Origin of the sequence: Rhodococcus sp. T7 (assembly GCF_009872365.1) — a bacterium.
Classification (GTDB): domain Bacteria; phylum Actinomycetota; class Actinomycetes; order Mycobacteriales; family Mycobacteriaceae; genus Rhodococcus_F.
The window spans coordinates 1-56,748 of record NZ_WXYH01000388.1 but is presented as its reverse complement, the minus strand read 5'-3'; the positions used below and the strand labels follow the sequence as shown (position 1 = coordinate 56,748).

Sequence of the window (56,748 nt, the reverse complement as noted above, 5' to 3'; positions counted from 1 at the left end):
TCGACCTCGATCGCACGGTCGTCGACACCCCGCGCCTGCAGTTCGGTGCGGATGAGGGTGCCGAACTCGTCGTCGCCGAGCCGTCCGACCCACGCAGCCGGGACACCGAGCGCGGCGAGACCCGCGGCGACGTTCGCCTCCGCGCCGGCGAGGTGGAGCGTCGAGTCCGGAGCCACCAGGACCATCGCCTCACCGAGGCACGCGACACCGGACTCGGGGGTGGGGGTCGATTCCTGCACTTGTTACCTCTGCGACTGCTCGGACCGGCACGGCGGTTGGGTTTCGAGAGCCCTCGCCGCGGTGATGCGTGCCGCATCGGACCGTTGACGATGACCCAGCCCAATGCTAGACATAGGAGACGCAAAAACGCAATCACCGTTGCATAGAGCGCAACGTAGCACTTCACGGCCCTTCTTTTGAAGCCGGCCAGCCCCACAGAACCCCGAACGACAGGATCGACGATGACGATCAGCGGAACGGACGCACTCGATTCCGGCGCCTTGGCGGAGCTCGACGAGCTGCGCCTGTCCGACGTGGACAAAGCCCTCCCCTCCGCGGCGAACGGCCAGACCAAGGCCGAGTTCCTCGCCACCCGGCCGAGGCTGTCCGCGTTCAGCACCCCGGTGATGGTGCTCGACGAGACGGCCATCGCCGGCAACCTCGACACCATGGCAGCGTGGTGCCGGGCGCACGGAGTCGACCTCGCTCCGCACGGGAAGACGACCATGTCCCCGGTGCTGTGGGACCGGCAGATCCGCGGCGGCGCGTGGGGGATCACGCTCGCGAACTTCGGTCAGCTCCGGGTGGCGGTGCGATTCGGGGCGCGCCGGGTGCAGATCGCGAACTCGCTCGTGGACCCGACCGCCCTGCGGTGGCTGGCCGAGCAGATGGAAGCGGACCAGGAACTCGAAGTCCTGATGTGGGCCGACTCCCCGCAGACGGTCGACGCGATGACCGCGGCACTCGCCGACGTCACGGTGGTCCGGCCGCTGCCCGTGCTCGTCGAACTCGGCGGAGCGGGCGGCCGCACCGGCGCACGATCGGTGGACGAGGCCGTGGCGGTCGCCGAACGAATCGGGGAGATCCCCGCACTGCAATTGGCCGGCGTCTCCGGCTACGAGGGGGCGCTCGCCCACGACGCCTCCGAGGAGTCCCTCGCCCGGGTCCGGGCGTACCTCCGGTCGATGGCCGAACTGCACCGCAGGCTCGAGGCCGAGGGGCGCTACCCGGAAGGTCGGGACGTCTACGTGACCGCAGGCGGCAGTGCCTATTTCGACGTGGTCGCGGAAGTGCTCGCCGAACTCGCGGGCGGCAGAACCAAAGTGGTGGTCCGCGCCGGCGCGTACATCATCCACGACGACGGCTTCTACACCGGGATCACCCCGTTCGGCCGCGGCGGAGACGAGCAGGAACGTCGACTCACGTCGGCGATGCACACGTGGGCCCGGGTGGTGTCCCGCCCCGAGCCCGGCCTCGCTCTGCTCGACGCAGGCAAGCGCGACGTCCCGTTCGACGAGGGACTGCCCACCGCGCAGGCCGTCGCCGGCGCGCTCGGGGCGGCGCCGCAGCCCCTCGTCGGCGCCGAAGTGACCGCCGTCAACGACCAGCACGCGTTCCTCCGGCTCGATCCCGCACGGCCCGAACACGATCTGCGCGTCGGCGACGTCGTCCGGCTCGGTCTCTCCCACCCGTGCACCGCCTTCGACAAGTGGCGGTGGATACCCGTCGTCGGTGACGACTCCGACGATCCCGTCGTCGTCGACCTGATCCGCACCTTCTTCTGATCCCCCGCCGAGGACTCACACCATGACCACTCTGATCCGTTCCGCCACCGTCGTCGACGGGTCGGAGGCGCCGCGGTACCGCGCCGACGTGCTCGTCGACGGAGACCGGATCGCCGATATCCGGCCCGAGGCAGATCACTCCGCGACCGAACTCCCCGCCGCGGTTCGTGTGATCGACGCCGACGGCCTGGTGCTCGCGCCCGGATTCATCGACATGCACGCCCACTCGGACCTGCAGATCCTGCTGAACCCCGAGCACCCGTCGCGGATCACGCAGGGAGTCACCACCGAGGTACTCGGTCAGGACGGACTGTCCTACGCACCGGTCACCGACGACGTCCTCGCCGTGGTCCGGCGCAAGATCGCGGGATGGAACACCGATCCCGAGGGCTTCGACTTCTCCTGGCGGAGCGTGGGTGAGTACCTCGACAGGCTCGATCGCGGGATCGCCACCAACGTCGCGTATCTCGTCCCGCACGGGGTGGTCCGGGCGCTGGTAGTGGGCTGGGACGATCGCCCGGCGACGCCGCCGGAGATCGCAGAGATGCAGCGGATCGTGGCGCAGTCCATGGTGGAGGGCGCCGTCGGGTTGTCCGCGGGGCTGACCTACACGCCGGGGATGTACGCGGACAACGAGGAGTTGCTGGCACTGTGCCGGACCGTCGCCGAGTACGGCGGCTACTTCTCCCCGCACCACCGGTCGTACGGCGCCGGGGCCATGGAGGCCTACGCCGAGATGGTGGACCTGACGTCGCGGGCCGGGTGCGCGCTGCATCTCGCGCACGCCACCCTGAACTTCGGACCCAACAAGGGCCGCGCCCCGGAACTGCTGGCCCTGCTCGACTCGGCCGTATCCGCCGGTGCGGACATCAGTCTCGACACCTACCCGTATCTTCCCGGCGCCACCACGCTGTCGGCGATCCTGCCGAGTTGGGCGTCGGCGGGCAGCATGGAGCAGACCCTCGACCGGCTCCGGGATCCCGTTGCCCTCGAACGCATCCGGGAGCATCTCGAGGTCACCGGATCCGACGGCTGCCACGGCGTGATCGCCGAGTGGCACACCCTCGAGATCAGCGGCGTGCAGAACCCGGAACTCGACGCCTACGTCGGGAAGACGGTCGCGGACATCGCCGCCGAGGAGAACCGCGACCCCTTCGACGTGTGCATCGACATCCTGGTCCGCGACCAACTCGGCAGCGGCATTCTGCAGCACGTCGGGCACGAGGAGAACGTGCGCGCGATCATGCAGCACCCCCGGCATACCGGCGGCAGCGACGGACTGCTGGTCGGCGCGAAACCGCACCCCCGCGGCTGGGGAACGTTCGCACGCTACCTCGGGCACTACTGCCGCGACCTCGGCCTGATGTCCCTCGAGGAGTGCGTCGGTCACCTCAGCGGCCGCGCCGCGACCCGGTTGCGGCTCGTCGACCGCGGATTCGTCCGCCCCGGATACGCCGCCGATCTGGTGCTGTTCGATCCGGACACGGTCGGCGACACCGCGACCTACGCCCGGCCACGTCAGGCTGCGACCGGTTTCACTCACGTATTCGTCCGCGGCCACCTCGCCCTCGAGGACGGCCGCCTCACCGGCGCGACCGCCGGAAGAGCGTTGCGCCGCGAAGAAGGAGGAGCAGTCCGATGACCGAGATCGACATTCTGCGGGCCGACCGGGTCCTGACGGTGGTGCGCGCGGAGACCATCCCCGACGCCGCCGACCTGTGTCACGCGCTCGCGGAGGGCGGGATCCGGACGGTCGAGTTGACGTTCACCACCCCCGACGTGCTCCATCACCTCGGCCGCGCCGCCGACGCCGCCGCCGCGGCGGGCAGCATCCTCGGCGTCGGAACCGTGATGACCGGCGACCAGGCCGCGGCCGCGATCGACGCCGGCGCCCGCTTCCTCGTCACCCCCGGCATCCGCCCGGACGTCGCGAAAGTCGCCACGGGACGGTCGATTCCCGTCTTCCTCGGCGCGTTCACCCCCACCGAGGTGGCGATGGCCGTCGACCTCGGATCCGCCGCGGTCAAGATCTTCCCCGCCAAGCGACTCGGCCCCGGCTACCTGTCCGACCTGCACGGCCCGTATCCCGGCGTGGAACTCCTGCCGTCGGGCGGGATCAACGATGCCAACGCCCGCGAGTTCCTCGACGCCGGCGCACTCGCCGTGTGCGCCGGCACCAGCGTCGTCCCACCGTCCAGCGTCGCGGCAGGCAACTGGACCGACATCACCGACCGCGCCCGCGCGTTCGTCACCGCGCTCTCGGCCTGAGCACCCTTCCCCTTCTCCCTGGAGACGCAATGACGTCGTTCGTCGACTGGCTGCAGCACGACACAGCCGGACTCCTCACTCTCGCAGCGATATCCATCGCCGTGCTGCTGGTCCTCATCATCAAACTCAAGCTCGAGCCGTTCATCGCGCTGATCGTCGTCGGCGTCGGCGTCGCTCTCATCGCGGGAGTGTCGGTGGTCGAACTGGTCGGCACCCCGACGTCGGCGGCCGACTCCATTCTGGAGAAGGGCTTCGGCGGGATCCTGGGGCACATCACTCCGATCATCGGCCTCGGCACCGTCCTCGGCGCGATGATGGAACGCTCCGGTGGCGCCGACGTGCTGACGGAGCGACTGCTGAAGTTGTTCGGGCCCAAGGGCGCACCGCTGGCGATGGGTGTCACCGGTCTCGTGCTCGGCATCCCCGTCTTCTTCGACATCGGCATCTTCATCCTCGCCCCGCTCGTGTACGTGGCGGCCAAGCGCGGCGGCAAGTCGCTGGTGATGTACGCGATGCCGATGCTCGCCGGCCTGTCCATGACGCACGCGTTCCTGCCCCCGCACCCGGGCCCCGTCGCCGCGGCCGGTCTGCTGCACGTCGACATGGGCTGGATCATCATCATGGGCCTCGCGTGCGGTATCCCCGCCTGGTTCGTCAGTGGCGTCGTCTGGGGTACCTGGATCGGCAAGCGCGTGATCATCGAGGTGCCGGACGAGTTCATCCCGGAGGAGCCGGACGAGTTCAACCCGGAGGAGGGGGACAGGAACCCGCCGCTCTGGCTGATCTCGTTCATCATCCTCGTGCCGATGGTGCTGATCCTCGGTGCGACGGTCGGCAACGTGGTGCTCGACGAGGGCACCGCCCTGTCGGTCCTGATCTTCCTCGGCACCCCGACGATCGCGTTGACCATCGCCGTCCTGCTGGCGCTGTACCTGCTCGGCATCCGCCGCGGAATCTCCGCGCAGGAGATCGGCGGCATGTCCGCGGCCGCACTGAAACCGGTCGGCATGATCCTGCTCGTCGTCGGCGCAGGCGCGTTCTTCGGTGCGGTCCTGCGCGCCACCGGAGTCGGGCAGGCCCTCGCCGATTCGATGGACGCCCTCGGGCTTCCGGTCATCCTGTCCGCGTACCTGATCAGCTGCGCACTGCGCATCGCCCAGGGTTCGGCGACCGTCGCCATCGTCACCACCGCAGGCGTCATCGAACCGTCCATCGCCGCGGGGAACTACACCTCCGCGCAGATCGCCCTGATCGTCATCGCCGTGTCGGCCGGATCCATCATCGCCAGCCACGTCAACGACGGCGGATTCTGGATCGTGTCACGGTATTTCAACATGTCGGTGAAAGACACCCTGAAGACGTGGACGGTGCTCGAAACCATCCTCTCGATCGTCGGCTTCGCGATGGCCTCGCTGATCTGGGTGCTCGTCTAGCTGCCGGACTCCGCGTCGCGCAGCACCCGCGCCGCCCCGACGAACGTCCGCACCTGCCCGTCGTCCCACACATGCGCGGGCACACCGCCGCCCAGCAGTGTGCGGACGAGGGCGGGGTCGTCGCCGATCGGCACGTCGCTGCCCGCGATCACGATGTTGCCGTACCGGCGGCCCTTCAGCATCGCGGGATCGGCGATCGCCGTCGTGTGCGGGAACACGCTGCCGATGGTCGCCGCCTCCCGGCGCGCGAGAACGAGGTCGCGGGTGTCGCCGCAGTTCACCACGTAGATCCCGCCGGGTGCCAGCACCCGCCGCACGTGCCCGGTGAACTCCGTCGTCGTCAACGATGCCGGAGTCGTGTTACCGGCGAACACGTCGCGGACGATCAGGTCGCGGCTCGACTCCGTCAACGTCTCAGTGACCGCCCGCGCCTCCCCCACCCGCAGTCGCAGCAGCGGGGCCCGCGGCAGGTCGAACCAGTCGCGGACCAGTTCGGCGAGCTTGCCGTCGAGTTCGACCACCACCTGCCGGGCGTCCGGATAGCGGGCGGCGAGATGTCGGGCGAGCGAGCAGGCGCCGCCCCCGAGGTGCAGGGCACGCACCCGCTGATCCGTGCTCCAGTGCGAGGCGACCAGTTCGGCGATCCACCGCATGTACTCGAAGTCGAGGTACGTGGGGTCAGACAAGTCGATGTGCGAACTCTCGACGCCGTTCACCTTCAGCACCCAGCCGTGCGGGTTGACGTTGTCCACGGCGAGTTCGCACGTCCCCGTGTCGATCGGGTACACGCCGGGCACCGGACCCCCGTCGGATGTCCCGGCAGCCCGACCGCCGCGCTGCCTGCCCATCGTCCGTCTTCCCTACTGCTCGCGCCGCCCACTCGCGTCTGCTGCGAGAATCGTCCTCCCACGATACCGGTCCGCCCCGCGGGTGCCCTACCGTGGAGATGCGCACGAGAAGGGAAGACGATGGAACCTCAGGAAGTCGACTTCGCGCACACCGAGGGCGCGGCGAAGCGGCGACGCGAGAAGGCGATGGGACTCGCACGGTACGTGTGGGATCGCGGGATCAGCGGTCAGGAACTGCTCGACCTCACCGACAGCACGCTGCGCAAACTCGCCCGGGCGGCCGGGTCCAACCCGCCGAGCACCATGGAAACCTGGCTCACCGTCGTCGAACTGCTCGAGCAGAAGACGGACTGGGCGCAGCGCCACCCCGACCATCCCGCCGCCACCCCGGTGCACCGCGACGAGAAGATCATGTGGGTCACGCCGCCGGTCCAGCCCTGGACGTGACCGCCCCCGTGAGTACTTGTTAACCGCCGGCGGTTAACAAGCACTCACGAGATCTCTAGTACTTGATCGTCGGACTCCCCCGGATCGCCGCGGCCGTCGCGGTTGCTGGTGCTGAACCAGACGGCGCCGTCGGGTGTCGCGACTACGGTCCGCAGCCGGCCGTATTCGCCCTCGAACAGCGACTGCGGTTCACCGAGCGCACCGTCTGCGCCGACCGGGATCCGCCACAGTCGTTCGCCGCGCAGCGCCGCGACCCACAGCGCGCCGTCGTGGAAGGCGAGACCGGACGGCGACGCCTCGCCGGTGGACCATTGGATCACCGGGTCGACGAAGCCCGCCTCGCCTGCCCGTCCCTCGACCTCCGGCCATCCGTAGTTGCCGCCGGGTTCGATCAGGTTCAGCTCGTCCCAGGTGTTCGCGCCGAACTCGGTGGCCCACAGCCTGCCGGCGGCGTCCCACGCGAGGCCCTGCACGTTGCGGTGCCCGAGCGACCACACGGGTGATCCGGGAGTCGGATTGTCGGCCGGGATCGATCCGTCGGGGTCGATGCGCAGGATCTTGCCGCCGAGCGAGGACGGGTCCTGGGCGCGCGGCCGGTCGCCGGCTTCACCGGTGGCGACGTACAGCTTGCCGTCCGGGCCGAACGCGATCCGGCCGCCGTCGTGGATCGATCCGGCGGGGATGCCGGTGAGGATCGGGACCGGCTCGCCGAGGCCACGGCCGTCGAAGCTCAGGGAGACCACCCGGTTGTCGTCGCCGGTGGTCAGGTATGCGTAGATTGTCCGATCCGTCGCGTAGTCGGGCGAGACGGCCAGGCCCAGCAGTCCCGATTCGCCCTGCGCCGACACACCGGGCACCTCGCCGATCACGGTGGTGCTCCCGTCCGCCTGCAGGTGCCGGATGGCGCCGCTGTCCCGTTCCGCGATCAGTGCCGTCCCGTCCGGCAGAAACGCTATCCCCCACGGCACGTCGAGGTCGGACGCGACGACGGCCGGCTCGCCCGCGGACGGCGCGGCGGCCGCACCGGTCGTCGACACCTGCGCCGAACTCCCCTCGGACTGGCAGGCCGCGCACGCGACGACCACCAGCGCCGCGGTGGCCGCGCAAAGTCGCTGTCCCATGGATGTCCTCCCGTCGCGCGACCGCACCCTGTCCATACTCCCCCAGGTGAGTGGCAAAGTGTCTTCGAGCACGCAATGCCACTCACATGGGGAGGTGACGGCCGGCAGCCCTCGCCCTCGAATATTGCGCAGCAGGCGGCGGCCGGTGCCTAGACTCGAACCATGGCCACGTCTTCCCGAGCCGGTAGGACCACGGTGATCGATGCCCGACGCTCGGCCGGTAAGGCCGCACGCGAATCGCTTTCCCGCAAAGCGCAGGGCGCATTCGCCCTTCCGGAGCGCGACCCGGTGGCGGTGATCGAAGAGCAGAACACCACCCGGCTGCAGTCCCTCGTGCCGATCCGGGTCGGACGGATGCTCGAGTCACCGTTCGCGCTGTACCGCGGGTCGGCCGCGATGATGGCGCACGATCTCGCCGACTCACCGGTCACCGGGTGTCAGGTCATCGCCTCGGGCGACGCGCACCTCGCGAACTTCGGGCTGTTCGCCTCACCGGAACGCCGGATGCTGTTCGACCTCAACGACTTCGACGAGGCATATCCGGCACCGTGGGAGTGGGATGTGCGCCGGCTCGCCGCGAGCGTGTGGATCCACGGGCGCGCCAACTCGTACACCGAGCCGCAGTGCGCCGACGCCACGGGCGCCGCCGTCCGCTCGTACCGCAACACCCTGAGGACATTGTTCCGGCTGACCGCCACGGAGCGGTACTACTTCCAGGAGGAGACGGACGTCCTCGAGCACGACGCGGGCGCGCAGCAGCAACAGATCCGGGCGGTCACCGAGAAGGCCCGCAAGCGGACGTCCGACCAGGTCCTCCGGAAGCTGACCACCATGGAGGAGGACGGCAAGCCGTACATCGTCGACCAGTTCCCCGTCATCCGACATTCGACGAAATACGACCTGGACCGCATCACCGAGTTGTACCGCTTGTATCTCGACACCCTGCGCGCGGACGTTCGACTGTTGCTGACGCAGTACGAGGTGGTCGATTACGCGATGCGCATCGTGGGTGTGGGCAGCGTCGGAACCCGCTGCTGGTTGCTGCTGCTGCAGGGACCGGCAGGCGAGCCGCTCTTCCTGCAGGCCAAGGAGGCACCGCGGTCGGTTCTGGAGACGCACGGGAAGGTCGCGACCGCACCGGACTCGATCATTCGCGCGGTCGCGGAGAAGGGCCAGGGCTCCCGCGTCGTCGGCGCGCAGCGAATTCTCCAGGCGCAGTCCGACCCGTTTCTGGGGTGGGTTCGCGACGTCGAAGGCGACGACGGACACCGGCGCGACTTCTACCTGCGGCAGTTCCGCGACATGAAGGGGTCCGTCGACCTGCAGACCCTGGAACCGGCGCAGTCGGTGAGGTATGCGGCGCTGTGCGGGACGATGCTCGCCCGCGCGCACAGTCAAAGCCCCGGATCAGCGTTCGTCGCCGGATATCTCGGCAACGGGGACACGTTCGACCTGGCGATCACCGCCTGGGCCCGCCTGTATGCGGACCAGTCCGAGAAGGATCACGACGCGCTGCGGGCGGCGGTGAAGGCGGGGCGGCTTCCCGCGGAGACCGGTCTCTAGACCGGTACCATGACGGCGTGTGCGAAACAGGTGGCTGCTGACGTGGCCGAGCAGCCGGCATCGGGTGAACGGTACTTCCTCGAGTCCCTGGACCGCGGTCTGAGCGTCCTCGAATGCTTCGACGCGGAGCACCGGGAGCGCACCCTGAGCGAGGTGGCGCAGAGCGTCGGGATCACCCGCTCCACGGCGCGCCGCATTCTGCTCACTTTGGTGGACAAGGGTTTCCTGCGTCTCGACGGCCGCAACTTCTCGCTCACACCCCGGGTGCTGCGGTTCGGTTTCTCGTATCTCGCCGCGCTGCGACTGCCGCAGGTCGCCGATCCGCACATCGAGGCTCTCGCGAAGGAACTGGGTGAGACCATCTCCGTCACCATCCTCGACGGCCCCGACGTGGTGTACGTGGCGCGGGTCCGCTCGCCTCGGATCATCCGCATCTCCATCACGGTGGGCATGCGCTTCCCCGCGTACGCGACGTCCACGGGGCGGGTGCTGCTGGCGGGTCTGTCGGCCGACGCCCTCGACGACTACCTGAAGACCACCACGTTCCAGTCGTTCACCCCGCAGACGATCTCGGACGCCGACCAACTGCGCACCGCGGTCGGGGAGGTCGCCGCGGACGGCTGGTCGATGTCGGAGAACGAACTGGAGGTCGGCATCCGCGGTGCGGCCGTTCCCATCCGCGACCGGTCGGGCGTCGTCGTCGCCGCCCTCAACTCCTCGCTGCAGGGCACCCAGTACACGCGCGCCGACGTCGAGTCGACGGTCGTGCCGAAACTCGTCGCGACGGCGGAGCGGATCGGTTCCGACCTGTCGTTGGGCTGACCGCCTACGCGGCGCGCCGGGACTGCTGCTCGACGAGCGTCAGCACGTGCGCGTACATGCGCTCGAAATCCGGTGCGACACCGGTGAACAGCTGGAACGCGTCGGCGGCCTGGAAGACGTTCATGCCTGCGCCGCCGAGGGTGGGCGCACCGAGCGCGCGGGCCGCCCGGATCAGTGGCGTCTCGATCGGCCGGTAGATCACGTCGGCGACCCACAGGTCGGGGCGCAGCAGTTTTGTGGGCACGGGGGTGCCGGGGAATCCGACCATGCCGATGGGGGTGGCGTTGATCAGACCGGACGCCTCCGCGAGCGGCCCGGCGATCTCCGAGGCCGGGACCGCGTCGACGACGCTGCCGGGAAACAATTTTCGCATCGTGTCCCGGCAGTGTTCGGCACGGTCGAGGTCGACATCGGTCACGGTGAGGTGCCCGGCGCCCCGGGTGAGCGCCGAGTAGGCGACGGCGACCCCGGCGCCGCCGGCCCCGATCTGCACGACCCGGTCGAGGCTCGCACCCGGCAGTTCACGGCCCAGGCTGCTGCCGAATCCGGACCAGTCCGTGTTGTGCCCGACGGCCCTGCCCCCGGTGAACACCACGGTGTTGGCGGCCTCGAGTCGCGCGGCGTCCGGCGACAATTCGTCGAGGTACGCCATCACCTGCTGTTTGTAGGGGTGGGTGACGTTGAGCCCGTCGAACCCCCACTGCCGTGCGAGGTCGATGATGCCCTCGACGGTGGCGGCCGCCCCGTGCAGACGCTCGAGGTCGAGGAGGCGGTACACGTAGTTCATGCCCTGCGCGTGCCCTTCGGCCTCGTGCAGTGCGGGTGAGAACGAACCGTCGATCCCGTCTCCGATGAGTCCGCAGAGCACCGACTGTGCTGCCATGACCGTCGCCTCCTCGTCTACCGGCTCAGTGCGCGTTCTCGAGCTTCGCGGCCGTGGCGGCGTCCGCCGCGTCGGCACTCGAATCGGGTTGGAGTCGCCACGCGATCACGGCGCTGACGACGCAGCCGCCTGCCAGGTACACGGCCACGAGGTGCCAGGACCCGCCGCTCGCGGTGACCAGGGCCGCTGCGATGAACGGGGTGAAGCCGCCGCCGATCGCGCTGGCCACCTGGTATCCGACGCCCGCACCGCTGTACCGGTATTCCGCCCCGAACATCTCGGTGAACAGCGGCTGCTGCACGCTGACGACCATGTCGTGCGAGATGTTGACGAGGAGCACGGCCAGGATGACGGTGCCGATCATCGATCCGTGCTCGAGGAAGATGAAGAACGGGAACGCGCATACCGCGCCGATCAGTGCGCCGAGGATGTAGACGCGGCGACGGCCGTGCTTGTCGGACAGCCAGGCGAACAGCGGGATGGTGCCGATACCGACGGCGCCGACGAGCAGACCGACGTTGAGCATGAAGTTGCGCTCCATCCCCAGTTCCTGGGTGGAGTAGCTGAGCGCGAACGTGGTCACGATGTACATGGAGAACAGTTCGGCGAAACGCAGGCCGATGATCTGGAGGAACGCCTTCGGGTGGTTGCGCAGTGCCTCGACGAGCGGGATCCGCTTCTTCTCCTCCGGGTTCGCCTCTTCGACCTTCTCTACCTTCTCGACGAATTCGGGGCTCTCCTGGACTCCGGCGCGGATCCACAGACCGATTCCGACCAGGACGACGCTGGCGATGAACGGAACACGCCAACCCCACTGGCTGAACGCGTCCTCGGTGGTCAGGTTGCTCATGAGCATGACGAATCCGGTGGCGAGGATGAGTCCGACCGAGTACCCGACCTGCACGCCGCTGCTGTAGAACGCCTTCTTCTTCGGCGGCGCACTCTCGACGGCCATCAGCGCGGCCCCACCCCACTCGCCACCGACGGCGAAGCCCTGGATGGCGCGCAACGCGACGAGCAGGGCCGGCGCCCACCAGCCGATCGACGCGAAGGACGGCAGCAGTCCGATCAGGGCGGTGCTCGTGCCCATGATCAGCACGGTGAGGATCAGCATCCGCTTGCGTCCGATGCGGTCGCCGTAGTGGCCGAACACCACGCCGCCGAGCGGGCGGAACAGGAATCCGACGCCGAACGTCGCGAACGCGGCGAGCGTTCCGATCGCCGGGCTGACGTTCGGGAAGAACTCCGAGTTGAAGGCCAGTGCCGCTACCAGGCCGTAGAGCAGGAAGTCGTACCAGTCGATGACCGCGCCGACGAAGCTGCTCAGCGCTGCTCTGCGCGCCTGCTTCTCGGCCGCCGGGGTGAAGGCGTGATCGCTCATTCCGATGTCCCGTCCAGGTTGATGCCGGACCCGGTGTTCGTATGCCGAACGCGTGTCCGCTGGTTGAATAATGTGACGGTAGCCATAGCGTTTCCGCGTTGTCAAGGCCGCGCAGATGCGTGGGTACTGCCGTTTCGTCTATCCCAGCCGCCCGAAATTCACCGAATCGGCAGTTCCGCGGCCGCCGCGGCTCGTCCACACTTTTTCGAATCAGCGACGCACATCACATCCGGAGTAGCGCCGAAGGGATTTCTCCATGTCAGGAACCACCGATCCGCAGCTTCAGCACACGCTGAAGAAGCGGCACCTCTCGATGATCGCTATCGCGGGGGTGATCGGAGCAGGCCTCTTCGTGGGCTCCGGGGTCGCGATCCGCGAGACGGGCCCCGGCGTTCTGGTCGCCTACGCACTCGCCGGCATCGTCGTCATTCTCGTGATGCGCATGCTCGGCGAGATGTCGACCGCCAACCCCGAGACCGGTTCGTTCTCCGCGTACGCGGACCAGGCGATCGGCCGGTGGGCGGGATTCAGCATCGGCTGGCTCTACGCGTGGTTCTGGATCATCGTCCTCGGCATCGAGGCGACGGCGGGCGCCGTCATCATGAACCGCTGGGTCCCCGACGTCCCGCAGTGGAGTTGGGCACTGATCCTGATGGTGCTGCTCACGCTGACGAACATCGCGTCCGTGAAGTCGTTCGGCGAGTTCGAGTTCTGGTTCGCGTCGATCAAGGTCGCGGCGATCGTCATCTTCCTGGGGCTCGGCATCCTCGCGATCTGCGGGTTCCTGCCCGGTGTCGAAGCACCCGGACTCACCAACCTCACCGGGCACGGGGGGTTCTTCCCCAACGGGGCCGGTGCCGTGTTTGCGGCAGTGCTCGTGGTCGTGTTCTCCTTCTTCGGCGCCGAGATCGCCACCATCGCGGCCGGTGAATCCGCGAACCCCGTCGCCGCGGTGCGCAACGCCGTGCGGTCCGTCGTGTGGCGCATCCTCATCTTCTACATCGGGTCGATCGCCATCGTCGTGACGCTTCTCCCCTGGGACGACGCCTCCGTCGCGCTGAGTCCGTACGTCGCGGTCATGGACTCGTTCGGCATCCCGGCGGCAGGCAACATCATGGACGTCGTCGTGCTCACGTCCGTGCTGTCCTGCCTGAACTCCGGCCTGTACACGGCGAGCCGCATGATCTTCTCGCTCTCCCGTCGCGGCGACGCCCCGGCCTCGCTGGCGAAGATCGGGTCGTCCGGCGTTCCGCGCCAGGCCGTGCTCGTCTCGACGGTCGTGGGATTCCTGACCGTGGGCCTGAACTACCTGTACCCGGACACCGTGTTCCTGTTCCTCGTCAACTCGTCGGGCGCGATCGCCCTGTTCGTGTGGCTGGCGATCTCGGTGTCCCAGCTGCGCATGCGTCGCCGCCTCGAGGCGGAGGGCAAGGACCTGACGCTGAAGATGTGGCTGTTCCCGTATCTGACGTGGTGCACCATCGCCGCCATCATCGCGCTCTGCATCGGCATGCTCGTGCTGCCGGAGACCAGGAGCCAGATGTACGTCTCGATGGGACTCGCCGCCGTGGTGGTCGGAATCGGGATCTACCGTCAGCGGACCCGCCGGGTCACCGACGAGGCGCCGGATCCCACGACTTCCGGCGAAGAAACGGTCGACGTCCGCCTCTGAACGCGGGTCGCTACACGATCAGCCCGCTGGGCCGACGCCGCAGCGGCGACGGTTCCTGCACCGGCATCTGATTCGGCGGAACCGGGTAGGGCGCACCGGCGTTGAGCGTTCCCGCGGCCACGTTGGGCCCGCACTGGGCGATCGCCGCCTGCAGGCGTGGCCCGGGATCGGTCATCGCGGGAACGCCGGCGTTCGGTGCCGACGAGAAGTCGAACGCGGACGTCATGTCGCCGACCGCGCCGCGACGCCAGTCGGTGAGGTTGGGGACGGGAACACCGAACCGCGTCTCGAGCAGTCTCAGTTGCGACGTGTGGTCGAACGTGTCGGACGCGACGAGTCCGCCGCGGCTGTACGGGGAGATGATCAGCGACGGCACCCGGAAACCGAGGCCGATCGGGCCCGGATTGTTCTCGCTCTCCGACACCGTGTTCAACGGGACCGTCAGGTACTCGCCCGGCGTGCCCGGCGGCGGTGTGGGCGGGGTGACGTGGTCGAAGAAGCCGCCGTTCTCGTCGTAACTGATGATCAGCGCCGTCTTCTCCCAGATCGCCGGGTTTGCCGTGAGGATGTCGAGCACCTCGACGATCCCGACCGCGCCCGCGGCCGGGGGCAGCGCCGGGTGCTCGCACGTGAAGATGTTGGGGACGATCCAGGACACCGCGGGCAGGGTGCCGTTCGCGACATCGGCGCGGAAGTCGTTCGGGTACGTCGGATCGAGCCCGCGGCGGGCGAGTTCCGAATTCGGGTCGCTGTACTGCGTGAAGCAACCGAGCATCCCGTCGAGCGCGACACTCGACACCGGTCCGAGGTCCTTGTTGGCGTACACCTTCCAGCTGACGCCGGCCTCCTGCAGGTTCTCCGGATAGGTGCGCCAGGAGTAGGCGAACCTCGGGATCACCGTCGGCGTCTCGACGAGCGGACCGCCCGCCAGCCCGTCCGGGTCGATGGTTCCCGTCATCCAGTACAGCCGGTTCGGGTCCGTCGGCCCGAGCACCGAGCAGAAGTAGTGGTCGCAGATCGTGAAGGCGTCGGCGAGGTCGTAGTGCACGGGAATGTCGGCCCGCGTGTAGTAGCCCATCGTGGCGGGACCGTTGAGCGGCCCCTCGTGCGCGATGTGCACCGGCATCCACCGGTCCATCGCGCCGCCGTTCCACGCGTCGTGCTGCGGACCCCACGCATGGGTGGGGTCGTTGATGCACTCGCCGTCGAGGTGTGTGCCCTGCGTGGTGTCGAGCCGGAATGGGTTGAGGAACCCGGTCGGGGTGGGCCCGGTGCCCGGCGTCCAGCCGTACTGCTGCCACGCCGGTGACGGGTCGTCGAACCCGCGCACCCCGGACAGCGTGCCGTAGTAGTGGTCGAACGAGCGGTTCTCCTGCATGAGGTAGACGAAGTGCTCGATGTCGCTGAGCGACCCGCTGCCACCCGGATCCTGTGCGTACGCCCGGTCGATCACCGGACCAGCCCACGAACTGAGGAATGCGGCGCCGCCTGCCGCTGCGGCGGAGGCGAGGAACTTGCGTCGTGAGATGTCCGATGCCGGGGTCACGGATCGTGACGCTAGTCGCTGCGGACGCCGCCCGCCCGGTGAATGCGCACGTTGCCCTACTGCGGGCCCACCGGCACATCGCCTTCCAGCGTGATGCGGTGCATGACGCGGTGCTGGGTTCCGTAGTCGCGGTTGGCGTAGTGCGCGGTGCTCCGGTTGTCCCACAGCACAAGGTCGCCGAGACGCCAGCGGTGCCGCACCACGTGCTCCGGTTTGGTGAGGTGGGCGTACAGGAAGTCGAGGATGCCCCGGCTCTCCGCCTCGGACACTCCGGCGATGTGGGACGTGAAGCCCGGGTTCACGAAGATGCCCTTGCGGCCCGTCTCCGGGTGCACCCGCACGACGGGATGCTCGACGGGCACGAGTGCCGTGACTTCCTCACCGTCCCAGATGTTTCCCTTGCCGCCGCGCTTCTGCGCGAGGTAGTACCCGAATTCGCGGTTGCCGTCGTGGACCGCGGTCAACTGGTCGATCATCTGCCGGATCGGCAGCGACAGCGACTCGTACGCCAGTTGGCTGTCGGCCCAGTTGGTGTCGCCGCCGTGTGGTGGGAGGACGACGGGACGGAGGATCGACCCGAGCGGTGGCCGCTTCATGAACGTGACGTCGGTGTGCCACACGTCGGCGAAACCGTTGTCCTGGCTGTCGAGCGCGTACACCTCCCGGGCGACGTTGCCGCTGTCGTGGACGGGGTGGCCCGCGGTCAGCCGGCCGAGCCGGCGACCGAACTCGATGTGGCCGGAGTCGTCGAGCGACTGGCCCCGCAGGACCAGCACCTTGTGCTCGGTCAACGCCGAACGGATCGCGGCCACCTCGGCGTCGGTGGCGGACGCGACGTCCAGTCCGATGATCTCGGCCCCGAACGACGGGCCGAACTTGTCGAGCGTCAGCGACGCAGTCCTGGTTTCGAATGCAGTGCTCATGATGTCTTTCCGCGAAAGGTGGATCGTGCCTGGGTACGGGAGGACCGGCCCGGACCTGCGAACGCGGAGAATGCGTGAGGAATTACCGGATGCCGGAGGCTACCGAGGAATGGACAGCACGCGGTACGCGCGCCGGGGCCATCAGCAACAACAGATGTTGGCGCACGTACGGCACAGGTCGACGGTCAGGCGTCGCACCAGGTGAGTCGTATGCACGAAGCAATTCCTACCGGATAGGAGGGAAATGAGCAAGCGCGGGGCCATCGCGCGCGATCAGCTCCAGCGCGCCTGACCGCCGTCCAGCGGGATGGTGGCCCCCGACAGGTAACCGGCGTCGGGACCCACGAGGAACACGACGGCGCGCCCGATGTCACGTTCGCAATCACCGATCCGGCCGAGCGGAATCGACTTCACGAACTCCGCGGCCTCCTCCGGATTGGTCTCCGTCCACCACTTCAGGCCCGGGGACAGTGCGTGCGGCGCAATCGCATTGACGCGGATGCCGTCCGGACCCCATTCGCTGGCCGCGGTCCGGGTGAGCGAACGCATCGCCTCCTTGGTGGCCGCGTACAGCCCGTAGCCGCTCGTGTCCCAGCGCACCGCCGACGAGCTGACGAGATTGATGATCGAGCCGCCGCCGCGCGCCTTGAGCTGCGGGTAGCACAGCTGCATGAGGAACAGGGTGGCCACCGGTCCGACGGCCATCGCGCGGTCGAGAAGCTTCGGAGTGATCTCCAGGAGCGGTCCGAGCGCGCTCGCGTTGGCATTGTTGACGAGAATGTCGATCCCGCCGAACACGTCAACGACGCGGTCGACCATCGGACCCAGCTGATCGCGTTTGCTGACGTCGCAGACGATCGGCTCGGCCACGCCGCCGAAGTCGGCGATGGCGGCGCACGTGTCGACGAGTTTCGCTTCCGTGCGCCCGACCACCGCAATCCGCGCACCCTCCTTGGCCAGCGCGAACGCCATCCCGGCTCCCACGCCCTGACCGGCGCCGGTGATCAGTGCGACCTTGCCGTCCAGCGTCCCCATCACGCGTCCCCTCTCGCTGATTCCGTGTCGGCTGCCCACCGGTTGGCCGTCAGCCGGAAGCTGGGAATGTCGGCCAGCGACATCACCGCCTCGTATGTGCGCTCGTATCCGGTGTGGGCGATCCGCCATCGACCGTCCGGCCCGCGGACGTAGCGGTCGGAGTAGTACGCCGCTCCGCGCAGCACCATGTCGTGTTCCGGGATCAGCACGGTGTCGGACAGGAACCACCGACCCGTCGCCGTGTCGCCGTCGACGTCGATCTCCGGGTGACCGCAGTGATGCTCGGTGATGGTCTGCGGCCCCAGATTCGACTTCATGAACTCGACCAGCGCGTCCCGCGACTCGAACGCGAGATGCTCGCCGTAGTTCGCGGTCGCGTCGGGAAGGAGGGTGTCGGCGAACTCGTCCCAGCATTTTGTATCCAGGGCCCGCAGATACGCGTACTTGAGCCTGCTGATCGCGGCGACGGCCTCGAGATCCACGGCATTCACCCTTCGTCCGCCCCCAAAACTGACACCTGTTCTACCACGGATCGACAGGTGTCGGGGCGGACTCGGGGATTTGCTATCTACTGACGCTGCCCGCGTCGACCGGCAGAGCGACCGCCGTGATGTACCGCGCCTCGTCCGAGGCCAGGAACAGCGCGGCGTTGGCCACGTCTACCGGTTCGATCCACGGAATCGGCAGCATGTTCATCGTCACCGCGGCCGCCGCGAACTCCTCCCGGGTGGGGTGCTCGAGGTCGGGCCGGAACGCCCGCCGCACCATGTCGTTCTGGATCATGTCCGTGTCGACGTTGGTGGGATGCACGCTGTTGACCCGCACCCGGTGCGGCGCGAGTTCCTTGGCCAGCGACCGCATCAGGCCCACCACGCCGTGCTTGGCCGCGGTGTAGTGCGCGACGCCGACGAGTCCGCGCAGACCGGCGATGGAACTCGTCAGGATCATCGCCCCGCCGCCCCGCTCGATCAGGTGCGGGGCCGCCGCCTTGCACGTCTGCCACACCCCCGTCAGATTGACGTCGAGCATCGTCTGCCACGTCTGCGTATCGAGTTCCAGCGCAGCACCCGAGGACGTGATGCCCGCCGTGGCGCACACGAAGTCCAGCCCGCCCAGTTCCCCGGCCGCGGCCGTCACCGCGTCGGCGAGCGCCGTTCCGTCGCGCACGTCCACCTGCGCTGTCACGATCCGGCGGCCCGTGTCCCGGACCAGTTTCGCGGTCACCTCGAGATCCTCCGGGCTCGCCGGGGGCGTCACCACCGTGCCGACCGGACCGCACAGGTCGACGGCCACGACGTCCGCGCCCTCCTGCGCGAACCGCAGTGCCTGCGCCCGGCCGATCCCGCGCGCGGCACCGGTGACCAGGACGACTCTTCCGTTCACTCGACCTGTCATCTCTACACCTTCTGGGTCAGTCCGGCGTCGACCACGAGTTGTGTGCCGGTGATGTATCGCGATTCGTCCGAGGCGAGGAACAGCAGCGCATTGCTGACGTCCCGCGAGTCCAGCCACGGAACGGGCAGGACGTGGTTGGCCGCGAGGACGGGGACGACGTCGTCACGGGTCGGGTTCTCGAGGTCCGGCCGCAGCCGTGCCATCGTCTCCGGGTTCAGGGTCATGCGGGTGCCGACGGCACCGGGGTGCAGCACGTTCACCCGGATGAACTGCGGTCCGAGTTCGTTGGCGAGGGTCCGGGCCAACCCGACCACGGCGGTCTTGGACGCCGAATAGTGGGCGGCCCCGGCCACCGCCTTGATGCCTGCAGTCGAACTGACGATCACGACGGATCCGCCGCCGTCGCGCATCGCCGGGACCGCGGCGGTCGCCGTGTTCCAGACGCCGGTGAGGTTGACGTCGAGCGAGCGGTGCCAGATCTCGTCGTCGATCGTCCAGGCCGGGCCGGGGTTGTCGCAGACACCGGCGTTCGCGACGACGACGTCGAGGGGCCCCAGTTCGGCGACTCCGGCGTCGACGGCCGCCCGCAGCGCCGACGGGTCCCGCACATCGGCGTGGGCCACGACCGCCCGGCGGCCGAGTTCGACCACCAGCCTTCGGGTTTCGTCGAGATCGGTTGCGGCCGACGGAAGGTCGACGGCGATGACGTCGGCGCCCTCCTCCGCGAGCCGGACCGCGTGACTGCGTCCCATGCCGTTTCCGGCACCGGTGATGAAGGCGATCTTGCCTGCCATCCGTGACATCGGTTGTCCCCTCTAGTCCAGGCGGCCGGGGGTCGGGTAGCTGCGCAGGGAGAGCCCCACCCGCCCGTCCTCCACCGCGTCGTCGATCGATCCGCGCAGCGCGCCGCACGTGGGGACGAACATCGAGTGCTCCCCCTCCTGCGCACGCAGCGCGAACTCCGGGCAGGTCTGCTCGGCGTCGCCCAGCCACTGCACGCTCGTGTGCGCCTCGCTGTATTTCTCCACGAGCACCGCGTTACCGCAGCGCCGGCATTCGACGGGAAGCACTCAGCTCACCGCCTCTGCAGTGGCTGCCGCGTGCCGTGCACCGACCCAGCCGAACACCATGGCGGGGCCGATCGTCGCGCCGGCGCCCGCGTAGTCGTTGCCCATCACGGACGCCGACGTGTTTCCGGTGGCGTACAGCCCGGGGATCGGTTCGCCGCTGCCGGTCAGTACCTGGCTGTGCTCGTTGCACACGAGTCCGCCCTTGGTGCCGAGGTCGCCTGCCTCCATCCGCACCGCGTAGTACGGGGCCTTGTCCACCTCGTCCAGGGTCGGGTTGGGCAGCCCCGGGTCGCCGTAGTACCGGTCGTACGCGCTGTCGCCACGACCGAAGTCGGCGTCGACGCCCGCCCGGGCGAACCCGTTGAACCGGGTGATCTCGGCGGACAGCGCGTCGGCGGGCACGCTTATCTGCTGCGCGAGTTCGCCGAGGGTCTCCGCACGCAGCATCAGTCCCGTGGAGAACCATTCGGCCGGGAACTTCTGCCCGGGCATCACACCACCGAACTGGTAGCGGCTCTTGGCCTTCGAGTCGAACACGAACCACACCGGGTCGTGCCCGCCGGCGATCTGGTCGTGGACGAACGACACGTACGGGGACGCCTCGTTGGTGAACCGCTTGCCGTTCTGGTCGACGATCAGCGACGGCGGGATCGACCGCTCCGACACCAGGACGTGCATGATGCCGTCCGGGCGCCGGAACGACGGCATCCACCAGGCGTCGTCCATCAGGTCGACGGCGGCACCGACCTGCTCGCCGGCCACGATTCCGTCGCCCGTGTTGTCGGGCGAGCCGGCACTGTAGTTGTCCTTGCCGCCCTCCCGGAGGTACCGCTTCCGCATCTCCTCGCTCTGCTCGAATCCACCGGTGGCCATCATGACGCCGCGGCGGGCGCGGATGCGCAACTCCCGCTCTCCGGACTCGACGACCGCGCCCGTGACGGCCCCGGCCTCGTCCGTGATCAGCCTCTTCAGCGGGGAGTTCAGCCACAGCGGGACGCCGGCTTCCTGGAGACTGAGCCGCAGCCGGCCGACGAGGGCCTGCCCGAGGGTTTCCATCCGCCTGCGCCGCACCATCGCGACCACCGAACGCCAGCCGACACCGAGTGCGGTCCTGCGGCCGGCCCAGGTGCGGAAGAACATGTTGAGGTGCCGGAACTCGCTGGACGTCATGTAGAGCCCGCCCGGCATGGCGAGGGAGTTCGGGCGCTGCTGTTCGCCGTCGGCGCCTAGTTGGTTCATGTCGAACGGCAGCGGTTCGACGGTCCGCCCCTTCGGGCGTCCGCCCACGTTCTCGGGGTGATAGTCGGAATAGTCCTCGCACCAGGAGAACCGGAGATGCGGGCAGTGCTGTTCGAAGAACCGCATCATCGCCGGGCCCTGCTCGATGTACGCGTCGAGGCGTTCGGCGGGCACGCTGTCGCCGACGATCGACTCCAGGTACTTCCGGACGTCGGCGGGGTCGTCGGCGCGGCCTTCACGGACGAGGATCGGCGAGTTGGGAATCCACAGGGCGCCGCCCGACAGCGCCGTCGAACCGCCGTACACGCCGGACTTTTCGACGACGAGGGTGTCGAGTCCCCGCTCGGCCCCGGCGAGGGCGGCGGTCATGCCGCCCGCACCGCTGCCGATCACCAGGAGATCGACCTCCCGGTCCCAGTTCTGCTCGTCTACGCTCATCGTGCACACCTTCCGAAGTGGTCTCGATCACATCCTGCCGTTGTCAATTGCTCTTTCCCACAGCCCTTCCCGCCGAGCGGGAGACGGCGGCACCGACGCGGAGCGGGAGACAGCGGCACCGACGCGGAGCGGGAGAAAGCTACGTGGCGGCGGTGAAGATGCCGAGGCCGCCGCGGTATACCAGGAGCGGCGGCACGTCCCGCAGCACGTCCAGTCCGGTCACGCGCGCGACGACGATGGTGTGGTCGCCGGCGTCGTGCTCGAATTCGACGGTCGCCTGCACCCGGGCCAGCACTCCGTCCAGCGCGGGGGCGCCGTTGCCGGCGTGCGACCACCCGACGCCGGCGAACTTGTCGGCGCCGCTCGTCGCGAACGTCCCGCACACGTCCCGCTGGTCGTAGGCGAGGACGTTGACGCACACGTGCTCGCTCGCCCGCAGCCGTGGCCAGCTGGTCGACGTCCGCGCGGGGCTGAACGACACGTACGGCGGGTCCAGCGACAGCGACACGAAAGACTGGCACGTGAAGCCGTGCGGGGTCTCGCCGTCGTGCGCGGTGATCACCGTGACGCCGGTGCAGAAGTGCCCGAGCACCGACTTGAGGTCGGCGGGGTCGATGCGGCGCACCACCGGCGGCGCGGGTTCTTCGGTTCGGGTCATCGTGTCTCCTCGGATCGACGGGTTGCGTTCAGCGTGGCCGCGGCACGTGCGGGCGGGAAATGCCCCGTCCCGCCCAGCGGCAGGGTTTCGCGCCGACCGGCCGGCGGCGCACGGTTGATAGGCTCGGGAAATGCCTTCGTCCGACCCCACCCAGAGCTCCGGGTTCGCCGGCCTCCGATCCACGAGCTGGCCGGTACTCGGCATCCTGTCGTTCGGCGAGGAACTGTCCGGCTACGACCTCAAGAAATGGGCCTCGTACAGTGTGCGTTTCTTCTACTGGAGCCCGTCGTTCAGTCAGGTGTACTCGGAACTGAAGAAGCTGGAAGACCTGGGGTACGTGACGTCGCGGACCGTCGTCGACGACGAGGCGCGGGTGAAACCCAAGCGGCTGTACAAGATCACCGACGCCGGTATGGCCGTCATGCGCAGCTGGGCGCGGGAGGCGCCGATCGATCCGCCCGTCCTCAAGCACGGGGTGATGCTGCGCATGTGGCTCGGCCACCTGACGGAGCCGGAGCAGCTCAAAGAGGCCCTCGAAGAGCACATCTCGTATGTGGAGGGGATGAGCAGGCAGGCCGCGCTCGACGCCCGCGATTCCGCCGTCGAACCCGAGTGGGCGTTCGCGCACATGGTCAACAAGTGGTCCGAGCGCTACTACGCCGCCGAGAGCGAACTCGCGAAGCAGATGCTCGCCGACATCGACGAGGCCGCCCTGCGGATGCACGGCGAAGGGACGCCGGAGCATCCCGGTGTGCCGAAACCGACCGAATCGCATTCGATCCGGCGTTCCAGGGCGGCTCAGCAGGAGTACCAGGCCGCCATGAAGGCGGCGCAGGATTCGGGCGACGAGGCCGAGACCTAGTCGGACGGGGTGTGCACCCGTTCGGCCACCAGGTTCCGAAGCTGCGGCCACAGCTGTTCCCGCACCCGCTGCGCCGCGGTCATCGCGTCGATCGTCAGGAAGCCGTGGAACATTCCCCGGACCCGTTCGAGCTGCACGGGAACGCCGGCGTCGGCAAGCGCCGCGGCGTACTTCTCCCCCTCGTATCGGAGCGGGTCGCGTTCGGCGGTGATCACGACCGCGGGCGGGAGACCGCCGAGGTCCTCGGCCCGGACCGGGGCGGCGTAGGTGGGCACGGTCTCGCGGTGGGCGGGCAGGTACTGGTCCCAATACCATTGCATCGCAGCGCGGGTGAGAAAGTGGCCTTCCGCGAACTGCACGTAGGACTCGGTGTCGAAGTCCGGTTCCACGACCGGGTAGATCAGCACCTGTCCGGCGACGGCGGGAGCGCCCCGATCCCGGGACATCAGCGCCGTGACGGCGGCGAGGTTGCCCCCGCTGCTGTCGCCGGCGACGAGCAGGCGGTCCGGGTCGCCGCCGAATTCGCGGGCATGCCGCGCGACCCAGCACGTCGCGGCGTAGGCGTCGTCCGCCGCGGCGGGCCACGGCGATTCCGGGGCCAGGCGGTAGTCGACGGAGACGACGACGGCGCCGATCCCGTTGCACATCGCGCGACAGAAGCCGTCATGGCTGTCGAGGTCGCAGATCACGAACCCGCCGCCGTGGAAGAAGACGACGACGGGGCGGGGCCCGGCGGAGGTCCCGGCGGGCGAATAGATCCTTACCGCAATCGATCCGGACCCACCGGGGATCTCTCGGTCGTACACAGCACCGACCGGCTCGGGGTCGGCGACGGCCTTGCGTCCCGCCTTCGTCGCCGCCCGAGCCTGGGCGCCGGTCATGGTCTCGACCCGGGGAAAGTTCTCGGTGAGTCCCCGGAGGATGGTCTCGGCCTGCTCGTCCAGCGGCATCTGCGCTCCTCGGTCCCGTCTCAGGCGGAGTACCGGTCGGCGCGGCCGCCGGCGGGGGTCGCGGTCGACATGTAGTTGCGCCAGGTGCCCTTGGCGGACATGCGAATCGGCGCGGTCAGACGGTGATCGAGCTTGATCTGACTGCTCGGACCGCACACGGAGATGGCGGCCACGACGTTGTCGTCGGTGCCCACGGGAACCGCGACGCAGCTGACGCCCACGAGATCCTCTTCGCGGTCGTATGCCGCCCCGCGTTCGCGGGTCTTCTGCAGTTCGGCGCGGAACGCGGCCGGTGAGTCGATGCTGAATCGTGTGCTGCGCGGCAGACCGGCCTCGACGACACGGTCGACCACGGATTCGGGTGCGTGGGCCAGCAGCACCTTGCCGACGCTCGTGCAGTGCGCGGGCTGGCGGCCGCCGACGCGGGACGGCAGCCCGACGCCGAACCGTCCGGCGATCTTCTCCAGGTAGACGACGTCGATCCCCTCCAGCACCGCGAGGTGCACGGCGTGCCCGGTGAGGCGGTGCAGTTCATGCAGGAAGGGCAGCGCGGCCCGGTGCAGGCGGTCCTGGTGCACGGCGAGGGACCCGAGTTCGAACAGCCGCATGCCGAGTTCGTAGTCCCGGCCCTCCCGGCGGAGCCACCGCAGCTGGACGAGACGCTCGAGCATCCGGTGCGCGGAGGATCGCGGAAGCCCCGTGCGGCGCACGATCTGCGCGAGCGTGAGCCTGCCCGGGCCGTCGAAGGCGTCGAGGAGAAGGGCGGCGCGATCGAGGCCGGCGGTGGGGGTGGGGCTGAGTGTCGTCGTCATGGGGACCTCCGTAGCGGCGTTGCTCGGTGCGGCGCCGCGCTGTGTGACTGGCGACACTTACTATAAATAGGCATATACCTATTTGCAATAGTGCTTCGTGGCACAGCCCCCGAACAGCCGAAAGGCCCGGTGCGCGCATCGAGTGGATACGCACACCGGGCCCGGACACCCCTTACATCGCCGCCAGCGGCTCACTCCCCGACCAGTCGTGGCCCCAGTAGCTGTCGGCGGTGATCTCTTCCGCGGAGTAGTACTTCTCGTCCACCTTCATGCCCTCGGTGCCGAACTCGACGTCCCAGCCGCCGGGCGCGCGCACGTAGAACGACACCATCTTGTCGTTGGTGTGCCGGCCGAGCGTCGAGGAGACGGAGAACCCGTCCTTGACGACGCGGTCGAGTGCCTGCCCGACGGCGTCGAGCGTGTCGACCTCCACCATGATGTGCACCAGTCCCGGCGCACCACCGTGCGGTGCGGGGCACAGCGCCAGGCTGTGGTGCCGCTCGTTGACGCCGAGGAAGCGCACCCGCATCGGCCCGAACTCCGGCGGCGCCGGGATGCGGAACGCGCCGCGGGGAAGGAAGCCGAGCACCTCGGTGTAGAAGTCGAACGCTCCGCCGAAGTCCATCACCGGCAGCACGACGTGGCCGAGGCCCTGCGCCCCGGTCACGAACTTCGCCCCGAACGGGGTGACCACCGGGCTGTGGTCGAGGACGGCGCCGTGGAAGATCTCGACCGTCGCGCCCGTCGGGTCCTGGAACGTGACGACCTCCTCGACGCGCCGTGCGTCGGCCTCCTCCACCGACAGCGGCTTGACGGCGATGCCTGCGCCCTCGACCGCCTCCTGGACGCGGACCAGGCCCGCATGATCACGGACCTCCCACCCGATGGTCACGACCTCGTCGGTCTCCCCCGGCACGATCACGATGCGCGCCGCCCGCTCGTCCATGCGGAGGTAGAGGGCGTCCTCGTCCGGTCCCGACCCCTCGGCGAATCCGAGGACGTCGAATGCGAACGTGCGCCAGCGCTCCAGGTCGTTGGTCTGGATCTTGACGTAACCCAGGCCCTTGATATCTGTCATGTGTTGTCCTTCTGCTGTTTTCGAGATCGGTCGGCGGTCAGATCATCGACTTGAGGTTGTCGGCCGGGTCGAGGCCGAGCGAACTGAGCGCCGATGCGTGGTACACGGTGCTCGGCACGTGGATCGCGTGCGCCAGGCCGGCGTGCGCGTCCCGCCAGTACCGCTGCAGGGGCTTGTCCATGCGCAGCGCGTTGCCGCCCGAGCGGGCGAAAATCTGGTCGACGGCGGTGACCGCCCGCCACGCCGCCCGCACCTGGGTGCGGCGTCCCGCCGCGCGGTCCTCGAACGTGACCTCCTTGCCCGATTCGACGAGGTCCCAGATCCTGTCGACGTTGGCGAGCAGTTCCTGCCGGGCGGCGTTGATGTCGGCCGCCGCCTCACCCACCGCGAACAGCACGTAGGGGTCGTCCTTGATCGCGGTGCCCTGCGCACCGACACGGTCGCGCTGGTAGTCGAGGTGGGCAGCCAGGGCGCCCTCCGCGATTCCCACCACGGCGGAGGAGATTCCGAGCGGGAACATCGTCGACCACGGCATGTTGTACAGGGTCTCGGTGCGCCCGAACTTCTGCACCGCCGTGCCGTTCATGACCTCGTCGGCGTCCATCACCCGGTAGTCGGGGACGAAGGCGTTCCGGACGATGATGTCCTTGGACCCGGTGCCCTTGAGCCCGACGACGTTCCACGAGTCCTCGACGATCTCGTAGTCACTGCGCGGCAGGATCATGTGCAGCATCTTCGGCGGCAGCGCCATGGCGCCGTCCTTGTCGCCGAGCATCGCGCCGAGGAAGATCCAGTCGCAGTGATCGGTGCCCGAGGAGAACTGCCAGCGTCCGCTGAACAGGTAACCGCCGTCGACGGGGGTCGCGATCCCGGTCGGTGCGTACGGCGAGGCCATCCAGGTGTCGGAATCGGCCGCCCACACCTCCTCCTGCACCTTCGGATCGGCGAACGCCAGCTGCCAGGGGTGCACCCCGACGATGCCGCACACCCATCCCGTGGCCGGGTCGAGCGACGCCGCGGCCATCACCGTCTCCGCGAACTCCCGCGGATGCGCCTCGAATCCGCCGTACGTACCCGGCTGGAGGAGCTTGATCGGGCCGGCCTCGCGGAGCTTCTTCGCCGTCTCGTCGGGCAGCCGGCCGATCCGCTCGGCCTCGGGCGCCTGATCGCGGAGCTGGTCCGCGATCGCCATGATGTTGTCGAGAACCTCGTGGGTCATCTGTCGTGTCCTTCTTCTCTGAGCCGGCTCAGGCGTTGGTGTCGAGCGGGACGACGCCGTTGGCGAGGTTGTCGGCAACCTCCGCCTCCCAGCTCTGCACCGCCCTGGTGGTGTCGATCTCGAATTCGAAGCGCTTGGTCATGTCCTCGGTGATGTCCTCGACGTCCACGTAGAACTGCTGGTACCAGCGGCGCAGCTGATACACCGGCCCGTCCTCCTCCGACAGCAGCGGGTTGTCGATGCGCGACTTGTTCAGCCAGATGTCGACGTCCTGCTTGAACCCGAGCTCCACGCCCTCCGCGAACTGGGCCGCCATGCCGTTCGCCATCTCGTCCGACAGCCCCTCGGGCTTCTTCACCATGGCGCCCCACTGCAGGACGAACGAATCGGCGCTGACCGGGTAGTGGCAGTTGATCAGCACCGTCTCGATCATCATGCCGTTCGCCTCGCTCCACAGCTTGTCGATCATGTAGGACGGGCCGAAGTACGACGCGTCCGAGCGCAGCGTGGAATTGGGGTCGTCGTAGCTGGTGCCCACCGAGATGTCGTGGCGGGGCGTCGACTGCATGTACTGGGTGGCCACATGCCCTTCGAAGACGTTCTTGAAGTAGCGCGGGAACGAGAAGTGGACGTAGTAGAAGTGCGCCATGTCGACCACGTTGTCGACGATCTCGCGGCAGTGCGAACCCTCGACGAGCAGCGAATTCCAGGTCCAGTCGGTCCATTCCGACGAGCCGAATCCCTCGATCTCGGGAATCGTCACGTCGGCGGGAGGCGGGTTGCCCTGCGGGTCGTTCCAGACGTAGAGCTGCCCGTTGCGCTCGATGGTCGTCCACGCCCGCGTCCGTGCCAGCGGAGGGACGCGGCGCGCATACGGGATTCCGGCGCACTTCCCGTTGCCGCCCCAGCGCCAGTCGTGGAACGGGCAGGCGATGGAGTCGCCCTTCACGGTGCCGTGCGCCAGATTGCCGCCCATGTGGCGGCAGTAGGCGTCGAGCACGCTGAGGGTGCCGTCGGACGTTTCGAACACCACCAGCGACGTGCCGAACGCGTCGATCTGGTGCGGGGTGCCGTCCCTGAAGGTCTTCGCCAGACCCAGGCAGTGCCACCCTCGCGCGAAACGCGTTGGTGCCGATCCCACTTCGATCATCCGGACTTCGTCGCCGTCACCGGCACTGTTGCGCGCCATGTCTACCTCCGCCTCGCTGTACGTCAAGAACACCCTCGGGGTGTGGTGTAGCTCATAGTCGGCGCACACGGTCCGTTGCGGTACCCGACTCTCCCACTGAGCGAGAGGCTTTCGTATCGAGTGGCCGCGGCGGGTTTTCCGCGTCCCGATCACAGGGACCACGGCCCCCGTTTCCCGGCCGCGGCGACTACCGTGCGGACTACAGACCCCGCGATTTGGGAGGAACGATGGCCGCACTCATCTCTTCGCAGCCGTGCACAGCGGAGATCCGCCGGCTCTGTGCCGACGCCGTCCCGGACGGGATGGTCGTCGCCCCCGAACCAGGTGCCGCCGTCGAGCAGGACTTCCTGCTGCTCCGACCGCACCCGACCGCGGACGACGCCCTGTTCGCGCAGGTTTGCAGGGCAGACGATCACGACCTGCTGATCCGCTTCCGCAACCGCGACGAGCAGTTGGTCTTCGAGTTCTGGACGAACAGCTTCACCGGTGCCGCGACACCGGACGACCGGTCGGCCGACGTGCTCGAACGCCACTGCGCCGAGCAGTTCCCCGGCGACCTCCGCAGGTTCCGCACCCGCATCCGGCGGGCCGTGCCGGCCGAGGCGGACTTCACGTCTTCGCTGCAGCAGACGTACGTCCAGGACGGTGTGCGCATGACCGACGTCACCGTCACGTGCACGCTCGACGGGGACGTGCTCGCCGGGGCCTGGGCCACGTACGCGCTACCCGACTGAGCGCAATCCGCATCCCACGAATTGGTCAGCCGCACAGGCAATTGCCTGCGCGGCTGACCAATGTCTGGGCGACTACCACACCGGGTCGGCGAGCCTCGTGCGGGACCGGCTGAACTCGAACCCGCGGAATCCCTCCTCCGCGACGTCGGCGCAGATCCGCCCGTACGCGCCGAAGCCCCCGATGTACGGCATGAACACGCGGGGTTTGCCCGGAATGTTGGCGCCCATGTACCAGGAGTTCGCGAGCGGGAACAGGGTCTGCGCGGCAAGCTCGCGGCAGTGCTCCACCCACTGCTCGGTGGCCGGGACCGACGCCTCGACCGCGTCGTAGTCCTTCTCCCACAGGTGCGCGATGCAGTCCGCGATCCAGTCGACGTGCTGCTCGGCGCCGAGCACCATGTTCGCCAGCACCGACGGGCTGCCCGGCCCCGTCACGACGAACAGGTTCGGGAACCCCGGAACACCCAGACCCAGATAGGTTTTCGGTCCCTCACTCCAGTACTCGGCGAGGGACACACCGTTCCGGCCCACGATCCGCATGCGATCGAGGGCTCCGGTCATGGCGTCGAATCCGGTGGCGAACACCAGCGTGTCGAGTCCGTAATCGGCGTCGGCGGTGGTGATCCCCGACGGGGTGATCGACTCGATCGGCGCCGCTTTGAGATCCACCAGGGTGACGTTCGGCCGGTTGTACGTTTCGAAATAGTGGGTGTCGGTGACGATCCGCTTGGTGCCGATGGGGTGATCGTTCGGGATCAGCTTGTCCGCGACCGCGGGGTCGTCGACGAGGCGGCGGATCTTCTCCTCCGCGAACGCCCGCGCGGTCGCGTTGGCGGCCTCGGTCTTCGTCTGGTCCGGAAAGGTTTTCGCGAACAGCACCCCGCCGAGCTTCCAGCGCGTCTCGTAGGCGTCACGGCGTTCCTCCTCGGACACCTCCAGTGCCGACTTCGGGTGCGCGTTGTACGGCGACCCGCCGCCGCTCTCCCGGGACAGCCGCCTGCGCTCGTCGTACCCGGCCTTGATCGCGCGCCGCATCTCGTCGTCCCACGTCTCGTTGCCTGCAGGGACGCTGTAGTTGGCGCTGCGCTGGAACACGTACAGGTGATCTGCCTGCTCGGCGATGACGGGAATCGACTGGATGCCCGAGGATCCGGTGCCGATGATCCCGACCCGCCGGCCCGTGAAGTCGACACCCTCGTGCGGCCAGTGCCCGGTGTGATGCGTGTCGCCCGTGAAGGATTCGCGTCCCGGGATGTTCGGCAAGTTCGCGGTGGACAACGCCCCGGTCGCGAAGACGCAGTACCGGGCGGACAGGACGTCGCCACGGTCGGTGCGCACCTCCCACCGCAGCGTGTCCTCGTCCAGTTCCGCGGAGATCACGCGGGTGCCGAACAGGAAGCGGTCGCGGAGGTCGAACCGGTCCGCGACGTGATCGATGTACGCCAGAATCTCCGGCTGGGTGGCGTACTTCTCGCTCCAGTCCCACTCCTGCTCGAGTTCCCGCGAGAACGAGTACGAGTAGTCGACGCTTTCCACGTCGCACCGGGCGCCGGGATAGCGGTTCCAGTACCATGTTCCGCCGACGCCGCCCGCGGCCTCGACACCCTGGACCGTCAGGCCCAGGCTCCGCAGTTTGTAGACGGCGTACAGACCCGCGAATCCCGCGCCGACGACGACCGCGTCCACGTCGCCGATCCGATTCGCCCGAGCATCAACTTCGGTGCGTGCACTCACGGGCGCGCTCCTCTCCCATTCGACAGACACATTTCGGCAGCAAAGGCCTGTCTGGGACGGTAGGTCGGAGCACCCGGGCAGCTACAGGTTCGTTCCCGGTGAGCGGTCGGGCAGCGCGGCTAACTCGACACGACGGGAGCCAGTTCGGGGTCGATCACGTCCGCCAGGTCCTCCCACGGCACCGTGACGGTGACGAGTCCGATGGCGTGCGGTCCCACCTGGTAGTCGTTGAAGTGGATCTCCATGCCCGCCGGGGTGGCCAGCCAGTTGGCGAAGTTCGCCTCGGTCGGCTCGATGCCCGATCGATCGAAGTCCGGTCCGGCGGCCGTCTCGGGGAGCAGGCGCGCGGAACTGTCCGACAGTGCCTGCAGCCCGGCAGGCAGGTCGGGGAACAGGTCGCCGAGCGTGATCGGCGCGGCCGTATCGGCATTCACCACCACCGTCGCGACGATCGGCGTGGGATGCGCCCCGGGTGGATCGGCGTTCCAGGACGTCACCAGCAGTCCACTGATCACGTGCTCACCGATGTGCGCCACGCTGTGTTCCTGGCTGCTCAGCGTGAACGCGTCGGTGCCCGAGCCGTCGATCTGGTCCTGGAGCGCGGCGCGCATCGATTCGTTGAACTCGGCGGTGACCGCCGGGTCGCCGCCCTCGATCTGCGGGATGAGCACGTCGTAGCGGACGCGTCCGGTGGAACCGGTGACCTGCAGTTCGGACTCCGTGTACGGCACACCAGCCGTGGTCACTGGTCCGGTCGCCGGGTCGGTCGTGGACGGTCCCGCGTCGGACACGGTCGACGGCTCGCTCACCGCCGTGCCGGACCGGTCGGAGCAGGCGGCGGGCGCGAGGAGCACGGCGCCGCCGACCAGTGACACCAGAATCGATCTCCGGAAGCCTCTCATCAGGCATATCTACCACGTCCGATACCCGCTCACCTACCGATCGGGTCGACGACGGTGTGCAGCGTGTCGACGAACCCCTGTGCGGTGGATGCGTCGTAGAGGTCGGCGGAATACACCAGTTCGGCGTCGATTCCCGCGGGCCTCCCGTCGACGTCGTGACGTTCGGTGAAGTGGAAGTGCAGATCGCACTTGGCGATGTCGAGCGGACGCGGTGTGACCTCGAAGTCGAGCCCGGACGCGTTGAGGGTGGCGGGCGCGAAGTTGTTCAGCGACAGCGCAACCTGGAACAGCGGGTGCAGGGACGGCGACCGGGGCGGGTCGAGTACCTGCACGAGTCGTTCGAACTGCACGTCGGCATTCGCCAGGGCACGAAGTTCCACGCCGCGGGATCCTTCGACGATGTCGCACAGCGTCATGCTCGGGTCGACCCGGGTCCGCAGAACCAGCGTGTTGACGAACATGCCCACCACGTCGTCGAGCGCCGGGTCTCCCCGACCCGCGATCGGGGTGCCGATCGCGATGTCGGGATCTCCGCTGAGGCGGGCGAGCAGGATCGCCACTGCCGACCTGAGCGCCGTGAACAGGCTGGCGTGGTGCTCGTGCGCGGTGGCCAGCAGGCCTCGATGCGCATGCTCGTCGAGCGAGAACGGAAGTCGCCCCGCCCGGTACGTCCACTGCTCCGGCCGCGGGCGGTCGGTGGGCAGCGCAAGCTCCCCGCGCAGCCCCGACAGTTCCTTCGCCCAGTGGGCGATCTGCTTCGACGCGACACTCGCCGGGTCGTCCTCGTCGCCCAGCAACGCCCGCCGCCACACGGTGTAGTCCGCGTACGTCGCGGTCGGCGGCTCCCATTCGGGCGCCCCGCCCGCGGACCGGGCAGCGTAAGCGTCCGCGAGATCCCCTGCCAGCGGCGCCAGCGACCAGCCGTCCGCGGCGATGTGGTGGACGACGCACGCGAGCAGGTGGTCGCGGTCGCCGAGCCGGAACAACCGGGCGCGCAGCGGCGGGTCCCGCCGCACGTCGAATCCCGCGGACAGCAGGTCCGTCATCCGGGCTTCCGCTTGCGCAGGGCTCGTCACCACCGGGCGCAGATCGGGCATCGCGTCGGCCACGTCGAGCACGTGCTGGTACGGCCCCGACGGCGAGTCGGGGAACACGGTCCGCAGGGCCCGGTGCCTGCCCAGGACGTCCGCCATCGCCGAGCGCAGGGCATCGGCGTCGAATTCGCCGCGCACGCGCACGGTGAAGGGGATGTTGTGGAGAGCCGGTTCCACGACGGTGCGGTCGATGAAGAACTGCGACGGGGACAGCGGCACGAGGGCGGGCAACGGTGTGGCACCCAGCTTCGGCCCGCGCTGCGGGCGGATGGCCGGCGACTGTGCGCAGGCCTCCGCGACCCTCAGTGCCAGTGCAGCGACCGACGGTGCGTCGAAGAGGTCGCGCACGCCCATGCCGGTGCCGAGCTCGGCGTTGATCCGCGCGACCACCCGGATCGCCGACAGCGAGTCGCCACTGAGGTCGAAGAACGAATCGTCGGCACCGACCGCGTCGACACCGAGAACCTGCGCGAACGCACGCGCGACCCGACGCTCCGCCGGCGTCTCGGGGTCGCGATGAGGCACCGAGTCCGAGCCGAACTCCGGCAGCGGGAGCGCAGCCCGGTCGAGCTTCCCCGTCGGTGTCAGCGGGATCGAATTCAGCAGCATGATCGATTTCGGAACCATGTAGTCGGGCAGGAATCGTGCCAGCTGCGCTGTCAGCATTTCACGATCGATCGAGGCGTCCGGCTCGGCCATGATGTAGGACACCAGGTTCGGGTTGCCTGCCGAGTTCCGGTGCAGCACCGTCGCCGCGAACGCGACACCCGGTTGCGCGGTCAGCGAGGCGTCGATCTCGCCGAGTTCGACACGGAATCCGCGGATCTTGATCTGGTCGTCCGCCCTGTCCAGGAACTCGAGCGTCCCGGTCGCCGTCCACCGGACCACGTCCCCGGTGCGGAACATCCGGGACCCGCGGCGGCCGAACGGGTTGGCAACGAACCGTGCGGCGGTCAGACCGTGGCGCCGGTGATAGCCCCGTGCGAGTGCCGGGGTGGCGAGGTAGAGCTCACCGACGGCGCCCGGCGGCAGCGGACGCAGGCGGTGATCGAGAATTACCGCGTCCACGCCGCGCATCAGGGAGCCGATCGTCATTCGCTCGTCCGGTGAGATCGGATCGGTGAGGGTGACGCTGCACGTCGTCTCCGTCGGACCGTACGCGTTGCGCATGTCCTGCCTGCCTGCCCACCGCCGCACCAGCTCCTGCGGGCACGCTTCCCCTCCGACCAGCACCAACTCCAGGTCGTTCGTCGCGCCGGAGTCGATCGCGGCCAGCGCGGACGGCGTCGTCAGAAGGTGGGTGACGTGTTCGTCGCGCAGCAGTCGCAACAGCTCGTCACCGCCGAACACACCGGGCGGGGTCACGACGAGCGTCGCGCCACCGATACAGGCCGCGAGTACTTCGACCAGCGCCGTGTCGAAACTCGGTGAAGCGAAGTGCAGGATCCGCGAGCGCGCCGACACCGCATACTTGTCCCGTATTTCCTGGGCCACGTTGGCGAGACCGCGATGGGTGACGACGACCCCCTTCGGTGTTCCGGTCGAGCCGGACGTGTAGATCAGATACGCGGGATGGTCCACGAGCAGGGGGCGTGTGCGTTCCACGACGGCCGGGCCGTCGGAAGAATCGCTTGGACACAGATTTTCGAGTTCGTCGACATCGGTGGTCAGCCACTCGATGGCGGGTGGCAGCCGGGCGCGCTCCGAGCGGACCGTCAGCCCGACCGTCGCGCCGCAATCGCCGAGGGTGTACGCGATGCGAGCCTGCGGATGTGAGGGATCGATCGGAACGTACGCCGCACCGGCCTTCGCGACCGCCCACAGCGCCAGCACCGACTCGATCGACCGTGGAACGGACACCGCGACGACGTCCTCGGGTCCGATACCCCGAACTGTCAGGAGGCGCGCCAGCCGGGTGGCGAGCCGGTCCAGGTCGCCGTAGGACAGTGCGCGCCCCCGGTCGGTGATCGCGATCGCCGCCGGGTCGTTCGCGACGGTTCCCGTCAGCAGACGGTCGAGCGTGACGGCGTCCGTATCCGGAAGGCCCCGCGCGGGTGCGAATTCCGCGCGTTCGCCCGCGAAGAAGACGTCGAGGTCGGCAACCCGTGCGTCCGACTCGACCGCTGCGGTGAAGCGGTCGAGGAACGCGAGGAAACGCGCGTGGTGCCCGGTCAGTTCGGCGTCGTCGTACAGTGCCGGGTTTCCCTCGAAATCGATACGGGCGGCGACTCCTTCGGACCCGGGATAGATGTTGACGGCGAGGTCCGCGACGGGACCGGTGGTGAGTACCCGGACCGTCCCCTGCACGGCGCCCAGCGTGATCTCTTTCGAGAACATCATGACGTTGACCACCGGCCCGAAATGCAGGAGTTCGACCCCACCCGAGGCGAGGTCGCGGCCGATGTCCTCGCGGCGGTAGCGTTGCCGGCGCAGTGCCGCCGCCAAACACGCCTCCGCGGTGTCGACCGCACGGCTCACGGTGGCGGAGCCGATTCCGTTCAGCCGCAACGGGATCACGTTGGACACCGAGCCGCCGGCATGCCTGAGGCAGGCCGTCGTCCGCGCCGACACGGGCAGGGACAGGACCACGTCTTCGGCACCGGTCATCCGGGCGAGATAGGACGCGAAGGCGGCGACGGTCACGGCCGTCGGATTCCTTGTGCTGCCGCTCGCAGGGGTGTGCCCGGTCGCTGTCCGGGCGTCGACTTCCGGTCGCGCCGCACGGCCGCTCAGGCTGAGGACCGACGCCGGGCCGCTGCCCTGTTCGCGCCAATAGTCACGGTCGCGGACGAACCGGGTGGACGCGCGGTAGGCTGCGTCTTCCCGCACGAGACGTTCCGGTCCCTCGATCCGGCAATCCGGTGGTTCCCTGCCCTCGACGGCGGCGACGTACAGTTCGGCCGTGCGGCTCATCAGCATCATCGCGGCGTACCCGTCCGACACGATGTGGTGGGCGCGGGAATACCAGTAGTAGTGATCGTCGCCCAGCCGCAGGATGTGCGAGACCAGGAGCGGACCGTCGTACATGTCGGTGCGTGCGGTCCGGTCGTTCCGCATCCAGCGGTGCGCGGCGTCGACGGGATCGACCTCCCCGCGCAGGTCGGTGGCGAGCACCCGATCGTCGACGGCCGGATCCACGACCTGATGCGGCTGTCCGTCGATGTCCACCAGGCGCACCGATCCCCAGCCGAATTCGCGATTCGCGCGACGGGTGGCGTCGCGGAGGGCAGCCAGTTCGACCGGCCCGTTCAGCTCGACGTAGTGGGCGATGACGTACGGGACGTCCGGCGTGAGCTGTTGCGCGAACCAGATGGACCGCTGCGCTGCGGTCAGTGGAAAGGCGCCGACGGTCGAACGCGTCGGATGCGCGAGCGGACGTTCCAGGACGGCCACGTGCGGCCGGGCGGGTGTGGGTCGCTCCGGGCAGGCGCATGCCGTGCCGCCGGTTTGCTGCGAATCGAAATACGTGGTCATCTGGCCCCCCTCGGGCTGTGCTCTGCCTGGTCCGCCTCCCCACCGCGCAGGTTGTCGCGGATGGCGGATCGGCGACGGATACGGCACTACTGTCAGGGTGCATCACCCCAAGGCGGTGCAACAGGGACCCCAGGGTGGTCACTTCCTACCCTCGAAATAAAAGAGGTGCCCCGGCCGCGATCCGAGTAGCGTCGAAAAAGTGACTATCCGCCTCGGTTACCAAATGCCCAACTTCAGTTACTCCACCCCGGTCGCGGACCTGTTCCCGACTGTGATCGCACAGGCCCGTGAGGCCGAATCCGCGGGCTTCGACACCGCATTCGTGATGGACCACTTCTATCAGCTGCCGGGCCTCGGTGAGCCCGACGAACCGATGCTCGAGGCATACACCGCCCTCGGCGCCCTCGCCACGGCCACCGACAACATTCAGCTGTCCGCCCTCGTCACCGGCAATACGTACCGCAACCCGCCCATGCTCGCGAAGGCGGTGACCACCCTGGACGTCGCCAGCGGCGGACGCGCCGTCCTCGGGATCGGGGCCGGCTGGTTCGAACTCGAGCACCAGCAGTACGGCTACGAGTTCGGCACGTTCACCGACCGGTTCGAACGCCTCGACGAGGCGCTGCAGATCATCGCGCCGATGCTGCACGGTCAGCGCCCGACGTTCGACGGCAAGTGGTACCACGTCGAGAACGCGATCAACGAGCCGCGGATCCGCGACGACCTGCCGATCATGCTCGGTGGTGGCGGGGAGAAGAAGACGTTCGGTCTCGCTGCCCGGTTCGCCGATCACCTGAACATCATCTGCAACGCGAGCGAGTTGCCGCGCAAACTCGAGGCCCTCGACGCGCGGTGTTTCGGAGATCGGCCGCGACCGGTCCACCCTGGAGACCAGCTACCTGGCCTTCGTCATCATCGACGAGGACGGCGACCGCGCCCGGCAACTCCAGCACGACTTCCTGCTCGCGCGAGGCGTCGACCTGTCGAAGGCGTCGGACGAGGAACGCGCCGCCGCCACCGACCGGCAGTTCTGTGGTGCGCCCGACGAGGTGGCCGAGCAGATCAAGACGCGCATCCTCGACCCGGGCATCGATGGCGTCGTCCTCAATCTCGTCGCCAACGGGCACGAACCCGGCATCGTCGAACTCACCGGCCGCACGTTGCGACCGCTCGTCGAGGCCTGACACCGGCCAGGAATACCCGCACTACCTCCGCGGTTGTACCCGGAGGTAGTGCGCGAGGCTAACCTCTCGCACCTCGGTGACGAAAGGTGAAGAAGCCCGTGAGTGCTGTTCTGTCGATTCTGGATCTGGCCTACATCCGCGAGGGCGACACGGCGCGGGACAGTTTCGACGCGAGCGTGAAACTGGCGCAACTCGCGGAGACCCGCGGGTACCGCCGCATCTGGTACGCCGAGCACCACAACATGCCGTCGATCGGCTCCTCGGCGACGAGCGTCCTCATCGCGCACGTCGCCGCGCACACCCGGAACATCCGGCTCGGCGCCGGCGGCATCATGCTGCCCAACCATGCGCCGCTGACGATCGCCGAGCAGTTCGGCACCCTCGCGACCCTGCACCCCGGTCGCATCGACCTCGGACTCGGCCGCGCCCCCGGCAGCGACCAGAAGACGATGTACGCGCTGCGCCGCGACGCGGCATCCGCGGACCGGTTCCCGCAGGACGTGCTGGAACTCCAGGCGTACCTCAAAGGCGTGTCCCGGGTACCCGGCGTCGACGCGATCCCCGGCAAGGGCACCAACGTTCCCCTGTACATCCTCGGATCCTCGCTGTTCGGCGCCCAGCTCGCCGCGAAGTTCGGCCTGCCCTACGCCAACGCGTCCCACTTCTCCCCCGACTCGCTCGTCGACGCCGTCACGCTGTACCGGGAGCGGTTCGAACCGTCCGAGGAGCTGTCCGAGCCGTACGTGATCGCCGGCGTCAACGCCATCGCCGCCGACACCACCGAGGACGCGCACCGGCAATTCGAAGCCTCGCTGCGGCGGCGGGTGGTGCAGATGGTCGGACGCGGTCAGAAGTTCACCCCCGAGGAGGTCGACCTCATCATGACGTCCCCGGCGGGTCAGCAGGTCGCGCAGATGGTGCGGTACTCGGCGGTCGGCACGCCCACCGAGGTCAAGACGTACCTCGACGAGTTCGCCGAGCACGCGCAGGCCGACGAACTGATCGTCGCCTCCCACGCCGAGAACACCGAGTCCTGGCTGAAGACGTACGACTCGCTCGCCGACGTGTGGCACTCCGCACCCGTGCGCCTTTCTGGTAGCTAGGACAACCAGAAAGGCGCACGGGCGGCGAAGCCGCCTACGCGTGGACGATCACGCCGCGGATGTTCTTGCCGTCCCGCAGATCCTGGTAGCCCTCGTTCACCTGCTCGAGCGTGTACTTCGTGGTGATCAGCTCGTCGAGCTTGAGCTGACCCGCGTCGTACAGCCGCAGCAGGCGGACGATGTCGTACTGCGGGTTGGCCGAACCGAACAGCGTGCCCTTGATCGTCTTCTGATTCAGGGTGAGGTCGGTGCCCGACACGTGCACGGTCAGCTTGGCCGGGTCGGCGAGACCGGTGATGACGACGGTGCCGCCCTTGCCGATGACGGCGGTCGCGTTCTGCACCACCTCCTCGTCGACCGTCCCGACGAGGATCAACGCCTGGTCGGCGCCCTGTCCCCAGGTCAGTTCGTTGACCTTCGCGGCGGCCTCGGCGGCGTCGGCGAACGCGTGGGTGGCGCCGAACTTCAGGGCGGCCTCGCGCTTCATCGCCACCGGGTCCACCACCACGACGTACTTGGCGCCGGCGGTGACGGCGCCCTGCACGGCGTTGATGCCGAGTCCGCCGATGCCGTAGATGATGACGGTGTCACCGGCGCGGACTCCGCCGGCGTACACGGCGGTCCCCCAACCGGACGGCACTCCGCAGCCGACGAGGACGGCGGTCTCCAGCGGGAGCCAGTCGTCCACCTTCACCACCGAGTGCTGCGAGATGGTGGCCCGCTCCGAGAACGTGCCGAGCATGCACATGGCGCCGAAATCGTCCTTGCCCGAGTGGAACCGGAAGGAGCCGTCGGGCATCGAACCCTCGAGAATGGTGGCACCCATGTCGCACAGGTTCTGGCGGCCGGTGGCACAGTAACGACACGTACCGCAGTTCGGGATGAAGCTGCAGACCACGTGGTCGCCGGGCTTCACCTTGGTGACACCGGGGCCGACTTCCTCGATGATGCCCGAGCCCTCGTGCCCGCCGACGATGGGGTAACGCGGCGGCAGGTCGCCGTCGGTGAGGTGCAGGTCCGAGTGGCACAGGCCTGCCGCGACGTACTTGATGAGCACTTCGCCGGGGCCCGGGCCGTCCAGTTCGAGTTCCATGATCTCGAACGGCTTGCCGGCTTCGAGCAGAACCGCTGCTTTGGTCTTCATGTCTTCTCCTCGTTGAGTGACGGTCAGAGTGCGATGTTGACGGCTTTGGTCTGGGTGTAGAGGTCGATGGCGGTGGCCCCGAGTTCACGCCCCCACCCGGACTGCTTGTATCCACCGAACGGCATGGCGGTGTCGAACCCGTTGTACTGGTTGATCCACACCGAACCGGCCTTGAGCTGGCGGGCCGTGAGGTGCGCCTTGGACAGGTCCTTGGTCCAGATTCCGGCGGCGAGGCCGTAGATGCTGCTGTTCGCCGCCTTCGCGACGCCCTCCTCCGCGTTGAAGGGCAGCGCGGCGACGACCGGACCGAAGATCTCCTCCTCGACGATGCTGAATTCGGGCTTCACGTCCACGAACACCGTCGGCTCGACGTAGAAGCCGGTGTCGCCCCAGCGCTTTCCGCCGGTGAGGGCGCGGGCGCCGTCGGCGAGTCCAGCGGCCAGGTAGCCGGTGACCTTGTCGAACTGTTCCTGCGACACGAGCGGTCCGAGCTGGGTGGTGGGGTCGAGTCCGGGGCCGATCTTGACCTGGCTCGCGGCCTCGGCGACCGCGGCGGTGAAGTCGTCGAAGATGCTGTCCTCGACGAACATCCGGGTTCCTGCGACGCAGCACTGGCCGTGGTTGAACAGCCAGGCGTTGAGCGATCCGGTGACGGCGGCGTCGAAGTCCGCGTCCGCGAACACGACGTTGGCGCTCTTGCCGCCGAGTTCGAGCGACACCTTCTTCAGGTTGCCGCGGGCGGCGTCGACGATCTTCTTCCCGACCTCGGTGGAGCCGGTGAACGCGATCTTGTCGACGTCGTCGTGCGCGGACAGCGCGGCCCCGGCGTCGCCGTAGCCGGTGACGATGTTGACGACACCGGGCGGGAAGCCGGCCTCCTCGAACACCTCACCGAGCAGGAGCGCGGTGAGCGGGGTCTGCTCGGCGGGCTTGAGGATCACCGTGTTGCCCGCCGCGAGGGCGGGGGCCAGTTTGAACGCGGCCATCAGCAGCGGGAAGTTCCAGGGAACGATCAGTCCGCAGACGCCGACGGGCTCACGCAGCGTGTACGCGTGGAACTGGCCGCCGGGGACGAACGGCATGCTCACGTTGACCGTGCTGCCCTCGATCTTGGTGGCCCAGCCCGCGAAGTAGCGGAAGATGTCGGCCGACCAGGCGACGTCGACGGCCGCGGCGATGCCCGCCGACTTGCCGTTGTCCAGCGCCTCGAGCTGACCGAATTCCTCGGCGCGCTCGGAGAGGATGTCGCCGACCCGCCAGATCAGGCGTTCACGCTCGTTGGGCTTCATGGTGGACCACGGGCCCTCGTCGAATGCCGTGCGTGCGGCCCGGACTGCGCGGTCGACGTCCTCGGCGCCACCGCGTGCGACGGTGGTCAGCACCTGCCCGTTGGCGGGGTCGATGGTCTCGAACGTCTCGCCGCTGGCCGATTCCACCCACTGCCCGCCGACGAGGAATCGCTTGGTGCCGGACAGAAAGTTCCGTACCGACGGCAAGAGTTCCGCTTGGCTGGGTTCGATCGTCGCTGTCATCAAAACCTCCGAAGTTGTGAATGTGACGTGGCTCATAGTGCACTGATTGCCATATCACTAACTGTCCTGACTTCGGACACCTCCGGACGGTCGTGGATCGGTAGATGAAACTGCAGCTAGACGGTGATTTCGAGGGCCCGCATCCGGACGTAGAGCGTGCTGCGGCTGATGCCCAGCGCGGCCGCGGCGTGCACCTTGTTGCCGCCACATTCCTGCAGTGCGTCGACGATGGCCTGGCGTTCGGCGCGCTCGCGGCCCGCCAGCCGCGACACCCGCGGCGGCGTCCGATACTGATCGGGCAGATCCGCGACGGCGAGGTGCGCGCTGGTGCGCCCGCGCGCGGCCGCCTGCAGCACGACGGAGAGTTCCGCGATGTTGCCCGGCCAGTCGCGGGCGATCAAAGCGTCGAGCGCACTCGCGGACAGCCGGAGGCCCGGTTCGACGGAGTCGAGGACCGCCTGCGCGAGGTCCGCGAACTCGCGCGTGCGTTGCCGCAGCGGCGGCAGCACCACCTGACCGGGGCACCGGCCGGCCAGACCAGCCACTCCCGGCGGCAGGTCACCGAGCGGCGAACTGGTCATCACGATCCGGGGTCCCGCGTCGGCCGCCAGCATCTTCACGACCAGCGGCAGCATCGATTCGGGCAGCAACTGCACCTCTTCGATCGCCAGGACCGCGGAGGGTGCCGCCGCCAGGGCGAGCAGTCGGTCGATCCAGGCCTCGGCGCCGTCGAGAGCGATCGCGGCAGCGTCCATACATACGAGCGACTTGTCGCCGGCCAAATCGCGGACCGCGGTGGTCCTGCCGGTTCCCGGTTCGCCGCTGATCACCACCGGGTCCCGGGTCTCGCGCAGTCGCGACAACTCCGACCTGCTGCGTTCGACGACGGAACTCGACGGCGACTTGCCGCGCCGGATGGGGGTGCTGGTCCGGCGGTCCGGGCGGACGACGAACACCGCGCCGCCGTCGGTGCCCGCCACGTGGTCGGCCCGGACCAACGCCGGTTCCCCCGAGGACAATTGGATCCGCACCGTCTTCGACTGCTCCGGGCGCAGGTCCGCGGCAAGCCCCCGCAGCGTCGCGTGATCGGACACCTGGAGCAGGTCGAGCGCGACCCCGTTGCTGAGGAGGATGTCCTCGCCGATCGCGGTGACCGCCATCTGGTTCTGCGGCGACACCCGCTGGAACGCGTCCACGAGCCGCTGCTGCGACACCCGGGACCCCTCGAGCAATCGTCGTTCGATGTCGCCGGCCGAACGGGCCAGGAACGGGGCGAACAGCGGGTTGGCCCGCGACGCCACGCCCGTCATGTCGAGGATGCCCTCGACGCGGCGCGTCACCGGATGCACGATCGGGTGCCCGTAACAGCTGAGGTCCTTGAACCGCTCGAGGTAGTGCTCCTCGCCGTGGATCACGACCCCGCGCCGGACCTCCAGCGGCGTCCCCAGCGCGGTGGTCCCGACGTAATCCTCGCCGAACCTCGACCCCAGCACCGCCCCGGCGCCGTCGATCAGGCGTTCGAGTTTGCCGCCGTCGAAGAGCCGGGCGACGATGCGGCAGTCGCGGTCGGCGAGCAGGACGCAGAAACCTGTGCCCTGGATCTGCTGTTCCATCTCGTCGAGGACGGGCCGGGCCGCCTGCAGCAGCCGGCTGGACTTGTCCAGGTCGGGGCAGGGATCCTCGCTCGGCTTCGACGTCGGTTCCAGCCCGCTGAGCGCCGAACGCTTCCAGGACAATGCGATCTCCGGCCGCATCGCCGCGTGCCCGATCGTGCCGCCAAACTCCAACCTCGACTCCTTGCCGCGCGCGGATCCAGCCGTGCACTGGTGCACGACTCACATCCGAACGTACCCACACTGTGTGACCCACGCCATAGTGCCCGAGGGCGAGGCGGGCAACTGTCCGGATTCTGGACAGTGCCCCGTTCGGTCAGTCGAACAGGCCCCGCACGAACGGGACGGTGTCGGCCTGCGAATCGATGAGAGTGCCGCTGTGGTCGGTGGGATAGGTCTTGAACGTGACCGGCTCACCGTTCGCGGTGAGCGCCGCGACCAGCGAGAACGCCGACGGCGCGGGTACGTCGATGTCGGTGAGCCCCTGCCCGATGAACAGGGGACGGTCGTATCCGCTCGTCGGGACGCCCATGTAGTCCACGAGCAGGCCGTGGAAGTTCGGAATCGTGTTCAACGGCCTGCTGAACAGGTCGCCGACCACCACACCTTCTGCGGCATCGTGAAGTTCGTTGACGCACAGCTGTTCCGCAGCGTCCACGTAGTGCACGCCGAGCGGTGTGAGATACGAGTCGAGGTCGATCTCGGGGTGCGCCGACCGCAGTCCCGCGAGGATGTAGAACAGGTACGACGTGAGGCCGGCGGGGATCGCCGTGGGCGGCACCCCCGGGCCGAGCGGCAGCAGTGTCAGTTCGATGTTCGCGGGAACACCCGTTCCGACGGCCCCGCGGTAGTCCAGCGTCTCCCCTCCGAAGTCGGTGGCGTAGCGGGCGGTCGTGATCGCGGCCCCACCACCCTGCGACTGTCCGACCACCACCCACTTGTTCGACAGCGACTCGTCGACGGCGCGGGCGGCCTTCACCGAGTCGACGACGCTGTGCGCCTCGACCTTTCCGTCGAGGTACGGCATCACACCGGGTGTGCCGAGGCCGACGTAATCGGTGGAGACGACGGCGTACCCCTGCTCGAGCCACCGTCCGAGGTACGGATAGTCCCGCTCGGGGAGGGCGGGGCCGACGAGCGAGGGTGCACAGTCGTCCGCGAGTCCCGACGTTCCGTGCGCCCACGCCACCACCGGCCAGCCCCCGTCGGGCGCCTCCCCCGGTGGCACGTACACCGCACCGCTGCTGAGTGCGGGGTTCCCGTCGGACCCGCTCGACCAGTAGGTGATGCGCTGCGCATCCGCGGTGCCGGGGATCCAGAGATCGGCAGGCAGCGGCTCGACGTCCACGACGCTCCCCGGCGTGCGGTCCGCCTCGTCGGCGAACGCGGCCGGGGAGGCGAGGCAGGTGCCGCCGACCGTCAGGGAAGCGATCGCAACGGTTGCCGCGGCTCGTGCCAGTCGTACCGAATGTGTCTTCACCGCTTCAAGATCCCACACGTGAGCGGCAAAGCGTGCCGGAGCACACTTTGCCGCTCACCTGGGCTACTGCTGGGCAGCCAGATCCCGTCCCCTGGTTTCCGGGATCGTGATCAGCGCGACGGTCGAGACCGCGACGAGCGCGAGCGCGTACCACTCGAACAGTTCCGGCGACCCACGGTCGGCGAAGAACGTCTGGACGTACGCCGCCGTCCCGCCGAATGCTGCCACCCCGATCGAGTACGGCACCCCGACACCGGCGGCGCGCAGCCCGGTCGGGAAGAGTTCGGCCATCATCGCAGGCATGACTGCCAGGAGCGAGCCCATCACGAACAGGGCGATCGCCATCGCGATGAACAACGTGACCGCGCTGTGCCCGATCATGGCGTTGAGCGGAAACAGCAGGGCCGCGATCCCGAGGTTGCCGATGTACAGCACCGGTTTGCGTCCGATCCGGTCCGACACGGCGCCCCAGAAGGGCAGCGACGCAATCAGTACGAGGTTCGCGCCGACCCCCGCCCACAGTGCGCCGGACGGATCGATACCCCGGACCGTGATCGCATACGCCGGAGCCGACACCGCCCACACGTAGTAGACGACGGTGCCGCCGACCGTGAAGAACAGGATCTGAAACACCTGCCGCCGGTGCGCCACGAACAACTGCCACATCGACTGCTTCGCGGTGTCGTCACACGACTCCTCGTAGACCTCGGTCTCGCTCATCCGAGACCGCATCCACAGCACGAACAGGCCGAGCACGCCGCCCAGCAGGAACGGCACCCGCCAGCCCCAGTCGGCCATCTGCTCCGAATTCAGCGTCGTCGTGAGCAGTGCGCCGAGCAGCGTGCCGACCACAACTCCGGTGGTGTTGGAGATGTAGATGAGGCTGGACCAGAGTCCGCGCCGCGCCGTCGGCGCGAATTCCACGATGTAGGTCTGCGCGGACGGCAATTCGCCGCCGTGCGCGACGCCCTGCGCGAGACGGGCCACGACGAGGACGATCGCCGCCGCGACACCGATCGTCTGATGGGTCGGGGTCAGCCCGATGACCAGGCTGCCGATCGCGGCGAGGCCGACGGCGAGCGTCATGGACAGCTTGCGTCCCCGGCGGTCCGACAGCCAGCCGAACAGCAGACCGCCGAACGGCCGCGCGACGAATCCGACGGCGAAGACGCCGAACGACGCGAGCAGGTCGGAGACGGCGGACCCGGTGTGGAAGAACTGCGGCGCGAAGAACGCGGCGAACGTGGCGTAGACGGTCCAGTCGAAGTACTCGATCCCGTTGCCCGTGCCGACGCCGACGATCGCGCGCGCCTTCTCCCAGCGTTCGGACCGCTGGCGGACGGTGGGCGGGCCTGCGTTCACTGACCCGTTCTCGGTGGCGATCCCGGTCATCGTGCGTCACCTCCCGCTGCGGCATTCGTGGCCTTGTCCAGCCGTCGAACGGCCAGCCCGGCGTAGATGGTGGCGGCGTCGGCGAGCACCGCGTCGTCGAACTGGGCCCGCGGCGAATGGTTCATCGGAGCGGCGTCGGGATCGGCTCCCGGCATGCAGGCGCCGAGCCCGATGAAGGCGCCGGGTACTTCCTGCAGGACGTAGGAGAAGTCCTCGGACCCCGACATCGGATGCGTGACCGTCTCGTAGCGGTCCTCCCCCATGAGGTCGCTGACCACTTCGGCGCCGAACGCCACCTCGTCGACGTCGTTGACCGTCATCGGGAACTCGGGGGCGACGGTGACGTCGACGTCGACGCGTTGCGCGGACGCCACTCCCTCGAGCACCCTGCGCAGCGCCCCCGGCACCTTCTCGTACGTGGCCGGCGAATAACACCGGACCGTCGCCTCGAACCGCGCATCGTCGGGAATGATGTTGTGCCGCGACCCGGCCTGCACGTTCGCGACGGTCACGACGACCGGATCGAACACGTCGAACGTGCGGGTGACCATGGTCTGCAGCGACGTGATCATCTCCGCCATCGCGGTGATGGGGTCCCGGGCGGTCGACGGGGACGATCCGTGGCCGCCCGCCCCGCGCACCGTGACGCTCAGCTTGTACGACGCGGCGAGCAGCGTGCCCGCCTTGGAGAAGAACCGGCCCTGCGGCTTCTGGCAGGAGAAGACGTGCATGCCGTAGGCGGTGTCCGCGCGGCGACCGGACGCGTCGAGGACACCCTCGTCGACCATCACCTTGGCGCCGTCCCAGCCTTCCTCGCCGGGTTGGAACATCAGGACGACGTCGCCCGCCAGCCGGTCGCGGTGACGGCTGAGCAGTTGCGCGGCCCCGACGAGCGCCGCGGTGTGCAGGTCGTGCCCGCATCCGTGCATGGCACCGTTCTGCGCCGCGAAGTCGAGTCCGGTCTGCTCGGTGACCGGCAGTCCGTCCATGTCGGCGCGCAGCAGCACCGTCTGCGCGGCGGTTGCCGATCGCCTGCCGCCGCGGAGCACCGCGGTCACGGACGTCGTGCGGGTTCCCGTCGAGATCTCGAGCGGCAGCCCGTCCAACGCTGCGAGGACCGTTTCCTGTGTGCGCGGCAGATCCAGACCGACCTCGGGTTCGCGGTGCAGTACGCGCCGCAACTGCACGAGGTCGCCCTGTAGAGCGCGGGCGTCGTCCAAGAGATCCATTGCTCTCCCTTATGTCGGTGGTCACGTTCGGGACCGAATGCGTCGATGGTCATATGCTGTGAGCCACGGCACGACGGACCGCCGAGAACGTCGAAAACGATCATTCTCACCGAATCAGGAAGAGCTTTATGAGCGAGATGCTGACCGAAGCCGAGCTTTCGCTCATTCACGCCCTGCAGATCCGGCCCCGGGCGACGTGGGCCGAGCTGGCCCCGATCCTGCGGGCGACGTCCGCGACCCTCGCCCGGCGGTGGGAATCGGTCACCGAGCGCGGACTGGCCTGGATCACCGCCTATCCCGCGCCGATGACGGGTGCGGGGGCGTTCACCGCCATGATCGAGGTGACGTGCGACCTCGCAGGCACGAAGGCACTGGTCGAGGCGCTCACCCGGGACCCGCGGGTGTCGTCGATCGAGCATGCGGCCCGGGGCCGGGACCTCATCCTGACCGTGCAGACGGGATCGCTGCACGAATTGTCGGACCTGGTGCTCGAGGAGTTGCCCCGCCACCCGAGCGTCAATTCGACCCGGACGCACACGTGCACCGCACTCCACGCGGAGGGCAGCCGGTGGCGCCTCGACTCCCTGGACACGGCGCAGTCCGCCGCGATCGCCGCACTGGAGAACACCCCTCCGCAGTCCGGATCGAGCCGGCCGGAGAGCCTGACGGACGAGGTCGCCCGCGCGCTCGTCCGCGAACTCACCCGGAACGGCCGGGCGTCCGCGCGCGAGATCGCCGCGGTGATCGACCGGCCCGCGTCCTCGGTGCGCAGGCAACTCGCCGGGTTGCTGCGCTCCCGCGCCGTGGTGCTGCGCTGCGACGTCGCCCAGGATTCGACGCGGTGGCCGATCACCGTCACGTGGTGGTGCCGCCTGCCGGTGCGCGCGCACCGCGACGTCGTGGAGATCGTCAACACTCGCCCCGAACTGCGGTTGTGCATGTCGATGACCGGACCCGCGAACTTCCTCGTCAGCATGTGGGTGTCCTCGCTGCCCGACCTGCTGCGGGTGCAGGAATGGCTGGAGACCCGCGCCCCCAGCCTGGAGATCATCGACTCCTCGGTGACGCTCCGGTCCCGGAAACGGATGGGGTGGGAACTCGACACCCACGGCCGCGCGACCGGTTATGTCACCGCGCACGGCGACTGACCGCTACGGTCGAATGCGCCATCATCGGACCGGCTGGAGCAGGTGATCCCCGTGACCTCTACCGCGAAAACGTCGACGACCGGCGAGCGTGCCGACTTGCTGGAGTCGCTGGCGAAGCACCGGTACCTGCTCCGCCACACCGTCCGCGACCTCACCGACGAGCAGGCGGCCCGGCGCCCGACGGCGAGCGTGCTGTGTCTGGGCGGACTCGTCAAACACGTGTCGGACACCGAACGGGTGTGGGCCGATTTCATCGTCCGCGGCACCGACGCCGTCCGCGGAGGTCCAGTGGACGGCACCGGCACCGGCAATCGCGAGAAGGAATTCACACTCCGCGACGACGAGACCCTGGCCGCCGTCCTCGACCGTTACGCGAAGGTGGCGCACCGGACCGATGAGATCGTGGCCGCGCTGCCCGACCTCGACATCTCGCATCCGCTGCCGAATGCGCCGTGGTTCGAACCGGGATCACGCTGGTCCGCGCGCCGCGTCTTGCTCCACATCATCGGTGAGACGGCCCAGCACGCCGGGCACGCCGACATCATCCGAGAATCCCTGGACGAGACATGACCGTCCCCGAGCATCGCGTCCGAATCGCCGAGGAACGTGCCGACGCCGAACGTCGAATAGCATCACTGACCGGGCGTTTCACCGCGATCGTGGAGGGATCGGAATTCACCACGGACGATGACGAACACGACCCGGAGGGCTCGACCATCGCGTTCGAACGGGCCCAGGTGTCGGCGCTACTAGCCGACGCCCGGCGCGAGGTCGAGGATCTGGCGGCGGCACAGCAACGCCTCGACAGCGGGACGTACGGCCTCTGCATCAGGTGCGGCCGGCCGATCGCCGAGGTTCGGCTCGACGCGCTCCCGGCCGCGCAGACGTGTATCGACTGCGCCGGCTAGGGCAGGAAGGCTCCCCACTCGCGCGCAGCCACGTCTCGGGCCCGGCGATGGTCGTCGGCCTCGGGACGGATCCCGTCGGCGAGGTCGGCGAGGGCTTCGGCCAGATCACCGACATCGACCTGATGCCGCATGGAGGAGTCGAGGAGTTCGTCGAAGGCCTGGTCCGCGCTGTACGAGCTTCCGCGCGCGGTGGTCAGGATTTGAATTGCAGCGTCCAATGCGGACAGGTGCCGTGTCGCGCGGGTGTCGCGGTGAGCTTCGATCGTCAATATTCCGCCTCTGAGGTGTCGCCACTGGGCGTTGCCGGTCTGGTGTGACCACATCACATCACGATCCGGACGTCTACGTCGCCGAATCGGCATCGTGTCCGAAAGTTGTTTCTCGACAGGAGGATACGAACTCCGGCAAGGTACTTGTAACTCTCGTTACTACCGCGCGGTTCTACCCGTGAGTAGGTCGCCGGCGGAATCACATTTCTGAACGGCTCCAGAACAGCGGATCGAAACCGAACAGACCGGCCATTCCGCAATACTGTTTCCCGGGCGGAATTCTCCACCCGACGCGATCGGACGGCCGTGCGCCGCGCAGTCCCTGTGGACCCGTGTGACCAGAACTGTTCAGAATCGGGATGATTGACGTGAAACTCGTCGTCGACCTCAATCGGTGCCAGGGTTACGCGCAGTGCGTGTTCCTCGCACCCGACGTCTTCACCCTGCACGGAGAAGAGGCCCTTCTCTACGACGCAGGCCCCGCCGACGGCGAACGCGAGCACGTGTCGCAGGCCGCCGCGGCCTGCCCGGTGCACGCCATCACCACGGACCTCCCCGATCACCAGCATGGGGAGTGACGTGCGGATCGTCATCGTCGGCGCGTCGCTCGCCGGGGTGCGCGCGGCGGAGGCACTACGGGGGCAGGGCTTCGACGGGTCCCTGACCCTGATCGGCGACGAACCCTACGAACCGTACGACCGGCCGCCGCTGTCGAAGGCCGTGCTCCTCGGGATCATGCCGCCCGAACACGCGGCGCTCCCCTACCGTTCCGACCTCGACGCGAAGTGGCTGCTCGGTGTGCGGGCCACCACCCTCGACCTGGAGAACAACAGGGTGGTGCTCAGCGACGGCGACACCGTCGAGTTCGACAAGGTGCTGATCGCGACCGGTGTCCGCGCCCGGCCGTGGTCGAACTCGTCCGAGGCGGCACTCGACGGCGTCTTCACCGTCCGCACCTGCGACGACTCCCGCCGACTGAACGAGCGGCTGTCTGCCGGACCGCGCCACGTCCTGGTGATCGGCGCCGGTTTCACCGGTTCGGAGATCGCGTCGGTGTGCCGGGAGCGCGGGCTGTCCGTGACGGTCACCGAGCGCGGCCCGGCACCGCTGGTCGGTGCGCTCGGTGGGGTGGTGGCGGCGGTCGCCGCCGACATGCAACGCGACCACGGCGTCGACCTGCGCACCGGGGTCACGGTGACCGGACTCGACGGCGACAGCGACGGACGGCTGTGCCGCGCGCACCTCTCGGACGGGACCGCACTCGACGTCGACGTCGCGATCGTCGCGCAGGGCAGCATCCGCAACACCGACTGGCTGGCCGGGTCCGGCCTCGCCGCGGGGCCCCGGGGAGTGACGTGCGACGCCGGCTGCCGGGCGTTCGACATCAACGGCATCGTCACCGACAACGTGTTCGTCGCCGGTGACGTTGCGCGGCAACCACATCCGCTCTACGACTACCAGCTGCTGGCGCTGGAGCACTGGGGCAACGCGATCGGCCAGGCCGAGGTGGCGGCGCACAACATGATCCACGACGGCCTCCGCCGGCGACCGCACCTGGAGATTCCGGCGTTCTGGTCCAGCCAGTTCGGAGTCAACATCAAGTCCGTCGGCATCCCCACCTATTCCGATCAGTTGGTGATCACCCAGGGTTCGATCGCCGACCGGCGATTCGTGGCGGCGTACGGCTTCCGTGGTCGCGTCACCGCGGCGGTGGCGTTCAATCAGGGGAAGTGGCTCGACTTCTATCGGGGGCTGATCGAGTCGGCGGCGGAGTTCCCACCGGACTTCGACGTCATGGACCGGGCGGACCCGTTCGAGGTGCGGCCGTCGGAGTTGCCGGACCCGGCCGTTCTCAGCCACGGCCCGACCGTCGCGGTGACCGGTCATCTGCCCACCGAACGTCGTGTCGAGTTCGTCTCGCTACCGAAGTAACAGGGAGAGTGCCCATGTCGCGTGCGCAGTTGTTCGAGCGGATCACCGACCAGGCGAACCGGCCGAATCCGTATCCGCTGTACGAGGAACTTCGTGAGACGCGGGTGGCGCCGCAGGACAACGGCTCGTTCCTCGTCGGCCGGTATTACGACGTGATGGCGCTTCTGCACGATCCGAGGATCAGCTCCGACCTGCACAACCGGGGGCCGGGGCTTCCCGGAGCAGATCGGGCCGGCGACGGACCGGAGTCCTTCCTCAAACTCGATCCGCCCGAGCACGATCGGTTGCGCCGACTGACGACGCGCCAGTTCGGCCCGCCGCACAGCCCCGACCGGATCGACTCCATGCGTGGCGAACTCGCAGAACTCGTCACGAACCTCGTAGACGGGCTCGACGGTAAGGGCCGCATCGACATCGTCGACGACTTCGCGTACCCGTTCCCCGTCTCCGTCATCTGCCGTCTGCTCGGCGTGCCGCACGAGGAGGAACCCCGGTTCCACGCGTGGGCCGACGCATTGGTGGCGGCCATCGACCCGCGGCGCACCAGCGCCGACAACGAGCAGGTGAAGGTGGCGCAGCAGGCCCAGATGGAAATGGCCATGTTCATGGCCGGTCTCGTCGAGGACCGTCGCCGCAATCCCGGTGACGACATGCTGTCGGGGCTGGCCAACGATTCGGGGCCCGACGGCCAGTTGAACACCGTCGAGTTGGTCACCAACTCCATCCTGCTGTTCATCGCCGGACACGAGACCACCGTCAACCTCATCACCAACGGCATGCTGACCCTGCTGCGCAATCCCGACGTTCTCGAACGGCTTCGCAAGGAACCGGAGTTGATGCCGAAGGCTGTGGAGGAATTGCTCCGCTTCGAACCGCCCGTGCACCTGCTGGGCCAGCGAACGCCGATCGTCGACATCGAAATCGACGGTGTCACCGTCCCGAAGGGGTCGCCGCTCGTGCTGGCGTTGGCGTCGGCCAATCGTGATCCCGAACGCTTCGTCGACGCCGACCGGTTCGTCCCCGACCGCGAGGACAACCAGCACGTCGGTCTGGGCAGCGGCATCCACAGTTGCTTCGGCGCTCCCCTCGCCCGCCTCGAAGGGCAGATGGCGCTCACCGAACTCATTCGCCGCCTACCGAATCCGCGCCTCGTGGAGGACCCGCCGCCATACCGGCCCAACCCGGTACTGCGTGGTCCGCGGCACCTGTTGGTGGACTGTGGATGACAGGGGCTGACCCCCTTCCCCGCGCGTGCTCGATCAGCTCACCGGGGTGGTGCCGGTGGTTGATGCGCGGTCTCCGGGTGCGGTCGATGTGCGGCGGCGGGATGCGCAGGTTCGCCCTGCCTGCTGATGCCGGTCCGCTTACATGACTGCGGTGCGGTGCGGTCCGGATGAACGTCGCGGGATCAGGGTGGGCATTGCTCGCCGGATGGGGTCGTCGGCGGGTGTGGTGGCGAGCATCAGATCGAGTGCGGTGGCTGCGATCTGATCGAACGGTGTGCGTACCGAGGTGAGCGGGACCGGAAGGCGTTGGGACAGTGGGATGTCGTTGTATCCGACCAAGGCGACGTCGGTGCCGACGGAGAGTGAGCACTGGTGCGCGGCGGCGATGACACCAAGTGCGAGGTTGTCGTTGGCGGCGAAGACGGCCGTGGGTCGGGACGGGGAGCGGAAGAGCCGGTCCCCGGCCTCCTCACCGTCCTCGATTCCGAACGTCGTTTCGACGATCCACTCGGGCACTTCGGCAATTGCCGCTTCCCGGAGCGCCCGTCGCGCCCCGGCCAGACGGCCGACGGCAGTGGATGCGAACAACGGTCCCGACAGCACGGCGATGTCGGTGTGTCCGAGGTCGATCAGGTGGCGGGTGGCGAGATAGCCGCCTGCCTCGTCGTCGCCGACCGAGGACGGGCTGATTCCGTCCGTGCGAAGCACGAGCGCGTGGGGAACTCCACGCTCCCGCAGCTCATGGGGTAAGGGGTCGTCGCGCCGGCTCGAGGCGACGATCAGCCCGTCCACGTTCCGGGCGAGCAGCGTCCGGGCCGCGTCGGCCTCGTCTGCGGGGTTGTCCCCGGTCGTGGCGACGACGGTGAAGTAGCCGAGACGGGTCGCGGCCCGGCTGATCGCCTCGTACATCAGGGCCATGACGGTGTCACTCAAACGTGGGACGAGGACGCCGATCGTCGCGGTCTGCCCGCGGCGCAGACTGGACGCGAAGGTGTTGCGCCGGTATCCCAGCTGGTCGGCGACCGCCCGCACGCGTTCGGCGGTCGCGGAGCGGGACGGCGGCACGCGATCGTCGAGGACACGGCTGACCGTCGAGGTGCTCACACCCGCCGCTTCCGCTACCTCCCGCAGCGTGACGACGTGCTTACCGTCCCGCAACGTCTGCTGCGGTGTACTCCCGTTGGCTTCCATAGTTGTCCTATCTACCGGCACGGCCTGCCCGCTGCCTCATCGAAGAAGGCCTGATCACAGCCGGTCACCGACGTGACCCTTGACACAGATACCGAGGATACCGCACGATGAAATCGTTCACGGGAACGTTCCCGGGAACGTTTGCAAGTATCGTCTTCGATCGAAAAGAGCAACCATGAGCACACTCGACCTCCGTGGCCTCACCCCGGCGCCGGTGACGCCTTTCACCCGTGACGGCGACGTCGACTACGACGCCATCGCTCGCCTCGGCTCGTGGCTCGGCAGCGTCGACGGCGTCAAGGGCCTGGTCGTGCTCGGCCATGCCGGGGAGGGCACGTTCCTCACCCAGGACGAGCAGGTTCGCGTCATCGCCGCTTTCCAGGAGTCCGTCGACGGCCGGATCCCGATCATCGCCGGCATCACCGGTGAAGGCACCGCCGTCTCCGTGGAGGAAGCCCAGCGCGCTGTCGCCGCCGGCGCCTCGGCCGGCCTGGTCTACCCCTCACACGGGTGGTTGCGGTTCGGCTACCAGGACGGTGCCCCGCAGGATCGCTACAAGGCCATCCACGAAGGGTCGGGCCTGCCGCTGATCCTGTTCCAATACCCCGATGCCACCAAGGCCACCTACAACCTGGACACCCAGCTCGAGATCGCCGCCCAGCCCGGAGTCTTCGCCACCAAGAACGGCGTGCGGAACATGCGGCGCTGGGACCGGGAGATCCCCGTTCTGCGCCGCGAAAACCCCGAGCTGCAGATCCTGAGCTGCCACGACGAGTACCTGCTGCACACGGTGTTCGACGTCGACGGCCTGCTCGTCGGCTACGGCGGCCTCGCCCCCGAGCCGCTGGTCGAACTCATCGCCGCCGGCAAGGCCAAGGACTACCCCGCGGCCCGGGCCATCCACGACCGCCTACTGCCGGTGACGGCGAACGTCTACCACCGCGGCTCGCACATGGAAGGCACCGTCGCGCTCAAGGAAGGGCTGGTCGCCCGCGGCATCCTCGAGCACGCCACCGTGCGCTCACCGTTGCTGCCGCTGGCCGAGGGTGCAGGCTCCGAGATCGCCGCCGCGCTGCAGTCGGCCGGGTTGAGCTCGGTCACCGTCCCCGCCTGACCCGGCCCACCCACCGTCGGATCAGCTTCCGGATTCCCCGGAATCCGCCGCGCGCCGATGTAGTGCGCGCCGGTCCTGCCGTCCGGCCCGGCCCACCCCGGGCCGGACGGCACCACCTACGTAGCCGCGGTCCATTCGAGGCAGTGGTCGCCGTACCTTCCCTTCGAACCGGCCGCGCCGATCCGTCAGCGCCGCACTCCGCATCGGCGGTTCGAACACCAGAAAGTAGGCTCATCGATGAGTCAGCCCCCTCGCACAACAGCCGATTCCGTCGGAGGCAACGCAGTGGCCGCGACCAGCCCTCCGCCACACCAGGGCAAGCTGCGGTCCCAGCGCACCTGGATGCGGACCCTCGCCATGGCCGGTCCCGCCTTCATCGCCGGAGCATGGCAGTTCGGCCCCGGCAACCTCGCCAGCGCCGTGCAGGCCGGCAGCGAATACAGCTACTCGCTGATCTGGGTGATCGCCCTCTCGACGATCTTCATGCTCGTCTACGCCGACATGAGTGTGCGCCTCGGAATCCGGACGCCGGTGTCCATGATCAGTTCCGTCAAGGACATCCTCGGCCAGCGCGTCGGTGTCGCCGCCGGTGTCGGGGTCTTCATCATCACCCTGTGTTTCTCCGTGGGTAACGCCGTCGGATCCGGCCTCGGACTGTCCATGGTCTTCGGTGGTTCCCCGATCGTATGGTCCGCGGTCTGCACCGTGTTCGTCGGACTGATCCTGTTGTTCCGCAACGTCTACCGCACCGTCGAACGCGTTCTGCTGGTCATCGTCGCGCTGCTGGCGGCCACGTTCATCTTCAGCGCCGTCATCGCCCAGCCCGACTGGTTCCAAGCCGTGAACGGACTCGTCCCGTCCATCCCGCCCGGTGGACAACTGCTCGTCGTCGCCCTCGTCGGCACCAACTTCTCCCTCAACGCCGCCTTCTTCACCTCGTACGGAACCCACGAACGCCGCCGCACCGAGGCCGAATACCGGCAAACCACCATCGCCGACACGGTGCCGGGCATCGTGGCACCGGGCATCATGACCTCCCTGGTGATCATCGTGGCCGCCGCAGTCCTCGGCCGCGCCGACACCGAAGCGACCACTCTCGCCGGCCTCGCCAAGATCTTCGAGCCCATCGCCGGCCCCGTCGGATCCACCATCTTCGCGCTCGGACTGTCCGGTGCCGCGTTCTCCGCGATGGTCGCCAACGCCACCGCCGGCGGCACGATGCTCTCCGACGGTCTCGGTAAAGGCGCCTCCCCCAGCACCCTCACCGCCAAACGGACCAGCGCCGCGATCCTGGCCTTCGGACTCGCGATCACCCTCGTGTTCACCAAATCACCGGTGCAACTGATCATCTTCGCCCAGGCGCTGACCGTGCTGATCGCCCCCTTCCTCGGATTCCTCCTCTTCGTGATGAGCAACAACACCAAACTGATGGGCAACCTCCGCAACACCTGGTGGAAGAACACCATCGGAGCCCTCGGCTTCATCTCGATCCTGTCCCTGTCCGGCCTGCTGATCTACGAACTGCTCGGCTGACCACCCGAACCGACCGCCGGCACTGACCAGAGGAGCGGCACACCGACCACCGCGGTGTGCCGCCCCGTCCGTGGCGAGGAGCCCATGCCCCCAGCCATCCTCAACACTTCGGCGTGCCGGACGAATCGACCCTCGACCGTCCGCCCCGGAGATTGACCATTTCCCGCAGACACCCG

49 protein-coding genes and 1 pseudogene (1 of these 50 only partly in view) are annotated in these 56,748 nt (G+C 68.4%); 20 read left to right on the top strand and 30 right to left on the bottom strand.

Translation table 11 applies throughout. The annotated features are described in order from the left end of the window. Positions 1–239, bottom strand: the beginning of a protein-coding gene (locus MLGJGCBP_RS43500) for a sugar kinase (RefSeq protein ID WP_160103825.1). The gene continues 775 nt to the left of window position 1, outside the view; 239 of the gene's 1,014 nt are visible here — the first part of the coding sequence; its start codon is at positions 237–239; the stop codon falls past the left edge of the window. A 222-nt stretch (positions 240–461) separates the two neighbouring features. Here MLGJGCBP_RS43500 and MLGJGCBP_RS43495 point away from each other — a divergent pair, with 222 nt between their 5' ends. Genes MLGJGCBP_RS43495 through MLGJGCBP_RS43480 form a run of 4 tightly spaced genes read left to right on the top strand, consistent with a single transcriptional unit; the run spans position 462 to position 5,485 of the window. Continuing rightward, positions 462–1,784, top strand: a complete 1,323-nt coding sequence (locus MLGJGCBP_RS43495) for an amino acid deaminase (RefSeq protein WP_160103823.1) — start codon at positions 462–464, stop codon at positions 1,782–1,784. Positions 1,785–1,806: 22 nt separating this feature from the next. Continuing rightward, positions 1,807–3,426, top strand: a complete 1,620-nt coding sequence (locus MLGJGCBP_RS43490; protein WP_160103821.1) for an N-acyl-D-amino-acid deacylase family protein — start codon at positions 1,807–1,809, stop codon at positions 3,424–3,426. Next, positions 3,423–4,052: a bifunctional 4-hydroxy-2-oxoglutarate aldolase/2-dehydro-3-deoxy-phosphogluconate aldolase gene (locus MLGJGCBP_RS43485; protein ID WP_160103819.1), complete on the top strand. Its 630-nt coding sequence runs from the start codon at positions 3,423–3,425 to the stop codon at positions 4,050–4,052. Before MLGJGCBP_RS43490 ends, MLGJGCBP_RS43485 begins: the two co-directional genes overlap by 4 nt. Positions 4,053–4,081: 29 nt before the next feature. Next, entirely contained in the window at positions 4,082–5,485 is a 1,404-nt protein-coding gene (locus MLGJGCBP_RS43480; RefSeq protein WP_160103817.1) for a GntP family permease, read from the top strand. Here the strand turns inward: MLGJGCBP_RS43480 and MLGJGCBP_RS43475 are convergent. Continuing rightward, positions 5,482–6,333 (bottom strand): spermidine synthase, encoded by an 852-nt coding sequence (locus MLGJGCBP_RS43475; RefSeq protein WP_160103815.1) that lies wholly within the window; start codon positions 6,331–6,333, stop codon positions 5,482–5,484. The two genes, MLGJGCBP_RS43480 and MLGJGCBP_RS43475, sit on opposite strands and share 4 nt — an antisense overlap. Positions 6,334–6,453: 120 nt before the next feature. On the opposite strand from MLGJGCBP_RS43475, the gene MLGJGCBP_RS43470 reads away from it, so the two are divergent. Continuing rightward, positions 6,454–6,780: a hypothetical protein gene (locus MLGJGCBP_RS43470; RefSeq protein ID WP_160103813.1), complete on the top strand. Its 327-nt coding sequence runs from the start codon at positions 6,454–6,456 to the stop codon at positions 6,778–6,780. A gap of 44 nt (positions 6,781–6,824) precedes the next feature. Here the strand turns inward: MLGJGCBP_RS43470 and MLGJGCBP_RS43465 are convergent, their stop codons facing one another. Next, a complete protein-coding gene (locus MLGJGCBP_RS43465; protein ID WP_160103811.1) occupies positions 6,825–7,901 on the bottom strand; it encodes a PQQ-dependent sugar dehydrogenase in 1,077 nt (358 codons plus the stop codon). A 195-nt stretch (positions 7,902–8,096) separates the two neighbouring features. Between MLGJGCBP_RS43465 and MLGJGCBP_RS43460 the strand changes: the two genes are divergently transcribed. Continuing rightward, positions 8,097–9,464, top strand: coding sequence for a DUF2252 domain-containing protein (locus tag MLGJGCBP_RS43460; protein WP_160103809.1), 1,368 nt, complete (start codon positions 8,097–8,099; stop codon positions 9,462–9,464). Positions 9,465–9,506: 42 nt separating this feature from the next. Further along, entirely contained in the window at positions 9,507–10,286 is a 780-nt protein-coding gene (locus MLGJGCBP_RS43455) for an IclR family transcriptional regulator domain-containing protein (protein WP_160103807.1), read from the top strand. Between the two features lie 4 nt (positions 10,287–10,290). Here MLGJGCBP_RS43455 and MLGJGCBP_RS43450 read toward each other — a convergent pair whose 3' ends face one another. Together MLGJGCBP_RS43450 and shiA are read right to left on the bottom strand one after the other, a co-directional pair. Next, positions 10,291–11,169 carry a shikimate dehydrogenase gene (locus MLGJGCBP_RS43450; protein ID WP_160103805.1) on the bottom strand — a complete coding sequence of 293 codons (879 nt, stop codon included), beginning with the start codon at positions 11,167–11,169 and terminating at the stop codon, positions 10,291–10,293. 25 nt (positions 11,170–11,194) lie between these two features. Next, positions 11,195–12,550: a shikimate transporter gene (gene shiA, locus MLGJGCBP_RS43445; protein WP_160103803.1), complete on the bottom strand. Its 1,356-nt coding sequence runs from the start codon at positions 12,548–12,550 to the stop codon at positions 11,195–11,197. A 256-nt stretch (positions 12,551–12,806) separates the two neighbouring features. On the opposite strand from shiA, the gene MLGJGCBP_RS43440 reads away from it, so the two are divergent. Next, positions 12,807–14,222 carry an amino acid permease gene (locus MLGJGCBP_RS43440; protein WP_160103801.1) on the top strand — a complete coding sequence of 472 codons (1,416 nt, stop codon included), beginning with the start codon at positions 12,807–12,809 and terminating at the stop codon, positions 14,220–14,222. Positions 14,223–14,232: 10 nt separating this feature from the next. Here the strand turns inward: MLGJGCBP_RS43440 and MLGJGCBP_RS43435 are convergent, their stop codons facing one another. The 9 genes from MLGJGCBP_RS43435 to MLGJGCBP_RS43395 all read right to left on the bottom strand — a co-directional run bounded on the left by MLGJGCBP_RS43435 (position 14,233) and on the right by MLGJGCBP_RS43395 (position 22,526). Beyond that, complete coding sequence (locus MLGJGCBP_RS43435) at positions 14,233–15,768, bottom strand: phospholipase C (protein ID WP_160103799.1); 1,536 nt, start codon at positions 15,766–15,768, stop codon at positions 14,233–14,235. 56 nt (positions 15,769–15,824) lie between these two features. After that, entirely contained in the window at positions 15,825–16,691 is an 867-nt protein-coding gene (locus MLGJGCBP_RS43430) for a TauD/TfdA dioxygenase family protein (protein WP_087558032.1), read from the bottom strand. 273 nt (positions 16,692–16,964) lie between these two features. Continuing rightward, entirely contained in the window at positions 16,965–17,726 is a 762-nt protein-coding gene (locus MLGJGCBP_RS43425) for an SDR family NAD(P)-dependent oxidoreductase (protein ID WP_160103797.1), read from the bottom strand. Beyond that, entirely contained in the window at positions 17,726–18,208 is a 483-nt protein-coding gene (locus MLGJGCBP_RS43420) for a nuclear transport factor 2 family protein (protein WP_160103941.1), read from the bottom strand. The genes MLGJGCBP_RS43425 and MLGJGCBP_RS43420 overlap by 1 nt, the downstream gene beginning before the upstream one ends. Before the next feature lie 82 nt (positions 18,209–18,290). After that, a complete protein-coding gene (locus MLGJGCBP_RS43415; protein ID WP_124393932.1) occupies positions 18,291–19,121 on the bottom strand; it encodes a mycofactocin-coupled SDR family oxidoreductase in 831 nt (276 codons plus the stop codon). 2 nt (positions 19,122–19,123) lie between these two features. Beyond that, positions 19,124–19,924 carry a mycofactocin-coupled SDR family oxidoreductase gene (locus tag MLGJGCBP_RS43410; RefSeq protein ID WP_160103795.1) on the bottom strand — a complete coding sequence of 267 codons (801 nt, stop codon included), beginning with the start codon at positions 19,922–19,924 and terminating at the stop codon, positions 19,124–19,126. A 12-nt stretch (positions 19,925–19,936) separates the two neighbouring features. Further along, a complete protein-coding gene (locus MLGJGCBP_RS43405; RefSeq protein ID WP_005251194.1) occupies positions 19,937–20,191 on the bottom strand; it encodes a hypothetical protein in 255 nt (84 codons plus the stop codon). Then, entirely contained in the window at positions 20,192–21,868 is a 1,677-nt protein-coding gene (locus MLGJGCBP_RS43400) for an FAD-binding protein (RefSeq protein WP_160103793.1), read from the bottom strand. It lies immediately after the preceding gene. Positions 21,869–22,007: 139 nt separating this feature from the next. Continuing rightward, a complete protein-coding gene (locus MLGJGCBP_RS43395) occupies positions 22,008–22,526 on the bottom strand; it encodes a flavin reductase family protein (RefSeq protein WP_160103791.1) in 519 nt (172 codons plus the stop codon). Between the two features lie 130 nt (positions 22,527–22,656). Here MLGJGCBP_RS43395 and MLGJGCBP_RS43390 point away from each other — a divergent pair, with 130 nt between their 5' ends. Continuing rightward, the gene (locus MLGJGCBP_RS43390; protein WP_160103789.1) at positions 22,657–23,388 is read left to right on the top strand and encodes a PadR family transcriptional regulator; all 732 of its coding nucleotides are present in this window, start codon (positions 22,657–22,659) and stop codon (positions 23,386–23,388) included. On the opposite strand, the gene MLGJGCBP_RS43385 is transcribed toward MLGJGCBP_RS43390, so the two are convergent. The 5 genes from MLGJGCBP_RS43385 to MLGJGCBP_RS43365 all read right to left on the bottom strand — a co-directional run bounded on the left by MLGJGCBP_RS43385 (position 23,385) and on the right by MLGJGCBP_RS43365 (position 28,636). Continuing rightward, on the bottom strand, positions 23,385–24,338 hold the full coding sequence (locus MLGJGCBP_RS43385) for an alpha/beta hydrolase (RefSeq protein WP_160103787.1): 954 nt from the start codon (positions 24,336–24,338) through the stop codon (positions 23,385–23,387). The two genes, MLGJGCBP_RS43390 and MLGJGCBP_RS43385, sit on opposite strands and share 4 nt — an antisense overlap. 20 nt (positions 24,339–24,358) lie before the next feature. Next, positions 24,359–25,150: an IclR family transcriptional regulator gene (locus MLGJGCBP_RS43380; protein WP_087558042.1), complete on the bottom strand. Its 792-nt coding sequence runs from the start codon at positions 25,148–25,150 to the stop codon at positions 24,359–24,361. 172 nt (positions 25,151–25,322) lie between these two features. Continuing rightward, the gene (bphC, locus tag MLGJGCBP_RS43375; protein ID WP_160103785.1) at positions 25,323–26,228 is read right to left on the bottom strand and encodes a biphenyl-2,3-diol 1,2-dioxygenase; all 906 of its coding nucleotides are present in this window, start codon (positions 26,226–26,228) and stop codon (positions 25,323–25,325) included. A gap of 37 nt (positions 26,229–26,265) precedes the next feature. Further along, positions 26,266–27,447, bottom strand: coding sequence for an acyl-CoA dehydrogenase family protein (locus tag MLGJGCBP_RS43370; protein ID WP_160103783.1), 1,182 nt, complete (start codon positions 27,445–27,447; stop codon positions 26,266–26,268). 28 nt (positions 27,448–27,475) lie between these two features. Next, on the bottom strand, positions 27,476–28,636 hold the full coding sequence (locus tag MLGJGCBP_RS43365) for a Rieske 2Fe-2S domain-containing protein (protein ID WP_160103781.1): 1,161 nt from the start codon (positions 28,634–28,636) through the stop codon (positions 27,476–27,478). A 227-nt stretch (positions 28,637–28,863) separates the two neighbouring features. Here MLGJGCBP_RS43365 and MLGJGCBP_RS43360 point away from each other — a divergent pair, with 227 nt between their 5' ends. Next, positions 28,864–29,370 carry a hypothetical protein gene (locus tag MLGJGCBP_RS43360; RefSeq protein WP_160103779.1) on the top strand — a complete coding sequence of 169 codons (507 nt, stop codon included), beginning with the start codon at positions 28,864–28,866 and terminating at the stop codon, positions 29,368–29,370. Between the two features lie 72 nt (positions 29,371–29,442). Here the strand turns inward: MLGJGCBP_RS43360 and MLGJGCBP_RS43355 are convergent, their stop codons facing one another. The 3 genes from MLGJGCBP_RS43355 to MLGJGCBP_RS43345 form a co-directional block, all read right to left on the bottom strand. Continuing rightward, positions 29,443–31,065, bottom strand: a complete 1,623-nt coding sequence (locus tag MLGJGCBP_RS43355; protein WP_201453362.1) for a flavin-containing monooxygenase — start codon at positions 31,063–31,065, stop codon at positions 29,443–29,445. Between the two features lie 158 nt (positions 31,066–31,223). Next, entirely contained in the window at positions 31,224–32,006 is a 783-nt protein-coding gene (locus tag MLGJGCBP_RS43350; RefSeq protein ID WP_160103775.1) for an RsiV family protein, read from the bottom strand. Between the two features lie 29 nt (positions 32,007–32,035). Then, positions 32,036–36,574 carry a non-ribosomal peptide synthetase gene (locus MLGJGCBP_RS43345; RefSeq protein WP_160103773.1) on the bottom strand — a complete coding sequence of 1,513 codons (4,539 nt, stop codon included), beginning with the start codon at positions 36,572–36,574 and terminating at the stop codon, positions 32,036–32,038. Between the two features lie 199 nt (positions 36,575–36,773). Between MLGJGCBP_RS43345 and MLGJGCBP_RS43340 the strand changes: the two are divergent. Together MLGJGCBP_RS43340 and MLGJGCBP_RS43335 are read left to right on the top strand one after the other, a co-directional pair. After that, positions 36,774–37,758 (top strand): annotated as a pseudogene (locus MLGJGCBP_RS43340) (LLM class F420-dependent oxidoreductase). A 98-nt stretch (positions 37,759–37,856) separates the two neighbouring features. Beyond that, positions 37,857–38,861, top strand: coding sequence for an LLM class flavin-dependent oxidoreductase (locus tag MLGJGCBP_RS43335; RefSeq protein ID WP_160103771.1), 1,005 nt, complete (start codon positions 37,857–37,859; stop codon positions 38,859–38,861). Between the two features lie 34 nt (positions 38,862–38,895). Here MLGJGCBP_RS43335 and MLGJGCBP_RS43330 read toward each other — a convergent pair whose 3' ends face one another. From MLGJGCBP_RS43330 to MLGJGCBP_RS43305, 6 genes are all read right to left on the bottom strand, one after another. After that, on the bottom strand, positions 38,896–40,005 hold the full coding sequence (locus MLGJGCBP_RS43330; RefSeq protein WP_160103769.1) for an NDMA-dependent alcohol dehydrogenase: 1,110 nt from the start codon (positions 40,003–40,005) through the stop codon (positions 38,896–38,898). A gap of 23 nt (positions 40,006–40,028) precedes the next feature. Next, positions 40,029–41,537, bottom strand: a complete 1,509-nt coding sequence (locus tag MLGJGCBP_RS43325) for an aldehyde dehydrogenase family protein (protein ID WP_160103767.1) — start codon at positions 41,535–41,537, stop codon at positions 40,029–40,031. A gap of 116 nt (positions 41,538–41,653) precedes the next feature. Then, positions 41,654–43,291: a sigma-54-dependent Fis family transcriptional regulator gene (locus tag MLGJGCBP_RS43320; protein ID WP_160103939.1), complete on the bottom strand. Its 1,638-nt coding sequence runs from the start codon at positions 43,289–43,291 to the stop codon at positions 41,654–41,656. Positions 43,292–43,466: 175 nt separating this feature from the next. After that, the gene (locus tag MLGJGCBP_RS43315; RefSeq protein WP_160103937.1) at positions 43,467–44,609 is read right to left on the bottom strand and encodes a lipase family protein; all 1,143 of its coding nucleotides are present in this window, start codon (positions 44,607–44,609) and stop codon (positions 43,467–43,469) included. An 84-nt stretch (positions 44,610–44,693) separates the two neighbouring features. Beyond that, entirely contained in the window at positions 44,694–46,022 is a 1,329-nt protein-coding gene (locus MLGJGCBP_RS43310; RefSeq protein ID WP_160103765.1) for an MFS transporter, read from the bottom strand. After that, positions 46,019–47,251 carry a M20 metallopeptidase family protein gene (locus MLGJGCBP_RS43305; RefSeq protein ID WP_160103763.1) on the bottom strand — a complete coding sequence of 411 codons (1,233 nt, stop codon included), beginning with the start codon at positions 47,249–47,251 and terminating at the stop codon, positions 46,019–46,021. Before MLGJGCBP_RS43305 ends, MLGJGCBP_RS43310 begins: the two co-directional genes overlap by 4 nt. A gap of 128 nt (positions 47,252–47,379) precedes the next feature. Between MLGJGCBP_RS43305 and MLGJGCBP_RS43300 the strand changes: the two genes are divergently transcribed. From MLGJGCBP_RS43300 to MLGJGCBP_RS43290, 3 genes are read left to right on the top strand one after another with little or no spacing between them, the layout of a single operon-like run. After that, on the top strand, positions 47,380–48,399 hold the full coding sequence (locus tag MLGJGCBP_RS43300) for an Lrp/AsnC family transcriptional regulator (RefSeq protein ID WP_160103761.1): 1,020 nt from the start codon (positions 47,380–47,382) through the stop codon (positions 48,397–48,399). A 42-nt stretch (positions 48,400–48,441) separates the two neighbouring features. Next, the gene (locus tag MLGJGCBP_RS43295; RefSeq protein WP_160103759.1) at positions 48,442–48,969 is read left to right on the top strand and encodes a DinB family protein; all 528 of its coding nucleotides are present in this window, start codon (positions 48,442–48,444) and stop codon (positions 48,967–48,969) included. After that, positions 48,966–49,307 carry a TraR/DksA family transcriptional regulator gene (locus MLGJGCBP_RS43290; RefSeq protein WP_087558075.1) on the top strand — a complete coding sequence of 114 codons (342 nt, stop codon included), beginning with the start codon at positions 48,966–48,968 and terminating at the stop codon, positions 49,305–49,307. Before MLGJGCBP_RS43295 ends, MLGJGCBP_RS43290 begins: the two co-directional genes overlap by 4 nt. On the opposite strand, the gene MLGJGCBP_RS43285 is transcribed toward MLGJGCBP_RS43290, so the two are convergent. Then, a complete protein-coding gene (locus tag MLGJGCBP_RS43285; RefSeq protein WP_072948135.1) occupies positions 49,304–49,576 on the bottom strand; it encodes an ANTAR domain-containing protein in 273 nt (90 codons plus the stop codon). The two genes, MLGJGCBP_RS43290 and MLGJGCBP_RS43285, sit on opposite strands and share 4 nt — an antisense overlap. A gap of 359 nt (positions 49,577–49,935) precedes the next feature. Between MLGJGCBP_RS43285 and MLGJGCBP_RS43280 the strand changes: the two genes are divergently transcribed. The 3 genes from MLGJGCBP_RS43280 to MLGJGCBP_RS43270 are packed head-to-tail and all read left to right on the top strand — an operon-like array spanning position 49,936 to position 52,734. Next, positions 49,936–50,154, top strand: a complete 219-nt coding sequence (locus tag MLGJGCBP_RS43280; protein WP_087558076.1) for a ferredoxin — start codon at positions 49,936–49,938, stop codon at positions 50,152–50,154. Beyond that, positions 50,144–51,508 (top strand): NAD(P)/FAD-dependent oxidoreductase, encoded by a 1,365-nt coding sequence (locus tag MLGJGCBP_RS43275; protein WP_160103757.1) that lies wholly within the window; start codon positions 50,144–50,146, stop codon positions 51,506–51,508. The genes MLGJGCBP_RS43280 and MLGJGCBP_RS43275 overlap by 11 nt, the downstream gene beginning before the upstream one ends. A gap of 14 nt (positions 51,509–51,522) precedes the next feature. After that, positions 51,523–52,734: a cytochrome P450 gene (locus tag MLGJGCBP_RS43270; protein WP_160103755.1), complete on the top strand. Its 1,212-nt coding sequence runs from the start codon at positions 51,523–51,525 to the stop codon at positions 52,732–52,734. 138 nt (positions 52,735–52,872) lie between these two features. Here MLGJGCBP_RS43270 and MLGJGCBP_RS43265 read toward each other — a convergent pair whose 3' ends face one another. Then, positions 52,873–53,925 (bottom strand): LacI family DNA-binding transcriptional regulator, encoded by a 1,053-nt coding sequence (locus MLGJGCBP_RS43265; protein ID WP_160103753.1) that lies wholly within the window; start codon positions 53,923–53,925, stop codon positions 52,873–52,875. A 175-nt stretch (positions 53,926–54,100) separates the two neighbouring features. Here MLGJGCBP_RS43265 and MLGJGCBP_RS43260 point away from each other — a divergent pair, with 175 nt between their 5' ends. Continuing rightward, the gene (locus tag MLGJGCBP_RS43260; RefSeq protein ID WP_160103751.1) at positions 54,101–55,039 is read left to right on the top strand and encodes a dihydrodipicolinate synthase family protein; all 939 of its coding nucleotides are present in this window, start codon (positions 54,101–54,103) and stop codon (positions 55,037–55,039) included. A 342-nt stretch (positions 55,040–55,381) separates the two neighbouring features. Beyond that, positions 55,382–56,572 (top strand): Nramp family divalent metal transporter, encoded by a 1,191-nt coding sequence (locus MLGJGCBP_RS43255; protein ID WP_201453361.1) that lies wholly within the window; start codon positions 55,382–55,384, stop codon positions 56,570–56,572. The last annotated feature ends 176 nt before the right edge of the window (positions 56,573–56,748 follow it).

What these genes read in the sequence shown, in the direction of transcription:
- MLGJGCBP_RS43415 (WP_124393932.1), bottom strand. Translation starts at nt 19,121, where the DNA reads ATGACAGGTCGAGTGAACGGAAGAGTCGTCCTGGTCACCGGTGCCGCG.
- MLGJGCBP_RS43300 (WP_160103761.1), top strand. Translation starts at nt 47,380, where the DNA reads ATGAGCGAGATGCTGACCGAAGCCGAGCTTTCGCTCATTCACGCCCTG.
- MLGJGCBP_RS43365 (WP_160103781.1), bottom strand. Translation starts at nt 28,636, where the DNA reads ATGGCGCGCAACAGTGCCGGTGACGGCGACGAAGTCCGGATGATCGAA.
- MLGJGCBP_RS43450 (WP_160103805.1), bottom strand. Translation starts at nt 11,169, where the DNA reads ATGGCAGCACAGTCGGTGCTCTGCGGACTCATCGGAGACGGGATCGAC.
- MLGJGCBP_RS43260 (WP_160103751.1), top strand. Translation starts at nt 54,101, where the DNA reads ATGAGCACACTCGACCTCCGTGGCCTCACCCCGGCGCCGGTGACGCCT.
- MLGJGCBP_RS43280 (WP_087558076.1), top strand. Translation starts at nt 49,936, where the DNA reads ATGATTGACGTGAAACTCGTCGTCGACCTCAATCGGTGCCAGGGTTAC.
- MLGJGCBP_RS43495 (WP_160103823.1), top strand. Translation starts at nt 462, where the DNA reads ATGACGATCAGCGGAACGGACGCACTCGATTCCGGCGCCTTGGCGGAG.
- MLGJGCBP_RS43290 (WP_087558075.1), top strand. Translation starts at nt 48,966, where the DNA reads ATGACCGTCCCCGAGCATCGCGTCCGAATCGCCGAGGAACGTGCCGAC.
- MLGJGCBP_RS43345 (WP_160103773.1), bottom strand. Translation starts at nt 36,574, where the DNA reads ATGACCACGTATTTCGATTCGCAGCAAACCGGCGGCACGGCATGCGCC.
- MLGJGCBP_RS43395 (WP_160103791.1), bottom strand. Translation starts at nt 22,526, where the DNA reads ATGACCCGAACCGAAGAACCCGCGCCGCCGGTGGTGCGCCGCATCGAC.
- MLGJGCBP_RS43380 (WP_087558042.1), bottom strand. Translation starts at nt 25,150, where the DNA reads ATGACGACGACACTCAGCCCCACCCCCACCGCCGGCCTCGATCGCGCC.
- MLGJGCBP_RS43430 (WP_087558032.1), bottom strand. Translation starts at nt 16,691, where the DNA reads ATGAGCACTGCATTCGAAACCAGGACTGCGTCGCTGACGCTCGACAAG.
- MLGJGCBP_RS43425 (WP_160103797.1), bottom strand. Translation starts at nt 17,726, where the DNA reads ATGGGGACGCTGGACGGCAAGGTCGCACTGATCACCGGCGCCGGTCAG.
- MLGJGCBP_RS43255 (WP_201453361.1), top strand. Translation starts at nt 55,382, where the DNA reads ATGCGGACCCTCGCCATGGCCGGTCCCGCCTTCATCGCCGGAGCATGG.
- MLGJGCBP_RS43465 (WP_160103811.1), bottom strand. Translation starts at nt 7,901, where the DNA reads ATGGGACAGCGACTTTGCGCGGCCACCGCGGCGCTGGTGGTCGTCGCG.
- MLGJGCBP_RS43330 (WP_160103769.1), bottom strand. Translation starts at nt 40,005, where the DNA reads ATGAAGACCAAAGCAGCGGTTCTGCTCGAAGCCGGCAAGCCGTTCGAG.
- bphC (WP_160103785.1), bottom strand. Translation starts at nt 26,228, where the DNA reads ATGACAGATATCAAGGGCCTGGGTTACGTCAAGATCCAGACCAACGAC.
- MLGJGCBP_RS43485 (WP_160103819.1), top strand. Translation starts at nt 3,423, where the DNA reads ATGACCGAGATCGACATTCTGCGGGCCGACCGGGTCCTGACGGTGGTG.
- MLGJGCBP_RS43385 (WP_160103787.1), bottom strand. Translation starts at nt 24,338, where the DNA reads ATGCCGCTGGACGAGCAGGCCGAGACCATCCTCCGGGGACTCACCGAG.
- MLGJGCBP_RS43325 (WP_160103767.1), bottom strand. Translation starts at nt 41,537, where the DNA reads ATGACAGCGACGATCGAACCCAGCCAAGCGGAACTCTTGCCGTCGGTA.
- MLGJGCBP_RS43440 (WP_160103801.1), top strand. Translation starts at nt 12,807, where the DNA reads ATGTCAGGAACCACCGATCCGCAGCTTCAGCACACGCTGAAGAAGCGG.
- MLGJGCBP_RS43480 (WP_160103817.1), top strand. Translation starts at nt 4,082, where the DNA reads ATGACGTCGTTCGTCGACTGGCTGCAGCACGACACAGCCGGACTCCTC.
- MLGJGCBP_RS43350 (WP_160103775.1), bottom strand. Translation starts at nt 32,006, where the DNA reads ATGAGAGGCTTCCGGAGATCGATTCTGGTGTCACTGGTCGGCGGCGCC.
- MLGJGCBP_RS43400 (WP_160103793.1), bottom strand. Translation starts at nt 21,868, where the DNA reads ATGAGCGTAGACGAGCAGAACTGGGACCGGGAGGTCGATCTCCTGGTG.
- MLGJGCBP_RS43360 (WP_160103779.1), top strand. Translation starts at nt 28,864, where the DNA reads ATGGCCGCACTCATCTCTTCGCAGCCGTGCACAGCGGAGATCCGCCGG.
- MLGJGCBP_RS43320 (WP_160103939.1), bottom strand. Translation starts at nt 43,291, where the DNA reads ATGCGGCCGGAGATCGCATTGTCCTGGAAGCGTTCGGCGCTCAGCGGG.
- MLGJGCBP_RS43470 (WP_160103813.1), top strand. Translation starts at nt 6,454, where the DNA reads ATGGAACCTCAGGAAGTCGACTTCGCGCACACCGAGGGCGCGGCGAAG.
- shiA (WP_160103803.1), bottom strand. Translation starts at nt 12,550, where the DNA reads ATGAGCGATCACGCCTTCACCCCGGCGGCCGAGAAGCAGGCGCGCAGA.
- MLGJGCBP_RS43390 (WP_160103789.1), top strand. Translation starts at nt 22,657, where the DNA reads ATGCCTTCGTCCGACCCCACCCAGAGCTCCGGGTTCGCCGGCCTCCGA.
- MLGJGCBP_RS43275 (WP_160103757.1), top strand. Translation starts at nt 50,144, where the DNA reads ATGGGGAGTGACGTGCGGATCGTCATCGTCGGCGCGTCGCTCGCCGGG.
- MLGJGCBP_RS43310 (WP_160103765.1), bottom strand. Translation starts at nt 46,022, where the DNA reads ATGACCGGGATCGCCACCGAGAACGGGTCAGTGAACGCAGGCCCGCCC.
- MLGJGCBP_RS43265 (WP_160103753.1), bottom strand. Translation starts at nt 53,925, where the DNA reads ATGGAAGCCAACGGGAGTACACCGCAGCAGACGTTGCGGGACGGTAAG.
- MLGJGCBP_RS43490 (WP_160103821.1), top strand. Translation starts at nt 1,807, where the DNA reads ATGACCACTCTGATCCGTTCCGCCACCGTCGTCGACGGGTCGGAGGCG.
- MLGJGCBP_RS43410 (WP_160103795.1), bottom strand. Translation starts at nt 19,924, where the DNA reads ATGTCACGGATGGCAGGCAAGATCGCCTTCATCACCGGTGCCGGAAAC.
- MLGJGCBP_RS43305 (WP_160103763.1), bottom strand. Translation starts at nt 47,251, where the DNA reads ATGGATCTCTTGGACGACGCCCGCGCTCTACAGGGCGACCTCGTGCAG.
- MLGJGCBP_RS43270 (WP_160103755.1), top strand. Translation starts at nt 51,523, where the DNA reads ATGTCGCGTGCGCAGTTGTTCGAGCGGATCACCGACCAGGCGAACCGG.
- MLGJGCBP_RS43475 (WP_160103815.1), bottom strand. Translation starts at nt 6,333, where the DNA reads ATGGGCAGGCAGCGCGGCGGTCGGGCTGCCGGGACATCCGACGGGGGT.
- MLGJGCBP_RS43370 (WP_160103783.1), bottom strand. Translation starts at nt 27,447, where the DNA reads ATGACCCACGAGGTTCTCGACAACATCATGGCGATCGCGGACCAGCTC.